49 protein-coding genes, 1 tRNA gene and 1 pseudogene are annotated in these 54,143 nt (G+C 73.7%); 24 read left to right on the top strand and 27 right to left on the bottom strand.

What is annotated here, in order from left to right:
- Positions 1–80 precede the first annotated feature (80 nt).
- Positions 81–872, bottom strand: a complete 792-nt coding sequence (locus tag AB0F62_RS31915) for a ferritin-like domain-containing protein (protein ID WP_361807187.1) — start codon at positions 870–872, stop codon at positions 81–83.
- A gap of 274 nt (positions 873–1,146) precedes the next feature.
- Here AB0F62_RS31915 and AB0F62_RS31910 point away from each other — a divergent pair, with 274 nt between their 5' ends.
- On the top strand, positions 1,147–1,752 hold the full coding sequence (locus tag AB0F62_RS31910) for a hypothetical protein (RefSeq protein WP_361807184.1): 606 nt from the start codon (positions 1,147–1,149) through the stop codon (positions 1,750–1,752).
- A 30-nt stretch (positions 1,753–1,782) separates the two neighbouring features.
- Here the strand turns inward: AB0F62_RS31910 and AB0F62_RS31905 are convergent, their stop codons facing one another.
- A complete protein-coding gene (locus AB0F62_RS31905) occupies positions 1,783–2,835 on the bottom strand; it encodes an LLM class F420-dependent oxidoreductase (RefSeq protein ID WP_361807181.1) in 1,053 nt (350 codons plus the stop codon).
- Positions 2,836–2,961: 126 nt separating this feature from the next.
- On the opposite strand from AB0F62_RS31905, the gene AB0F62_RS31900 reads away from it, so the two are divergent.
- Positions 2,962–3,942 (top strand): aldo/keto reductase, encoded by a 981-nt coding sequence (locus AB0F62_RS31900; protein WP_361807178.1) that lies wholly within the window; start codon positions 2,962–2,964, stop codon positions 3,940–3,942.
- A gap of 40 nt (positions 3,943–3,982) precedes the next feature.
- Entirely contained in the window at positions 3,983–6,019 is a 2,037-nt protein-coding gene (locus AB0F62_RS31895; protein WP_361807175.1) for a helix-hairpin-helix domain-containing protein, read from the top strand.
- A 51-nt stretch (positions 6,020–6,070) separates the two neighbouring features.
- Here AB0F62_RS31895 and AB0F62_RS31890 read toward each other — a convergent pair whose 3' ends face one another.
- Positions 6,071–6,676, bottom strand: coding sequence for a hypothetical protein (locus AB0F62_RS31890; protein ID WP_361807172.1), 606 nt, complete (start codon positions 6,674–6,676; stop codon positions 6,071–6,073).
- Positions 6,677–6,723: 47 nt separating this feature from the next.
- On the opposite strand from AB0F62_RS31890, the gene AB0F62_RS31885 reads away from it, so the two are divergent.
- The gene (locus AB0F62_RS31885) at positions 6,724–6,912 is read left to right on the top strand and encodes a DUF5703 family protein (RefSeq protein ID WP_361807169.1); all 189 of its coding nucleotides are present in this window, start codon (positions 6,724–6,726) and stop codon (positions 6,910–6,912) included.
- Positions 6,913–6,981: 69 nt separating this feature from the next.
- Here the strand turns inward: AB0F62_RS31885 and AB0F62_RS31880 are convergent, their stop codons facing one another.
- The 3 genes from AB0F62_RS31880 to AB0F62_RS31870 all read right to left on the bottom strand — a co-directional run bounded on the left by AB0F62_RS31880 (position 6,982) and on the right by AB0F62_RS31870 (position 9,792).
- Positions 6,982–7,899, bottom strand: a complete 918-nt coding sequence (locus AB0F62_RS31880) for a chaplin (protein WP_361807166.1) — start codon at positions 7,897–7,899, stop codon at positions 6,982–6,984.
- Positions 7,900–8,088: 189 nt separating this feature from the next.
- Positions 8,089–8,322: a chaplin gene (locus AB0F62_RS31875; protein WP_018559022.1), complete on the bottom strand. Its 234-nt coding sequence runs from the start codon at positions 8,320–8,322 to the stop codon at positions 8,089–8,091.
- Positions 8,323–8,463: 141 nt separating this feature from the next.
- Positions 8,464–9,792 (bottom strand): M20/M25/M40 family metallo-hydrolase, encoded by a 1,329-nt coding sequence (locus AB0F62_RS31870; protein ID WP_361807161.1) that lies wholly within the window; start codon positions 9,790–9,792, stop codon positions 8,464–8,466.
- Between the two features lie 172 nt (positions 9,793–9,964).
- Here AB0F62_RS31870 and AB0F62_RS31865 point away from each other — a divergent pair.
- Positions 9,965–10,052 (top strand) — tRNA-Leu (locus tag AB0F62_RS31865).
- 86 nt (positions 10,053–10,138) lie between these two features.
- On the opposite strand, the gene AB0F62_RS31860 is transcribed toward AB0F62_RS31865, so the two are convergent.
- Positions 10,139–10,429, bottom strand: coding sequence for an SHOCT domain-containing protein (locus tag AB0F62_RS31860; protein ID WP_361807158.1), 291 nt, complete (start codon positions 10,427–10,429; stop codon positions 10,139–10,141).
- Between the two features lie 348 nt (positions 10,430–10,777).
- On the opposite strand from AB0F62_RS31860, the gene AB0F62_RS31855 reads away from it, so the two are divergent.
- Together AB0F62_RS31855 and AB0F62_RS31850 are read left to right on the top strand one after the other, a co-directional pair.
- The gene (locus AB0F62_RS31855; protein WP_361807155.1) at positions 10,778–12,199 is read left to right on the top strand and encodes a cytochrome ubiquinol oxidase subunit I; all 1,422 of its coding nucleotides are present in this window, start codon (positions 10,778–10,780) and stop codon (positions 12,197–12,199) included.
- A complete protein-coding gene (locus tag AB0F62_RS31850; protein ID WP_361807152.1) occupies positions 12,196–13,239 on the top strand; it encodes a cytochrome d ubiquinol oxidase subunit II in 1,044 nt (347 codons plus the stop codon). The genes AB0F62_RS31855 and AB0F62_RS31850 overlap by 4 nt, the downstream gene beginning before the upstream one ends.
- Positions 13,240–13,595: 356 nt before the next feature.
- On the opposite strand, the gene AB0F62_RS31845 is transcribed toward AB0F62_RS31850, so the two are convergent.
- Both AB0F62_RS31845 and AB0F62_RS31840 read right to left on the bottom strand, forming a co-directional pair.
- Positions 13,596–13,889 (bottom strand): hypothetical protein, encoded by a 294-nt coding sequence (locus AB0F62_RS31845; protein WP_361807148.1) that lies wholly within the window; start codon positions 13,887–13,889, stop codon positions 13,596–13,598.
- 401 nt (positions 13,890–14,290) lie between these two features.
- Positions 14,291–15,973, bottom strand: a complete 1,683-nt coding sequence (locus AB0F62_RS31840; protein ID WP_361807145.1) for a sodium:proton exchanger — start codon at positions 15,971–15,973, stop codon at positions 14,291–14,293.
- A gap of 167 nt (positions 15,974–16,140) precedes the next feature.
- On the opposite strand from AB0F62_RS31840, the gene AB0F62_RS31835 reads away from it, so the two are divergent.
- Positions 16,141–16,494, top strand: coding sequence for a hypothetical protein (locus tag AB0F62_RS31835; RefSeq protein ID WP_361807142.1), 354 nt, complete (start codon positions 16,141–16,143; stop codon positions 16,492–16,494).
- A 10-nt stretch (positions 16,495–16,504) separates the two neighbouring features.
- On the opposite strand, the gene AB0F62_RS31830 is transcribed toward AB0F62_RS31835, so the two are convergent.
- From AB0F62_RS31830 to AB0F62_RS31820, 3 genes are all read right to left on the bottom strand, one after another.
- Positions 16,505–16,948: a DUF6325 family protein gene (locus AB0F62_RS31830; protein WP_361807139.1), complete on the bottom strand. Its 444-nt coding sequence runs from the start codon at positions 16,946–16,948 to the stop codon at positions 16,505–16,507.
- 57 nt (positions 16,949–17,005) lie between these two features.
- The gene (locus AB0F62_RS31825) at positions 17,006–17,962 is read right to left on the bottom strand and encodes a DUF389 domain-containing protein (protein ID WP_361807136.1); all 957 of its coding nucleotides are present in this window, start codon (positions 17,960–17,962) and stop codon (positions 17,006–17,008) included.
- 322 nt (positions 17,963–18,284) lie between these two features.
- Positions 18,285–18,929 (bottom strand): GAP family protein, encoded by a 645-nt coding sequence (locus AB0F62_RS31820; RefSeq protein WP_361807133.1) that lies wholly within the window; start codon positions 18,927–18,929, stop codon positions 18,285–18,287.
- Positions 18,930–19,130: 201 nt separating this feature from the next.
- Here AB0F62_RS31820 and AB0F62_RS31815 point away from each other — a divergent pair, with 201 nt between their 5' ends.
- Positions 19,131–20,531 (top strand): DUF2252 domain-containing protein, encoded by a 1,401-nt coding sequence (locus AB0F62_RS31815; protein WP_361807130.1) that lies wholly within the window; start codon positions 19,131–19,133, stop codon positions 20,529–20,531.
- A 49-nt stretch (positions 20,532–20,580) separates the two neighbouring features.
- On the opposite strand, the gene AB0F62_RS31810 is transcribed toward AB0F62_RS31815, so the two are convergent.
- The gene (locus AB0F62_RS31810) at positions 20,581–21,915 is read right to left on the bottom strand and encodes a chloride channel protein (RefSeq protein WP_361807127.1); all 1,335 of its coding nucleotides are present in this window, start codon (positions 21,913–21,915) and stop codon (positions 20,581–20,583) included.
- Positions 21,916–22,109: 194 nt separating this feature from the next.
- Here AB0F62_RS31810 and fahA point away from each other — a divergent pair, with 194 nt between their 5' ends.
- The 3 genes from fahA to AB0F62_RS31795 all read left to right on the top strand — a co-directional run bounded on the left by fahA (position 22,110) and on the right by AB0F62_RS31795 (position 26,410).
- The gene (gene fahA, locus AB0F62_RS31805; RefSeq protein WP_361807124.1) at positions 22,110–23,360 is read left to right on the top strand and encodes a fumarylacetoacetase; all 1,251 of its coding nucleotides are present in this window, start codon (positions 22,110–22,112) and stop codon (positions 23,358–23,360) included.
- A gap of 127 nt (positions 23,361–23,487) precedes the next feature.
- Positions 23,488–24,942, top strand: a complete 1,455-nt coding sequence (locus tag AB0F62_RS31800) for an MFS transporter (protein ID WP_361807121.1) — start codon at positions 23,488–23,490, stop codon at positions 24,940–24,942.
- Positions 24,932–26,410 carry an aminotransferase class V-fold PLP-dependent enzyme gene (locus tag AB0F62_RS31795; RefSeq protein WP_361807118.1) on the top strand — a complete coding sequence of 493 codons (1,479 nt, stop codon included), beginning with the start codon at positions 24,932–24,934 and terminating at the stop codon, positions 26,408–26,410. Before AB0F62_RS31800 ends, AB0F62_RS31795 begins: the two co-directional genes overlap by 11 nt.
- 813 nt (positions 26,411–27,223) lie before the next feature.
- Here AB0F62_RS31795 and AB0F62_RS31790 read toward each other — a convergent pair.
- The 3 genes from AB0F62_RS31790 to AB0F62_RS31780 all read right to left on the bottom strand — a co-directional run bounded on the left by AB0F62_RS31790 (position 27,224) and on the right by AB0F62_RS31780 (position 31,383).
- Entirely contained in the window at positions 27,224–28,192 is a 969-nt protein-coding gene (locus AB0F62_RS31790) for a pirin family protein (RefSeq protein WP_361807115.1), read from the bottom strand.
- 7 nt (positions 28,193–28,199) lie between these two features.
- Positions 28,200–29,957 (bottom strand): acyclic terpene utilization AtuA family protein, encoded by a 1,758-nt coding sequence (locus tag AB0F62_RS31785; RefSeq protein ID WP_361807112.1) that lies wholly within the window; start codon positions 29,955–29,957, stop codon positions 28,200–28,202.
- Between the two features lie 64 nt (positions 29,958–30,021).
- Positions 30,022–31,383, bottom strand: coding sequence for an NAD(P)/FAD-dependent oxidoreductase (locus tag AB0F62_RS31780; RefSeq protein WP_361807109.1), 1,362 nt, complete (start codon positions 31,381–31,383; stop codon positions 30,022–30,024).
- Between the two features lie 231 nt (positions 31,384–31,614).
- Here AB0F62_RS31780 and AB0F62_RS31775 point away from each other — a divergent pair, with 231 nt between their 5' ends.
- Positions 31,615–32,151, top strand: a complete 537-nt coding sequence (locus tag AB0F62_RS31775) for an NUDIX domain-containing protein (RefSeq protein ID WP_361807106.1) — start codon at positions 31,615–31,617, stop codon at positions 32,149–32,151.
- On the opposite strand, the pseudogene AB0F62_RS31770 reads toward AB0F62_RS31775, so the two are convergent.
- Both AB0F62_RS31770 and AB0F62_RS31765 read right to left on the bottom strand, forming a co-directional pair.
- Positions 32,126–32,872, bottom strand: a pseudogene (locus tag AB0F62_RS31770) (DUF817 domain-containing protein); the annotation flags it as partial. The gene AB0F62_RS31775 and the pseudogene AB0F62_RS31770 sit on opposite strands and share 26 nt — an antisense overlap.
- A 112-nt stretch (positions 32,873–32,984) precedes the next feature.
- Positions 32,985–33,560 carry a TetR/AcrR family transcriptional regulator gene (locus tag AB0F62_RS31765; protein ID WP_361807103.1) on the bottom strand — a complete coding sequence of 192 codons (576 nt, stop codon included), beginning with the start codon at positions 33,558–33,560 and terminating at the stop codon, positions 32,985–32,987.
- Positions 33,561–33,659: 99 nt separating this feature from the next.
- Here AB0F62_RS31765 and AB0F62_RS31760 point away from each other — a divergent pair, with 99 nt between their 5' ends.
- The 3 genes from AB0F62_RS31760 (at position 33,660) to AB0F62_RS31750 (ending at position 34,961) form a co-directional block, all read left to right on the top strand.
- The gene (locus AB0F62_RS31760; protein ID WP_361807100.1) at positions 33,660–34,064 is read left to right on the top strand and encodes a DUF202 domain-containing protein; all 405 of its coding nucleotides are present in this window, start codon (positions 33,660–33,662) and stop codon (positions 34,062–34,064) included.
- Positions 34,064–34,399 (top strand): DUF202 domain-containing protein, encoded by a 336-nt coding sequence (locus AB0F62_RS31755; protein ID WP_361807097.1) that lies wholly within the window; start codon positions 34,064–34,066, stop codon positions 34,397–34,399. The genes AB0F62_RS31760 and AB0F62_RS31755 overlap by 1 nt, the downstream gene beginning before the upstream one ends.
- 100 nt (positions 34,400–34,499) lie before the next feature.
- Positions 34,500–34,961 (top strand): MarR family transcriptional regulator, encoded by a 462-nt coding sequence (locus AB0F62_RS31750; protein WP_361807094.1) that lies wholly within the window; start codon positions 34,500–34,502, stop codon positions 34,959–34,961.
- Positions 34,962–35,266: 305 nt separating this feature from the next.
- Here the strand turns inward: AB0F62_RS31750 and AB0F62_RS31745 are convergent, their stop codons facing one another.
- Together AB0F62_RS31745 and AB0F62_RS31740 are read right to left on the bottom strand one after the other, a co-directional pair.
- Positions 35,267–35,509 (bottom strand): hypothetical protein, encoded by a 243-nt coding sequence (locus tag AB0F62_RS31745; protein ID WP_361807091.1) that lies wholly within the window; start codon positions 35,507–35,509, stop codon positions 35,267–35,269.
- Positions 35,510–35,684: 175 nt separating this feature from the next.
- A complete protein-coding gene (locus AB0F62_RS31740) occupies positions 35,685–36,659 on the bottom strand; it encodes a hypothetical protein (protein ID WP_361807088.1) in 975 nt (324 codons plus the stop codon).
- A gap of 153 nt (positions 36,660–36,812) precedes the next feature.
- Here AB0F62_RS31740 and AB0F62_RS31735 point away from each other — a divergent pair, with 153 nt between their 5' ends.
- A complete protein-coding gene (locus AB0F62_RS31735) occupies positions 36,813–37,349 on the top strand; it encodes an AAA family ATPase (RefSeq protein ID WP_361807085.1) in 537 nt (178 codons plus the stop codon).
- Between the two features lie 35 nt (positions 37,350–37,384).
- On the opposite strand, the gene AB0F62_RS31730 is transcribed toward AB0F62_RS31735, so the two are convergent.
- Complete coding sequence (locus AB0F62_RS31730; RefSeq protein ID WP_361807082.1) at positions 37,385–38,092, bottom strand: FCD domain-containing protein; 708 nt, start codon at positions 38,090–38,092, stop codon at positions 37,385–37,387.
- Between the two features lie 113 nt (positions 38,093–38,205).
- Between AB0F62_RS31730 and AB0F62_RS31725 the strand changes: the two genes are divergently transcribed.
- The 3 genes from AB0F62_RS31725 to AB0F62_RS31715 all read left to right on the top strand — a co-directional run bounded on the left by AB0F62_RS31725 (position 38,206) and on the right by AB0F62_RS31715 (position 41,203).
- Complete coding sequence (locus AB0F62_RS31725; protein ID WP_361807079.1) at positions 38,206–38,727, top strand: gluconokinase; 522 nt, start codon at positions 38,206–38,208, stop codon at positions 38,725–38,727.
- A 76-nt stretch (positions 38,728–38,803) separates the two neighbouring features.
- Positions 38,804–40,207 carry a gluconate:H+ symporter gene (locus AB0F62_RS31720; protein ID WP_361807076.1) on the top strand — a complete coding sequence of 468 codons (1,404 nt, stop codon included), beginning with the start codon at positions 38,804–38,806 and terminating at the stop codon, positions 40,205–40,207.
- Positions 40,208–40,282: 75 nt separating this feature from the next.
- On the top strand, positions 40,283–41,203 hold the full coding sequence (locus tag AB0F62_RS31715) for an MBL fold metallo-hydrolase (RefSeq protein ID WP_361807073.1): 921 nt from the start codon (positions 40,283–40,285) through the stop codon (positions 41,201–41,203).
- Between the two features lie 43 nt (positions 41,204–41,246).
- On the opposite strand, the gene AB0F62_RS31710 is transcribed toward AB0F62_RS31715, so the two are convergent.
- Entirely contained in the window at positions 41,247–42,545 is a 1,299-nt protein-coding gene (locus AB0F62_RS31710) for a glucarate dehydratase family protein (RefSeq protein WP_361807070.1), read from the bottom strand.
- Positions 42,546–42,625: 80 nt separating this feature from the next.
- On the bottom strand, positions 42,626–43,567 hold the full coding sequence (locus AB0F62_RS31705; RefSeq protein WP_361807067.1) for an ADP-ribosylglycohydrolase family protein: 942 nt from the start codon (positions 43,565–43,567) through the stop codon (positions 42,626–42,628).
- 134 nt (positions 43,568–43,701) lie between these two features.
- Here AB0F62_RS31705 and AB0F62_RS31700 point away from each other — a divergent pair, with 134 nt between their 5' ends.
- Together AB0F62_RS31700 and AB0F62_RS31695 are read left to right on the top strand one after the other, a co-directional pair.
- The gene (locus AB0F62_RS31700) at positions 43,702–44,727 is read left to right on the top strand and encodes a phosphotransferase family protein (protein WP_361807064.1); all 1,026 of its coding nucleotides are present in this window, start codon (positions 43,702–43,704) and stop codon (positions 44,725–44,727) included.
- Positions 44,728–44,730: 3 nt separating this feature from the next.
- Complete coding sequence (locus AB0F62_RS31695) at positions 44,731–45,954, top strand: acyl-CoA dehydrogenase family protein (RefSeq protein ID WP_361807061.1); 1,224 nt, start codon at positions 44,731–44,733, stop codon at positions 45,952–45,954.
- A gap of 273 nt (positions 45,955–46,227) precedes the next feature.
- On the opposite strand, the gene AB0F62_RS31690 is transcribed toward AB0F62_RS31695, so the two are convergent.
- The 3 genes from AB0F62_RS31690 to AB0F62_RS31680 form a co-directional block, all read right to left on the bottom strand.
- A complete protein-coding gene (locus AB0F62_RS31690; RefSeq protein ID WP_361807058.1) occupies positions 46,228–47,214 on the bottom strand; it encodes an NADPH:quinone oxidoreductase family protein in 987 nt (328 codons plus the stop codon).
- 21 nt (positions 47,215–47,235) lie between these two features.
- Positions 47,236–47,844: a TetR/AcrR family transcriptional regulator gene (locus AB0F62_RS31685; protein ID WP_361807055.1), complete on the bottom strand. Its 609-nt coding sequence runs from the start codon at positions 47,842–47,844 to the stop codon at positions 47,236–47,238.
- Between the two features lie 287 nt (positions 47,845–48,131).
- Positions 48,132–48,899: an SDR family oxidoreductase gene (locus AB0F62_RS31680; RefSeq protein WP_361807052.1), complete on the bottom strand. Its 768-nt coding sequence runs from the start codon at positions 48,897–48,899 to the stop codon at positions 48,132–48,134.
- 181 nt (positions 48,900–49,080) lie between these two features.
- Between AB0F62_RS31680 and AB0F62_RS31675 the strand changes: the two genes are divergently transcribed.
- Entirely contained in the window at positions 49,081–50,385 is a 1,305-nt protein-coding gene (locus tag AB0F62_RS31675) for a serine-threonine protein kinase (protein WP_361807049.1), read from the top strand.
- A gap of 44 nt (positions 50,386–50,429) precedes the next feature.
- Here the strand turns inward: AB0F62_RS31675 and AB0F62_RS31670 are convergent, their stop codons facing one another.
- Complete coding sequence (locus AB0F62_RS31670; RefSeq protein WP_361807046.1) at positions 50,430–53,144, bottom strand: penicillin acylase family protein; 2,715 nt, start codon at positions 53,142–53,144, stop codon at positions 50,430–50,432.
- A 221-nt stretch (positions 53,145–53,365) separates the two neighbouring features.
- On the opposite strand from AB0F62_RS31670, the gene AB0F62_RS31665 reads away from it, so the two are divergent.
- A complete protein-coding gene (locus AB0F62_RS31665; RefSeq protein ID WP_361807043.1) occupies positions 53,366–53,965 on the top strand; it encodes a hypothetical protein in 600 nt (199 codons plus the stop codon).
- Positions 53,966–54,143: the final 178 nt, after the last annotated feature.

Raw genomic sequence — 54,143 nt, 5'->3', positions numbered from 1 at the left:
GCACCGCGAGCCTGTGACGGACCCGCCGCCCCGGGACCGCTCACAGCCACCGGTTCGGACCGGCGGCCGGGGCCGCGGGTTCAGACCGCGGGCTCGGCCGCGGGCTCCGGACCGCCGCCGAGGGCGTCGCGCCGCTGGGGCATGGCGAGGCGGACCATGCGCCGCCAGCCGCCCAGCCGCTCGTAGGCGTACGCCGCGTGGATCCCGGCCCGCAGCAGCGCGGCCTTCGCCCTCGACCAGCCGAGGATCCGGCCCATGTGGTCCATGACGGCGAGACTGACGTCGCGGTAGATGCGGATCTCGGCGTGGGCGCATTCGCGCAGGATGCGATGGATGGCGTGGCCGTGGCCGGCGTAGGCGAAGCGCAGCAGTTCCTCGTGGCAGTAGGCGAGGTGGTTGTCCTCGTCGCCCGAGATCATGCGGACGGCCTTGCCGATGTCCGGGTGGTCCGCGAAGTACTTGGTGAGCAGGGCCATCTGCTCGGAGGCGCGCTGTTCGGTGACCCGGCTGTGGGCGAGGTAGGTCACGATGTCCTCGACGGTCAGCGGCTCGTCGCGGCGCAGCTTTTCGTGGGTCAGGCCGATGCCCCCGCGCTCCAGGAGCATCGTGTAGTCGGTCTCGGGGGGCACCGGGACGGGCTCCAGGCCGCGCTTGTGCATCAGCGCGTTGAAGATCCGGCCGTGCTTGTCCTCGTCGGCACCGTGCCGGGCGATCTTGGGGGCCAGCTCGCGCTGGGACCCGGGAACCAGTGCGGCGATCCTGCCGTTCTCCCAGCCGCCCTGCGACTCGCCGCTGGCGGCGATCGAGCAGAACAGCCGGAAGGAGTCGTCGTTGTCGAGGATCTCCTGGAACAGACTCCGGGCGGAGAGCATGACGTACCTCCTGCGCGAATCGGGCATACGCAAAAGACGAGTCAAGTCGCACGCAAAGCGGGAGGCAACAGGCCCGCGCGTCAACTCGGCCGAACGGATGAGGACCGTCCGGCACCCGGCACGTAACCCCTGGCCCTTCCGGGCGTTGTGTTTGGTGACGGCCGTGGCGGGGAAGACCCCCGAGCCCCCACCACGGCCGCGGAAACCGAGGGGCGCCGCCGCCGGCCGAAGTGCCCGTGATTTCATTGCCCCTCGGAGGGGTCACGACCAAGACATGTTCAGCAAGGCGACGCGCAGCCGGACGACGGCACGCCCCGTGGGCCCGGCGGGCTCGGACTGGGCCCCTTACGCGCGCCTGGACGACGCGGCACGCGCGTACTTCCTCCACTCCGACGTGGCCCTCGATGCGATCGCCGGCGTCCTGGGCCGGCGGCGGGTCCGCGGCTTCACCCTGGAGCGCGTCGTCGACCTGACGGAGGCCGGCACCTCGGTGTGGCAGGAGGCCGCGGTCTGCGACGGCCGGCGGCTCATCCTGTGGCACAGCGAGGAAATCGCCGACGAGGAGGCGCCGGGCGGCCGGGTGCTGGACTCCTCCGTGCAGGTGCTGCCCCTGGAGTCGATCGGCCACGTCGGCATGCGCACCCTGGTGGGCCGCGACGAGCAGGGCCGCCGGATCGACCGCGGCGTGTACGTGGTGCTGGCGACCGCGATGCCGCAGGAACTGAGCGCGGTGCGCGATGACTCCGACGGCACGGTCGCCGCGGCCCGCTTCCGGCCCGAGGCCTTCCGCTTCAGCAAGTCCCTCGACGACGGCGGGGCCGGGCAGATAGCGCGGCTGATCGCCTTCGGGCGGCTGATGGGGCGGCTGGTCCCGGGCTGAGCCGGGACCAGGCCGCCCCGGGGCGGTGTCCTACTCGGCGAGGCCGGCGCGCTCCAGCGCCTCGACGCCCGCGCGCAGCGCGGTGATCCGCTCGTCCAGGGTGAAGCCGGCCGGGGCGAGCGTCAGGGTGGTCACACCCGCCGCCGCGTAGGCCCCCATCCGGTCGGCGATCCGCTCCACGGAGCCGAGCAGGGTGGTGGAGTCGATGAGCTCGCGCGGGATCGCGGCGGCCGCGCCGTTCTTGTCGCCGGACAGGTACTTGTCCTGGATCTCGGCGGCCTCCTTCTCGTACCCCATGCGCTGCGCCAGCTGGTTGTAGAAGTTCTGCTTGCGGCTGCCCATCCCGCCGACGTACAGCGCGGTGTAGGGGCGGAAGATGTCGGCCAGCGCGTCCACGTCCTCGCCGACGGCGAGCGGCACGGTCGGGCAGACGTCGAAGCCGTCCATGGTCTTCCCGGCCTTCTCGCGGCCCGCCCTGATGTGGCGGATCGCGGTGTCCTCCAGGTGGGCGGCGGAGGGGAAGATCAGCAGCGCGCCGTCGGCGATCTCGCCGGTCTGCTCCAGGTTCTTCGGGCCGATGGCGGCGATGTACAGCGGGATGTGCTCGCGCACCGGGTGCACGGTCAGCTTCAGCGCCTTGCCGGGGCCGCCGGGCAGCGGCAACGTCCAGTGCTCGCCCTCGTGGCTCAGCCGCTCCCGGGACATCGCCTTGCGGATGATGTCGACGTACTCGCGCGTGCGCGCCAGCGGCTTGTCGAACTTCACGCCGTACCAGCCCTCGGAGACCTGCGGGCCGGAGACGCCCAGGCCCAGCCGGAAACGGCCGCCGGACAGGGAGTCGAGGGTGGCGGCGGTCATCGCCGTCATCGCGGGCGTACGGGCCGGGATCTGGAAGATGGCCGAGCCGACGTCGATGCGCTCGGTCTGCGCGGCGACCCAGGAGAGCACGGTGGGCGCGTCCGAACCGTAGGCCTCGGCCGCCCAGCACACGGAGTAGCCGAGGCGGTCCGCCTCCTGCGCCACGGCGAGGTTGTCGGCGTCCATCCCGGCGCCCCAGTAGCCGAGGTTGATCCCGAGCCGCATGGCGATCCCCTTACCGATGAGTAACGTCTTTGTTCCCCGGACCATATCGCTCCGGGCGCGCGCCGGCGCCTGTCGGGTACATCACTCCTGCCCAAAGCTCCCGGACGACCAGTAATGTCACCCCTCATGGAGCAAAGGCACCTCGGCCGCACTGGACTGCGTGTGTCCCGGCTCGGACTCGGCACGCTGACCTGGGGGCGCGACACCGGCGAACTCGACGCCGCCGACCAGCTCAAGGCCTTCTGGGAGGCCGGGGGCACGCTCGTGGACACCGCCGACGTGTACGGGGACGGCGGCGCCGAGTACCTTCTCGGCCGGCTGGTCGAGGACCTGGTGCCGCGCTCGGACCTGGTGATCGCCACCAAGGCCGGCAGCGTGCCGGACCCCTACCGCCGCTTCGACGCCTCGCGCGGCCACCTGCTGGCCGCCCTGGACGCCTCCCTCCAGCGGCTCGGCACGGACTACGTGGACCTCTGGCAGGTGCACGCGTACGACCCGGCCACCCCGCTGGACGAGACGCTGCAGGCCCTGGACCTCGCGGTCAGCTCCGGCCGCGCCCGCTACGTCGGCGTCTCCAACTTCTGCGGCTGGCAGCTCGCCAAGGCCGCCACCTGGCAGCGGGCCCTGCCGGCACGCACGCCGCTGGCCAGCACGCAGATGGAGTACTCGCTGCTGCAACGCGGCGTCGAACGCGAGGTGCTGCCCGGCGCGCTGGACCTGGGGGTGGGCCTGCTGCCCTCCTCCCCGCTGGGGCGCGGGGTCCTGACGGGCAAGTACCGGCACGGGACCCCGCAGGACTCGCGCGGCGGCTCCGAGGACATGGCGCCCTTCGTCGCCCCCTACCTCGACGAGACGGCCCGGCTCATCGTGGACGCGCTCGCGATAGCGGCCGACGGACTGGCCGCCACCCCGCTGCAGGTGGCGCTGGCCTGGGTGCGGGACCGCCCCGGCGTCGCGGCGCCGATCGTCGGCGCGCGCAACGCCCGGCAGCTCGCGGAGGCATTGTCAGTGGAGACCCTTAGTCTTCCGGATGAGATCTGCCAGGCGCTGGACGACGTCTCTGCGCCGGTGCACCGCTATCCGGACCACGACTGGAGCACGCTGTGATCGGGCCCCGTCCGTAGTCCGCCGTACAACGGAGGCCATCGTGACCGACGACCGGGACGACCGCGAGGAACGCGCCGAGCCGGAGGGCGCGGCCGGCGAGGAGAGCGCGGCTCCCCGACGGCCGCGGCCGTCGACCGAGGGCGTCGGTTCGCAGCTCCCCGCCGAACTCTCCGACCTGGCCGCGGCGGTGCGGGCGATCGAGCGCGGCGAGCGCCCGGCGGCGCCCGCCAGGGCCGCCGCCGGCGAGCCGGTGCGGCCGCCCGCACCGCGCCCCGCCGCGACCTCACCCGCTCCGGCCCCTGCCCCCGCGCCCGCCGCGGTGGCCCGGCCCGCCCTGCCCGCGCAGCTCAGCGGGGACGCGCTCGCGGCCGCGCGGACGGTGCTCGCCGCGGGCGGGGCGCCGGAGAGCCTGGCCGAGGCGGCCGTGGAGGCACTGGGCGAACGGGCCGGGGAGGCGCTCCGCGAGGATCCGTGGCAGATCCTGGCGCTCGGCGGTGTCCGGGTGGACCAGGCCGACGGTTTCGCCAAGGCGCTGCTCGGCGGCGAGGGCGGCCCGGACGACGAGCGGCGGGTGCGGGCGCTGGTCGTCCGGCTGCTGGAGATGGCGGCCGAGCGGGGCCACACCGCGCTGGAGTGGACCGCCCTGGGCGCGGCGCTCGGCCGGAACGGCGTCACCGACGCCGAGGAGGCCCTGAAGTCCGCTGTCGAGGACGGCCTGGTGCTGGTCTTCCACGTCCCCGACGAGAGCGCCGGAGCCCGTCCGGCGGCAGACGAGGAGGACGAGGAGACGCCGGTGCGGCTGCTGCTCGGCCTGGACCGGTACGCGCTCGCCGAGGAGAGCCTGGCGGACGGTCTGAGCAGACTCCTCAACACCTTCGAGGCGGACGAGTCGCAGGACTGGGAGGGCGCGGCCGGCGCGGCCCCGTCCCCGTCCGCCGCGGCGCTGGTCCGGGCGGCCGCCGGGAGCGGGCTCGTCGCCCACACCGGCGCGGAGGCCGCCCGCGCCGAGCCGGCCGCGCTGGTGGCGGCCGCGCGGGCGCTGGGGCTGCGCGCCTGGGCCGTCGCGGCCACCGAGGACGGCAGGCGGCGGCTGGCCGGGGCCGTGGGCGAGGAGGCGACCGCGACGCTCGCCGGGCTCCTCTCGGGCCACGAGGGCCCCGGCCGGGACGAGGACGGGGCGCTGGCGCTGGATCTGCTGGCGGTGGTGGACGCGCCACAGCTGGACGTGGAGACGGCCGCGACCCTGGTCGAGGCCGTCCCGGACGGCGCCCGGCTCGTGCTCTCCGGGGATCCGGCGGTGCTGTGGTCCTCGGGGCCGGGCCGGGTCTTCGCCGACCTGCTGGCGGCGAAGGTGTGCCCGCAGGTCGCCTCCCGCACCCCCGACGCGGGCCCGATCGGCGAGCTGGTCTCCGGTATCGGCTTCGGTGAGCTCGCCGCCGTCGACGCGCCCGGCAAGGAGGTCGTGATCGTCCCGGTGAGGGACGCCGCCGAGGCCGTCCACCGTACGGTCCAGCTGGTCGCGGACTCCGTGCCCCGGGCCATCGGCGTACCCCCGGAGCAGACCCAGGTGATCACCCCGGGCCACGGGGGCGCCGCCGGCACCCGGGCGCTCAACGCCGCGCTCAAGGAGCGCCTCAACCCGGGTCCGGGCCGCTTCGGCGGTTTCGACCCGGGCGACCGGATCGTCCATGTGCCGGCCCCCGGTACCGCCGTTCCGGGCACCGTCGTCTCCGCCGACGCGGAAGGGCTGCGGCTCGACTGCGGGGGCACCGCCGTCGTGGTGGCCCCCGACGCGGTCGCCGCCCAGGTGCGGCACGGCTGGGCGGTCACGGCGCATCAGGCCGCGGGCCGCCGCTGGCCGGCCGCCGTCGTGGTACTGCCGGGCGACGAGGCGCGGGCGCTGACCCGAGCCTGGGTCTACACCGCCTTCAGCCGCGGCGAGCGCCATCTGTCCGTGGTGCACGGCGTCGACGAGGCGCTCCCCCGCGCCGTGGCGGAGATCCCCGCCCGGGAGCGCACCACGCGTCTGCGCGAGATCCTGCGCGAGCAGGCGGCGGCCGCCACAGCGGCGGAGTGATCCGCCGCGCGGGCCCGGGGGCGGTTCCCCGGGCCCGGGCCCTCGCCCGGCTCAGGCGAGCCGGTCGAGTTCGTCCGCGTCGGCCTCGTCGTCGTACACGGCGCTGACGTCGAAGCGGCAGAGCAGCTGCCGCGGGTCGGCCTGGTCGAAGGGCGCGGAGAGCCACTCGCCGGGCTCGGCGGCCCGGGCCGCGGTGACCCAGAGCGTGGAGTCGCCCTCGTCCAGGCCGAACTCCTTGTGGCGCTCGGCGATCTCGTCGGGCTCGTACTCCCCGAAGAGGGCGCCGACCGCCGCGCCGATGTCGGCCCCGGCGGCGTCGGAGACGCGTTCCGCCTGATGGCGCAGCCGCTGCGGGTCGGCGACGGTGTAGTCCCGGCGGATCAGGACGCTGATCGCGCCCGGTTCCCCGGGTCCCGCGTACTCGGGCAGGGTGTCCCCGAGCGGCACCTCGAAGGGGGTGACCTCGTCGTAGGTGTCGTAGAGCAGCTCGTCGTAGGCCTCGGCGGCCGAGGCGAGGCCCTCGAAGGCCTGGTAGACCGCGGGATCGTCGTCCCCGGTGCGGTTCTCGATCGCGGCGAGGTGACGGTCCAGCGCGGCTTTCACCGCCTCGACGGCGGCTCGTACCTCGGCAACGGTGGGCTGCGCGGCATCAGACATGCAGAAGACGCTATCCGTACCGAGGCGTTCCCCGCACAATAGATGCGATGCCCGAATACGAATTCAGAGATGTGTACGTGCCACGGGGAGTCTCCCGCAAGGAGGCTCATCGCATGCTGACCGACCACGCCGAGTACGGTCACTGGGAGCTCGACCGCCTTCGCCTCTACCCGGACGGCAGCCGCAGGGTGCGGCTGCGCCGTCGGATCATCCGGCAGATACGCGCCACCTGGTGAGATCGCCCACATGCGGAACGGGGCCCCGCGCACCGCGGGGCCCCGCTCGACGAGATGTGACCGGAACGATCAGTTCTTGACCGCGCGGGCGCGGCGGAACAGCACCGCGCCGCCCAGCAGGAGACCGGCGCTGGTCAGCAGCCCCGTGGCGACGTCACCGGCACCGGTACGGGCCAGGGACGGACCGCCGTGGCCCATGGACTGCGGCTGGTTGCCACCGCCGCCGCCACCGCCGCCACCGCCGCCACCGCCGCCGCCCTTCTCGTTGTTCTCCTTGCCCGGCTTGTGGCGGTTGCCGTGGTGCTCGGGCTTGTGGTGGTGGCCCTTGCCCTCGTGGCGGTAGCCGTGGCCGCCGTTGTTGACGCAGGCGTTCCCGAGGGCGGCGTTGCCGAGACCGACCAGGTTCAGCGAGTTGCCGCAGGCGTTGACCGGGATGTTGATCGGTGCCTGGACGACGTTGCCGGACAGAACGCCCGGGGAGCCGACCGCGGCCGCGCGCGCCGAGGCGCCGCCGCCGTGACCGTAACCGTGGTCGTCACCGTAGCCGTGGCCCTTGCCGTAGCCCTTGCCCTTGTCGTGGCCGTAGCCCTTGCCACCGCCGTAGCTCTTGCCACCGCCGTGGCCCGAGCCGCCGTCCTTGTCGCGGTAGCCGCCGCTGTCCTTGCCGCGGTAGCCGCCGCTGCTCTTCTTGCCGTAGCCCTTGCCCTTGTCGTGGCCGTAGCCGTGGCCCTTGCCGTGCCCGACGGAGCCGTTGACGCAGGTGTTGCCCGCCGCCGGGTTGAGGATCCCGACGATGTTCACGGTGTTGCCGCAGGCGTTGATCGGAATGTTCACCGGCGCCTGGATGGTGTTGCCGGACAGAACGCCCGGAGAGCCGGCGGCGACCCCGGACGCGTGGGAGTCCGCGTAGGCCATACCGCCGGTGACGGCGAGCACGCCGCCCGTCGCGACTGCCGTGAGCAGCCCCTTTTTCGCGACTGATCGCATTGAATGTCCCTGCCTCTTGCTTTTCCGATACGGAAACCGGCGGACAATCGCCCGCCGGGGGAATGAATGACCCCCCGGGGCCGGAAAACCGGTGTCCCACCCCTAGCCGGTGCGGCGGCCCCGGAACGCGGAGATGGCGCATCCGGGGCCGCCGTGATCAGGCCTGCAGCAGTGCGGCCCGCCGCGACGTCAGTTGTTGAAGCAGGCGTTGCCCAGGGCCGGGTTCAGCAGCCCCACGATGTTGATCGTGTTGCCGCACAGGTTGACCGGGATGTTGACGGGCACCTGGATCACATTGCCGGACAGGACCCCCGGGGAACCGACGGCGGCAGCCTGAGCGCCGGAGTCGGCGACGGCCACGCCGGCACCCGCAGCCACGAGCCCACCGGTGACAGCGGCAGCAGCGACGACCTTCTTGATCATTTTTCCTCCTTGTTGGCAAAACGGCCCCAACCTCGGACCGCACACGAACCAACGACCAGGGAGGAGGCGCGCTACTGCCGCCAGGATTCATTCACTCTTTTCGGCTAAGCGGCAAGAAATGTCGATAATGCGAGCGTCGTTTCAGCAGTTCGCCAGGAAACGGTCGAGAACACGCACGCCGAACTTCAGTCCGTCGACCGGTACCCGCTCGTCCACGCCGTGGAACATTCCGGCGAAATCCAGCTCCGGGGGAAGCCGCAGCGGGGCGAATCCGAAGCAGCGGATTCCCAGGTCGTCGAAGGACTTGGCGTCGGTCCCGCCGGACAGGCAGTACGGCACCGCGCGGGCGATCGGGTCCTCGGCCTTGAGCGCCGCCTGCATGGCGTCGACCAGCGCGCCGTCGAAGCTGGTCTCCAGCGCCTTGTCGGAGTGCACGTCCTCGCGCCTCACCCGGGGCCCGAGGATCCGGTCGACGTCGGCGAGGAACTCCTCCTCGTACCCGGGCAGGAAGCGGCCGTCCACGTGAGCGGTCGCCTGACCGGGGATGACGTTCACCTTGTAGCCGGCGCCCAGCATCGTGGGCGCCGCGGTGTTCCGCAGCGTCGCCCCGATGATCTTGGCGATGCCGCCCAGCTTGGCGAGCGTCGCCTCCATGTCCTCCGGGTCGAGCTCGGTACCGAGGGCGTCGCCCAGCTCGTCCAGGAAACCGCGCACGGACTTGGTCACCCGCACCGGGAACTCGTGCCGGCCGAGCCGGCCGACCGCCTCGCAGAGCTCTGTGATGGCGTTGTCGGTGTTCGTCATGGACCCGTGCCCCGCGGTGCCGTCCACCGTGAGCCGCATCCAGTGCATGCCCTTCTGGGCGGTCTCGATCAGGTACAGGCGCACATCCTCGTTGACGGTGAAGGAGAAGCCGCCGACCTCGCCGATGGCCTCGGTCACACCCTCGAAGAGCCCGGGGTGCCGGTCGACCAGATGCCGCGCCCCGTAGACGCCGCCCGCCTCCTCGTCCGCGAGGAAGGCCAGCACGATGTCGCGGGGCGGCCGGCGGCCGCTGCGCAGCATGTCGCGCACGACCGCCAGGGTCATCGCGTCCATGTCCTTCATGTCGACGGCACCGCGTCCCCACACGCACCCGTCGGCGATCTCGCCGGAGAAGGGGTGGTGCGTCCAGTCGTCGGCGTTCGCGGGCACGACGTCGGTGTGGCCGTGGATCAGCAGCGCGGGACGGGAGGGGTCCTCGCCCGCGATACGGGCGACGGTGGAGGCCCGCCCCTTGTGCGACTCGAAGATCCGCGGCTCCAGGCCGACCTCGGCGAGCTTCTCCGCCACGTACTCGGCCGCGGCCCGCTCACCCGGCCCGGAGTGGTCGCCGTAGTTGCTGGTGTCGATCCGGATCAGGTCCCGGCAGAGGTCGACGACCTCGTCCTCTCCGGTGATCGTACGGGCGGCCGAGCTCGACTCACTCACGCTGTCTCCTTCGTTCGTCGGTCCCGGCCATCCTCCCGCGCCCCCTCCGGGGCCCGCGAGGGCCCCCGCACGCCGTCACGCACCCGTCACGGAAACCGTGTGACCGGGGACCTCCGGATGTTTGCTATTGTTTTCCACGTCGCCGGGACGAGTGCCGGGCGGCCAACACCCTGTCCGGGTGGCGGAATGGCAGACGCGCTAGCTTGAGGTGCTAGTGCCCTTTATCGGGCGTGGGGGTTCAAGTCCCCCCTCGGACACCACGCAGACGCCTGTGGGCGGCACGACCGGGAGACCGGCGGTGCCGCCCACAGGCGTCTGCGGCGTTGTCTCCGGCCGGCCGGGGCCGTCAGCCGCCGAGGATCGCGCGCTTCTGCGTCTGGAACTCCTCCTCGGTGAGGATTCCCTGTTCCTTCAGTTCGCCGAGCTGCTTGAGCTGCTCCAGCTTGCCCGCCATGTCGCCCGCCTGGGCGGGCGGGGGCGGGGCGGGGGCCGCGTATCCGGGCTGCTCGACCGGTGCCTGCCCGTAGTCCTGCTGGGCCCAGCGTCCCTGCTGGCGTCGTGACACCCGGTTGGAGACGGCGGTGGCCGTGCCCGCCACGACGGCGGTGCGCGCGGCTCCGCGCAGGAGACCCACCATGGTTCGCTCCCCTCTCGTCGCCCCTCGCCACCCATTCGACCACCGCGCCGGCCACGCCGCACGCCGTGCCGGGCGGGCCGCCGCGTTGCTCCGTTCGGCCCGGTCCGTCCGCCCCAACGGGCCAACGGCACGCCCGCCGCCGCGCGGGGCGGCCCGCGCGGCGATTTCGTGGTGTCCGCGGACCGCCCGCGGGCAGCCGCGGGCCGTCCGGCTCGCCAGCCGTCCGCGAGACATCGGAGACACCGTGGCAACCAGCGGCAGCAACGGACCGGGGCCCCTCGGGTATCCGGTCCTCGACGACGGCACGAGGTTCCTCCCCGGCTTCGCCACGGGGGGCTGAGCACGTCCATGACCCACGCGACCGGCCTCCTCGCGGACGTCCCGGCCCAGTTGCTGCCGGCCCGTGAGCTGATGGCCTTCACCCTGGGCACCCACATCCTGCTCGTCCCGTTCGGCGTCGCCCTGCCCGGGCTGACGCTGCTGATGCACTACCGCGGGCTGCGCAAGGGCGACGCCGACGCGCTGCGGCTGGCCCGGCGCTGGTCCGCGGTGATGGCCGTGCAGTTCGCGATCGGCATCGTCACCGGCACCGTCCTGTCGTTCGAGTTCGGACTGCTCTGGCCGGGCCTGATGGGCCGCTGGGGCGACGTCTTCGGCCTCGGTTTCGGCATCGAGGCGTGGGCCTTCTTCCTCGAGGCGATCCTCATCGCGATCTACCTGTACGGCTGGCGCCGGCTGAAGCCGTGGACGCACTTCTGGCTGGCGGTCCCGCTGCCCGCGGCCGCGCTGCTGGGGGCCTTCGGCATCCTGGCCGCGAACGCGTGGATGAACACCCCGCGGGGCTTCGCCCTCGACGCGGCCGGCGATCCGGTGGAGATCGACATCCGGCGGGCGATCTTCACGCCGATCTTCGGCCCCGAGTACTGGCACTTCGTGGTGGGCGCCTTCCTCGCCGCGGCGTACGTGGTGGCGGGCGTCTACGCCACGGGCTGGCTGCGCGGCCGCCGCGACCACTACCACCGGCTGGGCTTCGTACTCCCCTTCACCGTCGCGGCGATCCTGACTCCGGTGCAGCTCGTGCTCGGCGACTCCATCGCCCGCGCGGTCTTCCGGGAGCAGCCGGTGAAGTTCGCGGCGACCGAGCTGGTGTGGAAGACCGACACCCATGTGCCGGAGTACATCTTCGGCCGGCTGCACCCCGACGGATCGGTGACCGGCGGCATCAAGATCCCGCAGCTCGACTCCATCCTCGCCGGCTTCAGCCCCGACACCCGGGTGACGGGGCTGTCGGCGGTGCCGGCCGGCGACCGGCCCAACGCGACGCAGGCCACGATCGTCCACTGGGCCTTCGACATCATGGTGATCATCGGGAGCCTGCTGGTCCTGCTCGTGCTCTGGTACGCCTGGTGCTGGTGGCGCCGCCGCGATCTGCCCCGGTCGCCGTGGTTCTTCCGGTGCGCGGCCGTCGCGGGCGCGGCGTGCCTGGTGGCGATGGAGTGCGGCTGGATCACCACGGAGGTGGGCCGCCAGCCCTGGATCGTGTACATGCACATGCGGGTGTCGGAGGCCGTGACGGACACCGGCGCGGGCGCCCTGTGGGCGATGCTGGGCCTGGTCGTCGTGGTGTACGTGCTGGTCATGGCCTCGTTCGTGGTGGTGCTGCTGAAGATGCGGGACCGGTGGCGCGAGGCCGACGAGGGCCCCGAGGAGGACCTGCCGTACGGGCCGCGGTCCGCGGCGGCGGCCGCAGCCGGCGGTGAGCGCCGGTGATCGCGGACCTCATCGCGTGGGTGCTGCTGGCGGCGGTGGCCGCGTACGCCTGCGCGGGCGGCACCGACTACGGTGCCGGTTTCTGGGACCTGTGCGCGGGGGGCGCTACGCGGGGCAGGCGGCCGCGATGGCTGATCGACCACGCGATGGCCCCGGTGTGGGAGACCAACAACGTCTGGCTGGTCTTCGTGCTGGTCGTCATGTGGACGGGCTTCCCGGTGCTCTTCCAGACCGTCTTCTCCGCCATGTGGCTGCCGCTGGCGCTGGCGGCCGTGGGCCTCGTCCTGCGCGGCGCCGGATTCGGGCTGCGCAAGCCCATCCGGCGGCTGGCGGGGCGCCGCGTGTACGGCGCCGCCTTCGCCGTGTCCTCGCTGCTCACCCCCTTCTTCCTGGGCGCCGCGGTGGGCGGGCTGGCCTCCGGCCGGGTCGACCCGGGCATCACCGCCTCCGCCGACGCGTGGGCCAATCCGACCTCGGTGATCGCGGGTCTGCTGACCATCGCCGCGACGGCCTTCCTGGGCGCCGTCTTCCTCGGTGCCGACGCGCACCGCTATGACGCACCCGACCTGGTGGGCTACTTCCGGGTCCGGGCCTGGAGCAGCCTGGCGGCCCTCGCCGTGCTGGCGCTGATCGGCCTCTCCGTGACGCGGCACGACGCCCCGTACGTGTACGCCGGGCTGACCGGCGGAGCGGGGCTGGCCCTCGTCCTGCTCGCGGTGGCGGCCGCGGTGGCCACCGCGTTGCTGCTGTGGCGCCCCGGCGGCGGGTGGGCGCGGTACACGGCGGTGGGCGCGGTGGCGCTGATCGTCTTCGCCTGGGGGCTGGCGCAGCGGCCGTACATGATCCCCACCTCGCTGACCGTGGCGGAGGCCGCGGGCGCCGACACGACGCTGCGCTGGCTGGCGCTGGTGACCCTGGTCGCCGTGGTGCTGGTCGGACCGCCGCTGGTGCTGCTGTACCGGCTGGACACCCGCGGCGCCCTCCAGCCGCTCACGGACGCCGACCTGCGGCAGACGCCGCCCGGCGGGGACGGCGGGTGACATGACCGGGCCCGGGCGCCCGCTCGTGGTCGTCCTCGGCGTCCCGGGCGCGGACAAGACCACCGTCGGACGGCTGCCCGCGCGGGAGCCGTCCGTGCCCTTCGTGGACGGGGCCGACCTCCATCCGGCAGGCGACATCGCCAAGACGGCCGCCGGACACCCGCCGGACGACGCGGACCGCGCGCCCTGGCTGCGACGGCTCGCCACGGGGATCCGGGCCGCCGGGGCCGCGCCGGGAAGGACCCGGTCCTCGCCTGCTCCGCGCTCGAGCGCGGCCGCCGCGACGGGCTGCGGGGGGGTGCCCCTATCTCTTTGGTCAAGCGGTTGGGGTGCCCCCGGTGGAGGCGAAGCGTGCGTCAGCCATCCGCCGCTGTGTCGATGCCTGCGTATTCGTAGATCCAGCCCGCAGAGGTATACGGGGCTCGAACTGCCAGGTAGATGTGTTTGGCGGCGGGGTTCCAGGGTCCTGACGTTCGACCGGGGCGGCCTCGGAAGCCTTCAGGCGGCAGTCCTGCCTGATTGAGCACGACGATTTTGGTCCGCCCGTTGAAAGGGCCGCCGACGATCTCGATGCCGACGGTGTTGTTGACGGTTTCGCCCGCGAGCCAGCGACGGATGAGTGCCAAGTGCTCGGAATTCTCGTCCCCCATGGCCGTAGCTGACCATGGGCTTGGGCGGAGGGCAAGCCGGTCTCAAGCCCCTCATCAGCGGTCCGTCGATGCCTCCGAGCCCGGTGACACCACCCCCGGATCATCAACCGCAACAGGGGGGAAGTCAGGCCGGAGGCCCCATTGCGGAGCCACGAAAACGGTAACGGGGGGCGGACGCCCGGGCCGGTCCGTGTCTCTCGCCCCGGACCGCGAGACCGCGAACCCCGGAGGACGGCGAGCCGGGCATCGGGGCCGACGCGACGGCGGAACCTGCCGCCGGCGCGGCCCGTCGCCTCGACGCGCTCGACGCACGGCGGTGCCGGGCGGGCGCGTCCGCCCGGGGGCACCGCACGGACGCAGGGCCCGTGGGCCCGTCCCGGGCGACCGCGCACCACCGCACGTCAGCGCGTGAGCAGCACCGCCGCGTCGCCGGGGCGGGGGCGGAGGGGGGCGGCGGAGCGGGTGGCGGGGTGGAGGCGGCCGTCGGGGCGGACGAGGAAGAGCAGTTGCCCGGGTTCGGGGAGCGGGCCGTCGACGCCGCGGGTCACGATGCGCTCGCCCCGGTCGTATCGGCGCTGCACCTCGGGGCGGGTCAGCTCGGGTGCGAAGAGCACCTCCCCACCGGTGAACGGGGCGACGACACCGTGGCTGTCGGAGGGCGGGGCGAGGCGGTAGACGGGGCCCTCCAGGCTGCCCTGGAGGTTGGTGGAGGCCAGCGCGTTGAAGTCGTCCTCGCCGGTGAGGAGCAGGATCGCGGTGAGGCCCGCCAGTTCCGCGCCGGCCCCCGTCGCGGCGGCGAACAGCTCGCCGGGGGCGACCTCGAGCCCCGCGGCGCGGATGCGTTCGCGTTCCTCCTCGCTGCCGGCCCACATCACCACCTCCAGGCCCGCGGAGCGCAGGGCCCGTCCGAGGTCGACGACCCAGGGGGCGCCGCCGACGAGCAGGGGCCGGGAACGCGCCGGGGCCAGGGCACCGAGGCGCCGGGCGACGGGGGCGGCCGTCAGCCCGTAGAGCGTGACGGTGGCGACGATCACCAGGAAGGTGACCGGGAGGATCCGGTCGGCGCCCTTCAGGCCGTGGCCCGACAGCTCGGCGGCGAAGGTCGCCGCGGTGGACGCCGCGACGATGCCGCGCGGCGCCATCCATCCGATGAGGCCCCGCTCCCCCGCGGTGAGCCCGGTCCCCCACGACGCCAGTGCCGCGACGAGCGGGCGGACGACGAGGACGAGCACGGCGACCAGGCCGAGCGCGGGCAGGAGCAGGCCCCGCAGGGAGTGCGGGGTGACCCCGGCGGAGATGGAGACGAAGAGCAGGCCGATGACGAGGGCGACCAGGGGCTCGAAGAAGGGCCGCCGCGACGGGGCGGCCGCTCCGGGCGCGTTGGCGACGGCCAGGCCCATCAGGACCGCGGCGATGAGTCCGGCGTCGTCACGGACGATGTCGCAGACCGCCGCGACGCCCACGACCACGGCGAACTGCACCAGGGAGTCCAGCACCTCCCCCGACCGGAGCCGCCGCAGCGCGGGGACGAGGATCGCGGTCCCCGCAGCCGCGCCCGCGACACCGACACCGGTGCTGAGCAGGAACTGGGCGGATTGCGCGGCGAAACCCCGGTGCGCCTGCGTGGAGACGGCGTGGAAGGTGAGCGCCCCGAGGAGGGCGCCGATCGGGTCGATCAGGGTGCCCTCCCACACCAGGATGCGGCGCACCCGCTCCGTGGGCCGTACGAAGGCGAGCAGGGGCGCGACGACGGTCGGCCCGGACACCACGAGGATCGCGCCGAGCAGCACGCCTGTGCGGCGGCCCATGTCCAGCAGCGGTGGCGCCAGGAGGGCGACCGACGCCCAGGTGAGGAGCACGCCGAGCCAGATGAGATGGACGGTGACGCGGCGGGTGTGGGCACGGAAACGCGCGAGGTCCAGGCCGAGGCCCGCGTCGTAGTCGTCGGTGAGCGCGCCGGCGGCGAAACCGGCGGGCAGCAGGACGATGAGGGCCGGGATGCGCAGGCGGCTCGCGAGGACCTGGCACCCGACCGCGATGACGACGATCAGGCCCACGCCGACCAGCACCTGGTCTTCCGTCACGGTGGGCGAGGCTAGCCCCGGACACCGGGAGCCGCCCGGCACCACACCCGGGTGCGCGGGCGGCCGGGCGGGATTTCAGCCGACTGGTCGCACCCGGCATGACAGCGTCGCCGCTTCGCGGCAGCGTTGCCATCGCACCGCTCTCCGCACAGACGAGGACGCTCATCATGGCCGATCTCCGGCGGCACGGCATCCGCGCCGGCGCCCTGCTCCTTCTGCTCGGCGCCGCGGGGTGCTCCGGCCTGACCCCCAAGGCGGTGGGCTCGCTGGTGTACACGACCCCCGACGACACGGTCGTGCAGCTCGACAACCCGTCGGTGGACGGCTGCCACCAACTGGTGCCCTCCGGTGCCAAGTCCATCCTGAACAACACGCTCAACGACGTGATCCTGCACACCGGGCCCGGGTGCAAGAACCTGGAGGGCACCGAGAGCTACTACCTGGCGACGAACACCAGCAATCCGGGCATCCCCGACGCGGAGCCGTGGATGAGTTTCACCGTGGTCGGCGGCAACGCCTGACCGGGGGTCATCAGGGGCCGGACTCGGCCGCGTCCAGGGAGGCGAGCACGGCCTGAACGGGGATGCGGCCGCTGGCCACGAGCCGGCCGCCGCCCCGGCGGATCGCGACCGCGAGGGGCGCGGCCCACACGTTCTCGTACACCAGGACGGCGGCGGAGCTGCCCGGTTCGAGGACGGCGGCGGCGTCCGCGAGATCGTCCTCGCCGAGCAGGCCGGAGGACACGCCCTGGAACACCTCGAGCTCGCCGAGGCCCTCCGCGGTGAGATCGGCGATCTCCATGCCGGCGATGCTCCCGTCCGCGTCCTTGCGGATGAAGGTCAGGTCGAGGATGCGGACGAGCCCGCGCTCGACGAGATCCAGCAGCAGGGGGAATGCCTCCCCGGTCATGCGGTTGCCGGGAAACTCGATCACCACGTAGTCGATGGGGCCCATTTCGTCGATTGCGTCGCTCACGGCACAGCTCCCTTCCCCCCGGGCGATCCCCCGTGCCATTGGACCACCGGCGGGGGGTCAGCGCACCTCGGCCGGGGCCTCGGCCCGGGCGCTGATGCGGCGCCAGATGGCCCGCTGGCACCTGAGGGTGCCGGTGCCGACGAGGACCAGCACGACAACGTTGAGCAGCAGCTGGAACAGGGAGCCCCGGGCCTCGTCCCAGCTGGCGAAGGCGAGCGAGACGCCGAGGTCCGCCCCGGCCGGGATGGTCGTGACGGAGATGAAGACGCCGAGCAGGGCGCTGGTGCGGGCCTCGGTCAGGGAGACGATGCCGACGATCCCGGCGAGCACTGCCACGACCAGGGAGAAGAAGTTGGGGGTGTTGATCAGGTGGGCGACCGGCCGCACTCCCAGCCGGAAGGCCTCCGGCTGCAGGTCGAAGGCGCGTACGAGCAGGGCGAAGAGCAGCGTGACGGCGATTGCCAGGAGGAAGCCCACGAGGAGGGCCCGCAGCCCCTCGCGGATCCTGGCGCGGTCGTGGCGGTCGATGCCGAGGGCGACGCTGGTGATGGCGGCGTACTCGGGTCCGACGACCATGGCCGCCACGATGAGGATCTGCGAGTTGCTGATGATGCCCACCGCGCCGATGACCCCGGCGATGACCAGGAGCAGGTAGAAGCTGGGCGGGTAGCGGCCCTCCGCGCGGATGCGGGCCTCGACCTGGTCCCACACTGGTGTGCGCAGCCGCGCGCCGAGGGACGCGGCTCCGGCCTTCTCGGCGGTCTCGGAGAAGACGACGTCGACCGGGTCGAGGACGATGGATCCGCGGCGGTCGAGCCCGAGCTCGCGCAGTGCGCGCAGGACGGTGTTGGCCGCGCCGGTCAGCACGTCGCACTCGATGGCGTCGCCGTCCGGGTGGCGGGCGCCGCCGGGCAGCAGGACGAGGTTGAGTACGCAGGGGTCGGCGCCGAGGGCGGTCATCGCCCGTTCCGTGAGGTCCGGCGGGCTCACCGCCCGGACATGGATCATGTCCACCCCTGCATTACGCCCGCGGCCGGCGGGGGCGGCAACTCGGCACGGGCGGCCGCGGGGTACGTCGGATTTCAGGCGCGGGCCCGGCCGTGGAACGCGCCGCGGAGCCCGCAGCGCGCCGAGATGCGGCCGGTGGGGGTGTGACCGCGGAGTGACCGGCGGCCGCCGGGGGGTGCGGTGGGCGGGCCGCCGGGTACGGACCCGGCACGGGCACCGGCAGGTGGCGGGGCGACGACGCCCCATCCGGGTACCGGCCGTGCACGCGCTCGCGCCGCACCCGCCGGACCGGCGCCCGATCGCCCCGCCGATGGAGCCGCCCGGTGGCTCAGGCGGTGAGCTGGTAGAGGCTCTTGCCGACCAGCCAGAGCCCGACGAGGAGGCACAGCACGATGATCGCCTGGTCCTGGTGGCCGTCGAGCCAGGTGCGCAGCCCGCGCAGCCGGACCCGGGCCGCGTCCGGCGCGAACACCGTGTAGACCTCCATCGTCAGCAGGCTGGAGCTGGCGATCAGGCAGTACGCCATCAGCGCCAGGTACGCCTCCAGGTGGGAGAGATCGGCCTCGACGACCGTGGCGGCGCCGGCCGCCACCAGCCCCCACGGCTGGAGCAGGACCGCGAGGCCCGCCGCCGACCAGGCAGAGACCTGTTCCAGACGGCTCGTCGTCGCCCGCGGCCGGTGGGGGCGCGCCGCGCGGCGCCGACGGTGCTCGGCGTAGCCGACCAGCCCGACGCCGACGGCGAGTTTGCCGGCGAGCGCGGCCGTCGACGGAGTGGACTTCGGCTCCGGCGGTTTGCCCTGGGTCAGCAGCAGCACCGCCGCGATGACGGCGACCAGGCAGGCCAGCCAGCCCACGATGAAGGCGAGCCCCTTCCACACCCCGCCGCGGGTGCTCAGCACCAGCACGAAGGCCATGAGCGGGAACGGGAACAAGGTGACGGCCAGCCCGATCAGGACGAGGTCAAGGACCATCGCCGCCCCCGCGAGGGGTCGGGGCCCGGAGGGAGCGGCCGGCCGCGTCCATGCGGTCATGGTCACCGGGTCCGCCCGCGGGCACAAATCAGCCGCCCCGGATCCGATTCGCCGGGCCCGTGGGCCGGGCTTACGTTTGAGGTGGCCGGCGCACCCGCTCACTCCCGGCGGGGCCGTGCGGACCGGAGGACGGTGACCGCGATGACCGTGGACGCCCGGTGGAGTTCGCCCGGGGAGCGCGCCGCGCGCGGCAAGGCGGCCCGCAAGAGGGCGCCGCGCTCCGCCCACGCGGAGTACACGCCCGCGGCGGACCGGGCCGACCCGGTGGACATCGTCGAGGAGCAGTCGGCGCGGCGGGTGCCGGAGCTCGTGCCGATCCGCTATGGGCGCATGATCGAGTCGCCGTTCCGCTTCTACCGCGGGGCGGCCGCCGTCATGGCCGCGGACCTGGCGTCCACCCCCCGCTCGGGCCTGCGGGCCCAGCTGTGCGGCGACGCGCACATGCTCAACTTCCGGCTGCTGGCCTCGCCGGAGCGTCGGCTGATGTTCGACATCAACGACTTCGACGAGACCCTGCCGGGTCCCTGGGAGTGGGACGTCAAGCGCCTGGCCGCCAGCCTGGTCATCGCGGGCCGAGCCAACGGCTTCTCGGCCGCGGAGCGCGCGGACGTGGTGCGGGCGGCCGTGGGCACGTACCGCCGGCGGATGCGCGGCTTCGCCGGGATGGGCAACCTGCAGGTCTGGTACACCCGCTTCGAGGCGGACGAGCTGCAGCAGCAGTTCGCCCCGATGATGAGCGGCGAGGACGTCGTGCGCTGGGAGCGGGCCCGCGCCCGGGCCCGTGCGCGCGACACGCTGCAGGTCTTCGACAAGCTCACGCGGGTGATCGGCGGCAGACGCCTGATCGCCCCCGATCCCCCGCTGCTGATGCCGCTGCGCGACCTGCTCGACGGCGACGCACGCACCTCCCTGGAGAGGGAGATCGCCCGGCTGATCGAGCGTTACGGCCACACCCTCCAGCCCGACCGCCGCTTCCTGCTGGAGCAGTACCGGCTCGCCGACTGCGCGCGGAAGGTCGTGGGGGTGGGCAGTGTGGGGACCCGCTGCTGGATCGTCCTGATGCTGGGCAAGGACGACGAGGATCCGCTGTTCCTGCAGGCCAAGGAGGCGGACGAGTCCGTTCTCGCCCCGTACGCGGGAGCCGGCCCGCACCGTACCCAGGGCGAGCGGGTGGTCGCCGGGCAGCGCTTGATGCAGGCGACCAGCGACATCTTCCTCGGCTGGGAACGCCTCCACGGCATCGACGGGCGGCAGCGCGACTTCTACATCCGGCAGTTGCGGGACTGGAAGGGCATCGTGGTGGCCGAGGACCTGCTCCCCAGGACGATGACGCTGTTCGGGGAGGTGTGCGGCGCCACGCTGGCCCGGGCGCACGCACGGTCCGGGGACCGGATCGGCATCGCCGCCTACCTGGGGGGTTCGGACGTCTTCGACCGGGCGGTCGCCCGGTTCGCCGAGGCGTACGCGGACCAGAACGAGCGGGATCACCGGGCGCTCGTGGACGCCGTCCGCGCCGGCCGCGTCATGGCGGAGGCCGCCTGACCCCCGCAACGGGGCGTCGCGCCCCGGGCGTTCCCGCTCCCCGCGCCGGTCAGGGCCGCGACGACGCCGGACGTGACGCCCGTCCGGGCGCCGGAGGCCGTCCGCCGCCGAGCGGCGGGAGAGGCGGGATGTCCGGGCCCTGGGGCAGGAGTTCGACGACCACGAAGGCGACGACCACCGCGAGCACCACGACCGGCACCGATTCGACGTTGCCGAGCATCAGGACGACGAGCACCACGCTGCTGACCGGCAGCCGCATGGCCGCGGCGCACGCCGCCGCCATGCCCGCGGCCATGGCCGGTACGACCCCGAAGCCCGGGAGCGGGGCGGCCAGCGCCCCGGCGGCCCCGCCGAGGAAGAGCGACGGGAAGATCGGGCCGCCGCGGAGGCTGCCCAGGCACAGCGCGTAGCCGGCGCCCTTGAACACCAGCACCGCGATCAGGGCGCCGACCGGCCAGGAGTGCGGGTCGGGGGCCAGCTGCGCCAGGGTCGTCTGCCCGGAGGACGCGACATCCTCGGGGGTGCGGCCCGTGGCGAGCGTGTACAGGGCGGCGCATGCTCCGGCGGCGAGCGCGCACACCACGGTGTGGAGCAGCGGCCGGCGGGAGACGAACACGGCCGTGGCCTTGCCGCCGGTGACGATGGCGTGCACGGCCAGCCCGACCGCCACCGCGAGCAGGACGCCCCACACCACGTCGCCCGCGTCGAGCGCGGGCGGCCGGGGCAGACCGATGTCGAGGTGCGTGGTCTTCAGTCCGGTCCAGCGGCCGAAGCCGGTGAACACGATGTCCCCGACCCCGCTGGCGAGCAGGGCGGGCAGCATGACGGCGAACAGCTGGGGACCGCCGACCCCGGCGACCTCCATGAGCAGCACCGCGGCCACCACCGGATTGCCGAAGATCGTGGCGATCGCCGCGGCGGAACCGGCGGCGCCCACCAGGGCGTTGCTCTGCGGGGTCGCGGCCGAGCGGGACAGGTCGCGGAAGAGCAGCGCCAGGCCGGCGCCGAAGGCGATGAGCGGCGCCTCGGGGCCGAGTACGGCGCCGAGGGGCAGGCCGGCCAGCGCTGCGGCGACCACCCCGCGCAGGGCCGCGGAGGTGGCCCCTCCGGTGTGCAGTCCCGCGGCCGGGATGTGACCGCCGTGGCCCGGCATCCGGGTGACGACCAGTCCGACGATCACGCCGGCGAGGGTCAGCAGCGGCAGCGGCCACCACCAGGGCGGGACGGGCCATCCGAGGTGGTCCGGAAGGACCTCCCAGAGCAGCCGCTCCAGTTCGTGGAGCGCGACGAGGAACCAGAACGCCACGAAGGACACCGGAACGCCGATCACCGCACTGAACACGAGCGTCCTGCGGTACGCCGGCCGCCGCAGCAGGTCCCGCAACTCGTCGGCTTCTCGGGGCTGGTTCCCGGGGTGGCTGATCGCTGCTCTCCTCGGCCGTCGTACGGAAAAGGGGCGGAACGGGTGATGTCCGGCGAGACTACCGACGCGGGACCGCACGGCGGCGCAGGCCACGCTGGACGTTAGGGTGAGCCGACCGCGCGAGGAGGCGCGGCCCCGACGTATCTGGAGGTGCCATGGCCGCCCCCACCTGGGTCGCCGTGCCGGACGACTCCCCCTTCGGCGTCCACAATCTGCCGTACGGGGTGTTCACCACCGCCGACCGCCCGCGGGAACGCCGGATCGGCGTCGCGATCGGCGACCACGTGCTCGACGCCGGCGCCGCCGCGCGCGCCGCGGGGGCGGGCCCGGAAGCCGGGCTGCTCACCGCGCCGACACTCAACCCCCTGCTGGCGGCGGGGCGTTCCGCATGGACCGCGGTACGGTCGCTGCTCACCGCGTGGCTGACCGATCAGGCCCACCGGCCGGCGGTCGAGCCGCATCTGCTGCCGCGCGACTCCGTCACGCCGCATCTCGCGTTCGACGTCGCGGACTACGTCGACTTCTACGCCTCGGAGCACCACGCCACCAACGTCGGCCGGATCTTCCGTCCCGACGTGGAACCGCTGCCGGCCAACTGGAAGCACCTCCCGATCGGTTACCACGGCCGCAGCGGCACGATCGTCGTATCGGGGACTCCGGTGGTGCGTCCCAACGGGCAGCGCAGGGGCGCGGGCCTGTCCGCCCCGTCCTTCGGGCCGTGCGAACGGCTGGACTTCGAGGCCGAGCTCGGCTTCGTCGTCGGCGGCCCGACGGCGCAGGGCGAGCCGGTGGCCCTGGCGGAGGCCGAGGAGCACGTCTTCGGGGTCTGTCTGCTCAACGACTGGTCCGCGCGGGACATCCAGGCCTGGGAGACCGTGCCGCTCGGCCCGTTCCTGGGGAAGTCCTTCGCCACGTCGGTCTCCCCGTGGATCGTCCCCCTCGACGCGCTGGCGGCGGCGCGCGTCGACCCGCCGCCGCACGACGTGGGGATCCTGCCCTACCTGGACGACCGGGGAGCGGGGACGCCGCCGCGCGGCCTGGACATCGCCGTGGAGGTCCGGCTGCGGGGCGAGGTCGTCTCCCGGCCGCCGTTCTCCACCATGTACTGGACGTACGCCCAGATGCTCGCCCACATGACCGTGAACGGCGCCTCGCTGCGGGCCGGCGACCTCTTCGGCTCCGGCACCATCAGCGGCCCGCTGCGTGAACAGCGCGGCGCGCTGATCGAGTTGACCTGGAACGGCGAGGAACCGCTGGTGCTGGCGGACGGTACGAAGCGGACGTTCCTGGAGGACGGCGACGAGCTCGTCATCTCGGCGACCGCCCCGGGGCCCGGCGGCACCCGCATCGGCTTCGGCGAGGTCGCGGGCCGGGTGGTGGCGGGGCCGGAGCCTTCCGTGAATTGACCTGCTCAGGGGTCTGTCCGAGGCCCGGGCCGGCGTGATCTCCTACGCCTGTCGGTGCGGCGCCCGTCACAGGGCGCCGCACCGCCGCGTACGACCGCCCCGAACGATCCGGCCCCGCAGGGAACCCATGTCCGAGACGCTGCCCTCCGCACCTCTCCAGGACGCCGGCCGCGCGTCCGCCCCGCCGCTGCCCCGGCGGGTGCGGATCGGCTACGGCCTGGGATCGCTGGGCACCGGCACCTTCGGCACGGTGCCGGGCCTGATCCTGCTCTACTACCTCACCAATGTGCTGGCCGTCCCGGCGGCCGTGGCGGGCGCGGCGGTCTTCCTGCCCAAGGCCTGGGACGTGCTGGTCAACCCGCTGGTGGGCGCGGCCGCCGACCGCAGCCGGCTGCAGGGGGGATCGCGGCGGCCCTTCCTGCTGGCCGGGGCGCTCACCCTGCCCCCGCTGTTCGCCCTGGTCTTCGCGGCGCCCCCGGTGCGGGGGGCCGCCGCCGCGGTCTATGTGGCCGTGTTCTTCCTGCTGGCGGCCACCGCCTACGCCGTCTTCCAGGTCCCGTACGTGACGATGCCGGCCGAGATGACCGAGGACCCCGGCGAGCGCGCCCGAGTACTGGGCTGGCGCGTGGGGTTCCTCGGTGTGGCGATCCTGCTGTCGGGGGCGCTGGCCCCGGCCGTCGCCCACGAGAACGGCGACACCCCGGCGAGCTACCGGCTGATGGGCGTGCTCGTGGCGGTGCTGCTGCTGACCGGGATGCTCGGGGCGTGGCACTTCACCCGGCGGGCTCCATCGGTCGCCCGCAGCGAGTCGGAGCCTTCACTGCGGGCCCAGTTGGCGGCGGCCCGGGACAACCGGCCGTTCCTCTTCCTGGTGGGGATGTGGACGCTGCAGGCCCTCGCCGTCGGGATCATGCTGGCCGGGGTGCAGTACTTCGCCACGTACACCCTCGGCGCGGCGGAGGCGGTGACCCCGCTGTTCGTCTGCATGATCGGACCGCTGGTCCTGGTGATGCCGCTGTGGAACCGGCTGGCCCGGACGCGCGGCGTGAAGTACGCGCAGTGGTGCGCCTCGCTGCTCTTCGTCGCCGGTGCCGCCCTGCTGGCGCTCACCCCGTACGCCGGAGCGGGGCTCGGCTATCCGGCGGTCGCGGCCGTCGGGATCGCCTACGCGGGGCTGCAGTTGCTGCCGCTGACGATGCTCGCCGACACCCTGGCCGCGGACGCGGTCCGCACGGGGCGGCGCAGGGCGGCCACCTTCACGGGCCTGTGGACGGCCGCCGAGACGTTGGCGTTCGCGCTGGGCGCCGGGGCCTTCGCGCTGGTGCTGGCGGTGAGCGGGTTCCGCTCCTCGGACGCCTCCCACCACGTCGGCCAGCCGGAGTCGGCTCTGACCGGCATCACCGTGGGCATGAGCGTACTGCCCGCGGTGCTCGCCGCCGCGAGCCTGTGGCTGCTCCACCGCTACCGCGAGGATCCCCCGGACGCCGCCCCGGCCCCGCAGACCCCGGCCCCGCAGGACGCCGCCCCGCAGGACCCCGCCCGTTCCGACCCGCCCGAGGACACCGACGACCATGCCCACTGAGCCCGTTCCCTCCCCCGCCCTCCCCCAGGGCCGCCCGGCCGACAAGGTGCTGGAGCACCTGCGGGCGCTGCGCTCGCAGGACGCCCCCACCCGCGGCGGCCGCACCTTCGCCTACGTGTACGACTCGGGTCTGTCCGGCGTGGACGAACTGGCCGCCGCCGCGTACGCGGAGTTCGCCACCGTCAACGGGCTGGACATGACGGTCTTCCCCAGCGTCGCCCGGCTGGAGAACGACCTGGTCGCCGCCGCCGTGGCGCTGCTGGGCGCGCCCGGCGCGCAGGGCACCTTCACCAGCGGCGGCACCGAGTCGATCCTGCTCGCCGTGAAGACCGCCCGCGACCACGCCCGGGCGGTACGCGGGGTGACCGAGCCGCAGCTGCTGCTGCCCTCGACGGCGCACGCCGCCTTCCACAAGGCGGCCGCCTACCTGGGCCTGGAGACCGTGGTGGTCCCGGTGGACCGGGAGACGCTGCGGGCCGACGCGGCGGCGATGGCGGCCGCGATCACCGACCGGACGGCGCTGGTCGTGGCCTCCGCGCCCTCGTACGCCCACGGAGTGGTCGACCCGGTGGCGGAGATCGCCGCCGCGGCGGCCGCGCGCGGCGTGCTGTGCCACGTCGACGCCTGCATCGGCGGCTGGCTCCTGCCCTACCTGCGGCGCACCGGCCGGGAGGTGCCGGCCTTCGACCTGTCGGTGCCCGGGGTGACCTCGCTCTCGATGGACCTGCACAAGTACGGGTACGCCGACAAGGGCGCCTCCGTGGTGCTGTACCGGGACGCCGCGCTGCGCCGCCACCAGTACTTCGCGCACGCGGGCTGGCCGGGCTACCCCGTGGTGAACCCCACCGTGCAGGGCACCAAGTCGGCCGGACTGCTCGCCCAGGCGTGGGCGGTGCAGCGGCACATCGGGGAGGACGGCTACCGGGCGCTCGCCGAGCGCACCGCCGCGGCCGCCGACCGGCTGCTGCCCGGGCTGCGTGCCGTCGAGGGGATACGGGTGCTGGGCGAGCCGCAGGCCGGGCTCGTCGCGTTCACGCTGCTCGGGGCGGACGGCGCGCCGGACCTGAGCCTGCTGCTGCACCTGGCCGACGAGATGCGCGAACGCGGCTGGTATCTGCAGCCGCAGCTGTCCTTCGACGGGCTGCCGCCCAATCTGCACCTGACGCTGACCCCGGCGGCGGCCGGGCTGGTGGACGCGCTCCTCACCGATCTGGACGCGGCGCTGAAGGCGGCGCGCGCCCTGGAGCCGGTGAGCGTGGACCCGGCGATCGCGGAGTTCGCCTCGGAACTCGACCCGAACACCCTGGGGCCGGAGGAGGTCGAGGCGGTACTGGCCTTCGCCGGTCTGGGCGGGGGCACGGGGCTGCCCCGTCGGATGGCCCCGGTCCTGGCGCTGCTGGACGCGCTGCCCGTGCCGCTCAAGGAGCGGCTGCTGACGGAGTTCGTCGGCGCGGTCTTCCACATCTGACGACGCGCGGCGTTCCCAGGTGACCGGGCCGGTCCGGGCCGGGCCGGTCCGGGCCGCCGGGCGGCGCGGTGGGCGAGTTCGCGCGACCCGCACGCCTCGGCGCGGCCCGCGGAACCGGTCGGCCCGGCGGCGCGACGGGCGCCGACCGGCAGGCCGACGCGGCCGATGTGGTGCTGACGCGTTCGCCGGGCGCCCCAGGGCGGTCCAGGTGGCCACCGCCGTGCCGTCCGCAGGGTCGGCACCGTCCCTTGCCGGCCGCGCGACGTCACCGCGAACCGGGCGCGCCCAGGAGGCCCGCCCGTTGGACGAGTTCACGTACGGCGCGCGCCTCGGCGAGCCCCTGGAACCGCCCAGGACCCCAGGAAACCGACAGGGCGGGCGAGTTCGCGAAACGCACACGCGACGGCGGCCGTGCGCCGCCGCGCCCGGTGGGCACCCGGCACGCGGACCTCGGGAAACCGAACGCCGACCGGGAGACCCGCCCGTTGGACGAGTTCACGCACGGCGCACGCCTCGGCGAGCCCCTGGAACCGCCCAGGACCCCAGGAAACCGACAGGGCGGGCGAGTTCGCGAAACGCACACGCGTCGGCAGCCATGCGCCGTCGCGCCCGGTGGGCGAGTTCACGCGGCCCGCGGAACCGGCCAGGGCGACGCCAAGGCCGCGGGCCACGCGGCCCGCGGCATGAAGCACAGAGACCACGCGCCGCCGGGCCCGCACGCTCGCGCGGGCCCCTTGCCGCCGCGCGACGCCGCCACGAACAGGACGCCGCCCCGGAGACCGGCGCCGGAACCCGCTGTCGCCTCGCGGCGCGTCAGCGTTCGCGGCCGCGGGGCTTGAGGGGGGTCGCGGGCAGCTCCGGGGCCAGGAGGCGGTCGCCGTGGTAGCTGTGGACGGTGCCGAAGGCGCTGCCCGTGTTCCACTCCTCCCGGGCCCGGGCGATCTCGTCGCCGGTGCGCCCCACGAAGTTCCACCACATGACGAGCTTCTCCTCGAACGGCTCGCCGCCCAGCAGCATCAGACCCGCGTCCCCGTCGGCGCGCAGCGGCAGTTCGGTACGTCCGCAGCCGAGGTAGAGCATCGATCCGGCCTCGACGGGGACGCCGTCCACCTCGGCCCGGCCGGACATCGAGAGCACCGCGTACTCGAAGTCCCGCTCCAGCGGCAGCGTCACGTCGGTGCCCTCGGCGAGCGCCAGGTCGGCGCCCACGATGGGGGTGTACGCCGTGCCGGGCGAGGCCGCGCCGTCCACCTCGCCGAGGATCACGGTGGCGGTGAGCCCCGGGCCGCCGTTCAGCACGGGCAGGTCGGCGTGGTGCTCGAACGCGGGCTCGCGGTGTCGGGCCGTATCCGGGAGGGCGACCCACAGCTGGGCGCCGTGCAGGAGGCGGGCGTGCTCGCGCGGGGACTCCTCCGAGTGGGCGATGCCCCGGCCCGAGGTCATCAGGCCCAGTTCCCTCGGCCGCACGGTCTGCAGGCTGCCGAGGGTGTCGCGGTGCAGCACCTCGCCCTCGTGCAGCCAGCTGACCGTCTGCAGCCCGATGTGCGGGTGCGGCGGCACCTGCATGCCGGGCTGGTCGGCGATGTCGTCGGGGCCGTAGTGATCGACGAAGCACCAGGCGCCGACCATGCGGCGGCCGAGGTTGGGGAGCAGACGCCGGACGGCGGTGCTCTCGCCGAGCGGCACGAGGCGTCCGGTGAGCAGGTCGTGGACGGGTTTCGCGGACACGTCCTCACGCCCGCCGCAGGTCGCGGGCACGGGGTGGACATCGAGGTTGCTCATGGGGCGATCATGCCCGGCCGCGTGGTCCGGGGACGAGCACCGCCGGGATGTCGGCCTCCAGTCCGCGCAGATACTCGCCGAGCCCCTTGGCCTGCGGGTCGGGTCGGGTGGACGCGGCGACCCCGTCGCCGAGCAGGCCGTGCACGACGAAATTCAGGGCGCGCAGATTGGGCAGCTCGTGGCGGCTGACGGCGAGTTTGGCGGCCTCCGGAAGCAGGGCGCGCAGCCGCTCGACGTCCAGCCAGGCGCGCAGCCAGGCGTACCCGGCGTCGTCGCGGGCCCACAGGCCGACGTTGGCGTCGCCGCCCTTGTCGCCGGAGCGGGCGCCGACCACCAGGCCGAGCGGGACGCGCACGGTGGGGCCGTGAGCCACGGGCGCGGACGGGGCCGGGGGCTGCGCGGGGACGCGTACCGACGTGGCCGGCGGGCGGGGGACGGGCACGCGGGTGCCGTCCTGGAGCACGACCTCGGGGTGGACGAGGGCGGCGGGGACCAGCGCGGGCCAGTGGACCCCGTACTCGGTGGGCCGGGGCGAGAAGTGCTCCATGTGCAGCCCGGGCGCGGTGGACAGGCCCGTCCCGACGACGGCGCCGAAGAGGGAGCGGCCCACCTTGTCCTTGTCGGCGTCCTTCACGGTGAGGGTCAGACGGGCGCCGGACGCGGTGGGCTCGGTGCGCACGTCGTAGGTGTCGAAGCCGGACGGGCCGCCGGTCGCGTCGAGCAGGGACGCCTCGGCGAAGCGGGCCTTGGCCTCGATGTCGGGGCCGGTGAGCACGAAGGTGGCCGAGTTGCGGTAGCCCCCGTGGTGGTTGAGGCACACCTTGAGTGTGTCGGGGGCCGGCTCGCCGCGGGCGCCGGTGACCAGGACGCGGTCGGGCCCCTCCTGCGCCAGGGTCACGGTGTCGAAGCGCGTGACGACGTCGGGGTTGAGGTAGGCGGGCCGGTCGATCTCGTACAGCAGCTGGGCGGTGACGGTCTCGACGGTGACCGCTCCCCCGGTGCCCTCGTGCTTGGTGATGACGCTGGAGCCGTCGGGCCGCAGCTCGGCGATGGGGAAGCCGGGGCGCACGGGCCGTTCGATCTCCGTGAAGAAGGAGTAGTTGCCGCCGGTGGCCTGGGCACCGCACTCGATGATGTGCCCGGCGGTGACCGCGCCGGCGAGCCGGTCCCAGTCGTCGGTGGCCCAGTCGAAGGCCCAGGCGGCGGGGCCGACCACGAGGGAGGCGTCCGTGACGCGGCCGCAGACGACGACGTCGGCTCCTGCGCGCAGGGCCTCGGTGATGCCCCAGGCGCCGAGGTAGGCGTTGGCGGTGAGCGGGCGCACGCCCGCTTCGGCGAGCGGGAGACCGGTGGCCAGGTGCGCGAACGGATGGCCCTCGTGCTGGAGTTCGGGCAGCCGGCCGAGGAGGTCGTCGCCCTCGAGGTGGGCGACGGAGGGGTTGAGCCCCGCGAGGGCGGCCAGCTCGCGCAGCTTGGCGGCCAGTCCCGCGGGGTTGAGCCCGCCCGCGTTGACGACGACCTTGATGCCGCGGTCCAGGCAGGTGGCGAGGACGTCTCCCATCTGCGCGAGGAAGGACATCGCGTAGCCGGCCTCGGGATCGCGCTGCCGGGCCTTCCAGAGCAGCAGCATCGTCAGCTCGGCGAGGTAGTCGCCGGTCAGTACGTCGATCGGGCCGCCCTCGACCATCTCGCGGGCGGCCGACAGGCGGTCGCCGTAGAAGCCGGAGCAGTTGGCGATGCGCAGGGTCTCACGTCGCTGGGTCATGTCCCTCGCCGTCAGCGTGTCGGTGTTCAGATGTGGGATGGGGCGGTGCGGCTGGTGCGGGAGCTCACGCGGCCGTCGCGCGCAGCGACTCGACGTGGCGGCGGATCTCCTCGGGCGTGAGGTAGATGTCGGTGACCTCGAAGTCCTTCAGGGCGGCCGGCCTGCGGGCCTGGAACCCGGTGCGGACGAAGTCGTCCCCGGCGACGGCGTTGAGGAACCAGCCGGCGGCGGCCCGGAAGCGCGCGGGGAAGGTGCGCAGCGCGCCCAGGTGGTAGCCGCGGGCGACGACCTGGGCGGGGAGGCCGCTGAGCGGGATGCCGAGCGGCTTGGAGACCGCCTCGACCCCGCCGAGGTCGACGACGAGCCCGAGGTCCTTGTGCCGGTACGGCTGGAGGGGGCGGCCGCGCAGCGCCGCGACGACGTTCTCGGCGACGGCCTTGCCCTGCCGCATGGCGTGCTGGGCGGTGGGCGGGCAGACCGCGCCGCCGCCCACGTCCAGGTCGGGGACGGCGGCCGAGTCGCCGAGGGCGAAGACCCCGTCGGCGCCGGGGATGCACATCTCGGGGTCGGTGACGAGCCGGCCCTTGACGGTCTCGGTGCCCAGCGTGGCCACCAGGGGACTGGAGACGACGCCGGCGGTCCAGATGAGGGTGCGGCAGGGCAGCTTGCGCCCGTCGGTGAAGGTCACGGTGTCGGGGGTGACCTCCGCGACGGACACGCCGAGCGAGACCTCGACCCCGCGCTCGCTGACGATCTGCAGCGCCTTCAGGCCGAGTTTCTCGCCGAGTTCGGGCATCAGGCGGGGCGCGATGTCGATCAGGTGCCACTTGATGAGGGCCGGATCGAGGCGCGGGTAGCGCTTGGCCGCCGCCGTCGTCAGCCGCTGCAGGACGGCGGCCGTCTCGGTGCCCGCGTAGCCGCCGCCGACGACGACGAACTGAAGCCGCGACTCCCGCTCGGCCTGGTCCGTGGTGGCGGACGCCAGGTCCAGCTGGGCGATGACGTGGTCGCGGATGTACGCCGCCTCGGCCAGTGTCTTCATGCCGCGGCCGTACTCGGTGAGGCCGGGGATGTCGAAGGTGCGGGTCACGCTTCCGGGGGCCAGCACGAGGTAGTCGTACTCCGTGACGAGCTCCTCGTCGGTGATCTTCTTGATGACGACGGCCTTGGCGGCCGGGTCGACGCCGATCGCCCGCCCGGGTATGACCTCGCTGCGGTGCACCATGCGGCGCAGCGGGACGGCGACCGCCTGGGGGGTGAGCACACCGGCGGCGACATGCGGGAGCAGGGGCAGGTAGAGCTGGTGGCTCCAGGGCGTGACCAGGGTGATCTCGGCCTCGTCCGGGGTCAGCCGCCGCTCCAGCCTGTGCACGCACTCCATGCCCGCGAAGCCGCCGCCGACGACCAGGATCCTGGGTCGCTTCATCACTCGCCTCCCATAGGACCGTTCGGGGCCCGTTTCCCTACCCGCGGCGTGTGCGAATACGCCTCCGGCCACGCTCGCACACGCCTCGTCGCGGCGCGAACGGAGCGGCGGCGGCCCGTGCGGCACGCTACCCGCCCCGGCACGCGGAGAAGAAGGGTTCCGGAGGGCCCGCCCCGGGCCCGATCATGGATCCGTACGGGCCGACGGGCACCGGGACGGACGGGAGGCACCGTGGAGGACGCGCCGCGCTCGGCGGACGAGCTGCTGGACATCGTGGACGAACAGGACCGGGTGGTCGGGCGGATGGCGCGCGGCGAGGCGACCGCGCGCGGACTGCGGCACCGCTGTGTCTTCATCCTGGCCAGGGACGCCGAGGGACGGGTGTTCGTGCATCGCCGGACGGCGCAGAAGCTGGTCTTCCCCTCCCTCTACGACATGTTCGTCGGCGGTGTGGTGGGCGCGGGCGAGGAGTACGACGACGCCGCGCTGCGCGAGGCGGAGGAGGAGCTGGGGGTGTCGGGCCTGCCGCGTCCCACACCGCTGTTCAGCTTCCTGTACGAGGGGACGGGGGCGGCCGCCGGTCACACCTGGTGGTCCCGGGTGTACGAGGTGCGCTGCGATCTTCCGGTGGAGCCCCAGGTCGAAGAGGTCGCCTGGCACGACTTCCTGACCGAGGAGGAGCTGGCGCGGCTCCTGCCGGAACGGGAGTGGGTGCCGGACGGCCTGGAGGCCTGGCACCGGCTGCGCGACTGGCGACGACGAAGGTGACGCTGATCAGCAGCGCCCAGGCGCCGAACTTGGCGAGGGAGACCGGCACCCAGCCGTCCGCCTGGTCGGGGTAGCGCCAGGCGCCCACGTAGGTGGCGGCGTTCTCCGCCACCCAGAGGAAGAAGCCGATCAGGACGAAGGAGAGCGCCAGCGGCATGCGGTGGCGCACGCCGTCCACCGTGAAGTGCACCCAGGTGCCGGCCGTGGCCCACAGCAGCAGCACGGCCAGCACCCAGCGTGCGTCGGGGAGCCAGTGGTGGGTGAAGAAGTTGAGGTACACCGCCGCGGCGAGGATCGTCATGGCCCGGCGGCGGTAGCCGGTCAGGCCCAGCTCGAAGAGCCGCCACGCGGCGCACACATAGCTGCCGACGGCGGCGTAGAGGAAGCCCCCGTACAGCGGGACGCCGCCGAACTTGGTGAGCCCCGGCTCGGGGTAGCTCCAGGAGCCCAGGCGCACCTTCACGAGTTCGAAGAGCAACCCGACCGCGTGGCAGACCGCGATCACCGCGACGTCGCGGCCGCGTTCCCAGCCGCAGGCCCAGAACAGCGCGCTCAGCGCGATCCCGTAGCAGAGCAGCAGGTCGTAGCGGGCGACGGGCAGGGGCGGCAGCAGCCGCGAGCCGGCCACGCCCGCCATGAGCGCGACGGCGAAGGCGCAGCAGCGCGCCTCCGTCCAGCCGAAGAGGACGAGTCTGCGGATCCCGGTGGTGATCGCTCCCATGACCAGGGGGACACCATGCGGCACCGCCCCGGTTCCGGGTGGGACTGGGCGGGGCCAAGCGGGGCGGGGCGGGGCGGGGGCGGAACCGGACGGTGTGAAGCGGGGCGGGCGATCAGTCCAGGGAGCGCAGGGCGGTCTCGACGGCGTCCTCGACGAAGGACCGGCCGACGCGGGCCTGGCCCACGACGCGCAGCCCCTGGACGAAGGTGGTGAAGAAGCGGGCCAGTTCCACCGGGTTCTTCTCGGCGGACAGCTCGCCCCGGGCCCTCGCCTTCTCCAGGGCCGCCGCGAGGGTCGACTCCAGCAGGCGCAGGGTGACCGCGACGCGGTCCACGGTCTCGGGGTCCCCGCCGCGCTCGGTGGCGGCGTTGACCAGCAGGCAGCCCCGCTCGGGGTCCTCCAGGTCGGCCTCGACCATCTGCATCAGCGCGGTGCGGACGGCGGGGCGGATCTCGTCGGCGTTCTCCAGCAGTGCAACGAGCCCGCCGGCGTGGCGATCGCAGTAGCGCTCCAGGGCGCGGGCGTAGAGCTTGTCCTTGGAGCCGAAGGCCGCGTAGAGGCTGCCGCTGCCGATGGAGAGCTCGGCCAGCAGGTCCTGGAGCGACGTCGCCGCGTAGCCGCGGCGCCAGAACAGGTCCATCGCACGCTCGAGGGCCTTGTCGGTGTCGAACTCCCTGGTACGCGCCATGGGGGGAGGATACCATTTCTGGATCGATTGCTAAAATATCGCGCCCGGAGGCGCTCCCCAGCGCGCGCTCGCGCGGAGCCCGCTCGGTACTGTGGGGCCGTGATCAAGCACGTGCGGGCCGCGATCGGGTCCGTGGGCCTGTGGTTCGCCCCGGCGCGGGTGCGGACGGAGGGGACGACGCCCGACTACCGCTTCTCGCTCGCCAACGAGCGGACCTTCCTGGCGTGGCTGCGCACGGCGCTGGCGCTGGTGGGCGGCGGCTTCGCGGTCGACCAGTTCCTGCGGGACCTGCGCCGACCGGTCCGGGTGACGCTGGCGGTGGTCCTGGTGGTCGGAGGGGCGATGTGCGCCATCCGCGCGGTGAACCACTGGGTGCGCTGCGAGCGGGCGATGCGGCGCGGGGAGGACCTGCCGGAGTCGCGGTTCCCCGCCGTGCTGGCGGTGCTGGTGGCCTTGATGGCGGTGGCGATGCTGCTCACGGTGACGCTGGGGTGGGCGGGCTGATGGCCGCCCCGGCCGGCGATCCGCCGCGGGACCCGGGGCTTCAGCCGGAGCGGACCCGGCTGGCCTGGCGGCGCACCACGCTCGCCTTCGCCGTGGCGGCGCTGCTGGCCGGGCGCGAGGCGGCGCTGCACGGGGTGTCGCCGGCCTGGCTGCTGGGACTGGCGCTGTGCGCGGCGGCGTGGCTGGCGTTCACGGCGGCCGCCCAGCGCAGGATCGGCGCCCTGGACGCCGGGCGGCCCGCCCCTCTGTCGCCCCGGGCGGCGGCCTGGGCCGTGGCCTGCGTCCTGGCGCTCGCCGCCGCCGGATCCCTCCTGGTCCTCCTGGGCCCCCGCTGAGACCGGCCGGAGCCGACGCCGCGGTTTCTTGGCGGCGGAAATGATTGATGACATCAAGTTAATGATTCACAATCTCAAGCATTTGAGTACACTCGCCTGCATGAGCGCCCCGACCGCCGCAACGCACGTGCAGCCCACCAAGATCCAGCTGCTGGAGCTGCTCGCCGCCATCGGCACCGCCCAGTGGCAGGACTTCGCCGCCGCTGCGGCCCGGCACGGGCTGACCTCCATGCAGGCCAAGGTGCTCGCCCAGCTGGGCGGCCCGGTGCCCATGCGCGGCCTGGCCGAGCGGCTGGTGTGCGACGCGTCGAACGTCACCGGCATCGTGGACCGGCTGGAGGCCCACGGCTTCGTCCGCCGCGAGGTGAGCGCCACCGACCGCCGGGTCAAGAACGTCGTGGCCACCGATCTCGGGCGCGAGACGATCCACCGCGTGCGGGAGGAGATGCAGGCCACGCACGGAGCGCTGGACACCCTGGACGAGACGGATCAGGCGGCCCTCTACGCCCTGTTGGAGCGGTTGCGCCCGGTCATGGAGGCACGCGGCAAGGACCGCCCGTAGCCTGCCCGCCCGCCCCCGGATCCGGGGCAGCGGAACGGGGCCGGGCCTCCGCGGTGACGGTTCGGCCCGGCCTGCAGGTGGACGAGGATCTGCCGTACGGGATGCCCCAGCGCATCGGCGACGGAGGCCGGTTCCTCCTCGCTCAGCCAGGCCCGGTTCGGGTACAGGACCTCGGGGCGGAACCGCGCGAACCCCATCGGCCGGTCGTACACCAGCTCGTTTAGCGACGTCTCGGCGCCGCAGCACGGAATCGTGACCGTGAACGTCGGGACGCCCTCGCCGTGGCGCTCGGAAACGGCTTCCCCTCACCACCACCGGCCGTGCCCGCGCTCCACCCCGCAGTGCGGGCAGGAGATGCGCGCCAGGTTGGCGCCGCGGAAGACCACCTCGACGCCGCCGCGCCACATGGCCTCCGGGCCGCGGCGGGCGTCGTCGTCGTCGTCGGGAAGCATCCCGGACAAGACGGCCCGGGCACCGTCCGCCGCGTCCCGGCTGCCGGGGCGCCGGTGCGGATCGGACACAATCACCGTCAGGTGGTTGTCGCTCATCGCCCGCCCTCCCCGCCGGGCAGCGGCCGCCCCTTGTCCGCCGCCCCGGCGAACGTGGAGGCTGCGCGGAGAGGTGGGGTGAAGCGGGGAACGGGTCGAGGGCCGAGCCTGGCGAGGCGGGGAACGGAGACGCGCCGCAGGTGCGGGGGCCGACGACAACGCCGGCAGGCGAGAGTCACCGGCACGCGACGCCGCCCGGCCTGTCAACGCGGCCTCTGACCCGGCCGGCGGACCGCCGGGAACCCGACCGCGGACGCGACGGCGGCCGGCGGCGCAGCGCCGTGATCAGGGCGCGGACCTCTCGGTCCGCGAAGCCGGGCTCCCGCCCGATCACCCGGACCAGGGCCTCGCGTACCCGCCGTCCGCGGCCGGCCTCGACCAGTGCCAGCGACTCGGCCAGGGCCGCCGCGAGGTCCGGGCCGTGCCAGGGTTCGGCGGCGTGCGCGTCGAACCAGCGCCGGGGCGGGAAGGAGGGCTGGAGCTTGGCCTGGTGGTTCCCGAAGTGGGACCACACCCACGGGTGCAGGGACACGCCGACGACGTGACCGGCGGGCAGGGCCCGCGCCCAGCCGTCCTCCGTGTGCTGCTGCCAGCGCCAGGTGTGGGGGCTCGTCCGCTCCCGCGCCGTCACCCCCACGAAGATCAGTTTGCGGCGGATCGCCGACCACGGCTCGCGACTCTCCCGCACCCACTCCGCGAGCGCGCCGTACAGCGTGTCGTACGTGCCGCCCCCGGCGACCAGGTCGACCAGGGCCACGGGGTGGGTGCGGCGCGCCAGGTCGCACGGCGCGAGTCCGGCCGCCGCGAGGTGCCCGCGCAGCCGGGCGGTGCGGGCGGGGATCTCGCCCCGGTCCGGGCGCAGGGACAACGGCAGGCGCAGCAGCCCGCCCTCGCGGGGCGAGCCCTCGAAAGCCCCGGTCAGCAGGTCGTACATGCTGTCGAGAGAGCGCCCGACGAAGCACAGGTCGGCCCCGCGCGAGCGGGCGAGCACCTTTCCCGTGCAGTCGAGCAGTTCCGGCAGGTACCACAGGCGGGGGCGCTCGGCGCCCTCCGTGAGGCTTCCCAGCCGGTCCGGGGGCGGGCCGCCCGGGGCGTGCGTCAGCGCCCAGCGGTAGGGCTGGGGCGGCGGTTCGGGCGGCACGGTGGACACGCCCCCAGCCCATCACGCCAACTCGACCGCGGTCACCGGGTTTTCGGCGAGCGGAGACGTTCCGCTTGACGTGTCTCGAACATAGAGTCGCTCTGGGTGCCGCGCGGTGCCCGGCGCGGTGGCGGAAGGGCCCAGGGCGATGAGGTGCGAGCGATGTTCCTGATCACCGGGATCCCCGCGTCGGGGAAGTCGACCGTGGCGCAGGCACTGGCCGAGCGGCTGCCCCGCTCGGCGCACGTGCGGGGCGACGCGTTCCGGCGGATGATCGTCGGCGGACGGGCCGAGGCCCTGCCCGGTGACGGGTCCGGGGACGTGGCGGGCCTGACCGAGGAGGCCCTGCGGCAACTGCGGCTGCGGCACACCCTGGCCGCCGCGAGCGCGGACGCGTACGCCGCGGCGGGATTCACCCCCGTCCTGCAGGACGTCATCCTCGGCGACGAACTGCCGCGCACGATCGCCCTGTTGCGCACCCGGCCGCTGCACGTGGTGGTGCTCGTCCCCTCCCCGGAGGCGATCGCCGCCCGCGAGGCGGGCCGGGCCAAGCGGGCGTACGGGGCATGGACGCCCTCGGACCTCGACCGAGCCCTGCGCGCGGGCACGCCGCGGATCGGCCTCTGGCTGGACACCTCCCGCCAGACCCCCCAGGAGACCGTCGACGCGATCCTCCGCCATGCGGGCCCCACGGGCTGACCCGCACGCACCCCGAACATCGGCTACGGCAACGGCTACGGCGCGAGGACGTCCAGTTCGCGCAGCGCGCCGACGCAGATCTCGCGCATCAGGCGCTCCGCCGACTCCGCGTCGCGGGCACGGACGGCCTCGGCGACGCGGACGTGGAGGGTGACCGCCTCGGGATCGGGGGCGCTGAACATGACGTGGTGCTCGGTCCGGCCCGTGAGCACCTCGGCGACGACGTCCCCGAGGCGGGCGAACATCTCGTTGCCGGAGGCCGACAGCATCACGCGGTGGAAGGCGATGTCGTGCACCAGGTACTCGCCGAGGTCGGCGGCTCGCCCGGCCGCCGCCATCTCGGCGGCGAGGACGGTCAGTTCGCGGCACTGCACCGGACTCGCGGCCACCGCCGCCAGTCCGGCGGCGACGGGCTCGACGGCCGTGCGGAGCATGGTGAGCGAGCGCAACTGGCGGGCCCGGTCGGCGCCGGCGAGGCGCCAGCGGATCACGGCGGGGTCGAAGACGTTCCACTCCTCGGTGCGCCGCACCGTGACACCGACCCGGCGGCGCGACTCGACGAGGTGCATGGCCTCGAGGACGCGTACGGCCTCGCGGACGACGGTACGGGAGACGCCGTACTCCCGCTCCAGCTCGTCGATGCGCAGAACGGTGCCGGGCGGGTACGCGCCCGAGGCGATCGCGGGGCCGAGTTCCGCCAGTACACGGGCGTGCAGGCCGCCGTGTTCTCCCTGCCGATCCATGGGCGACAGCCTATGCGGGAAGCGCTTCGTATGACGATTTGATTTCGACCTCTTGAATAAGTAGTACCTATGGCGTTTCCTGGGGCCGTCACGCGGACGAGGAGGTACCTGTGATGACCGAGGCAGGCCCGGAAGGCCCGCACCTTCCCCTGGTGGTGGTGATGGGGGTGTCCGGTTCCGGCAAGTCCACCGTCGGGGGACTGCTCGCCGAGCGGCTGGGCGTCCCGTACGCCGAGGCGGACGACTTCCACCCGCCCGCCAACATCGCCAAGATGTCGGCCGGGCATCCGCTCGACGACGAGGACCGGGCGCCCTGGCTGGACGCCATCGCCGCGTGGATCGTCGAGCGCGGCGACCGCGGCGGCGTGGTCAGCTGCTCGGCGCTGCGGCGCCGCTACCGCGACCGCCTGCGCAAGGACGCCCCCGGGCTGTTCTTCCTGCACCTGGACGGCTCCCAGGAGCTGATCGCCACGCGCCTGGCCGCACGGATGCAGCACTTCATGCCCGCGGGCCTGCTGCGCTCCCAGTTCGAGGCGCTCGAGCCCCTGGAACCGGACGAGTCCGGTGCCGTCGTCCCGATCGACGGCGGCCCCGGCCAGATCACCGAGCGCGCCCTGGCCGTACTCCCCCGCTGAGCCCCCACCGAGGCCCCCGGCGGGCACTCGGCTCAGCCCCCTCCCCCCACCCCCTCTCCCCCCACGGAGGACACACGTGTCCGCACTCAGCGCCGAGTTGCTGGCCGCGACCCCGGCGGCGACGGACCCGATCACCAGCGCGGGCCACACGCAGCTCGCCTTCGCCGCGCTCGCCGGCATCGCGGTGATCGTCCTGCTCATCACCCGCTGGAAGATGCACGCCTTCCTCGCCCTCACCATCGGCACCGGAGTCCTCGGTGCCGTCGCGGGCGCCCCCCTCGCCAAGACCATCGCCAGCTTCACGGCCGGCCTGGGCACGACCGTCGCGGGCGTGGGCGTCCTCATCGCGCTCGGGGCGATCCTCGGCAAACTGCTCGCCGACTCCGGCGGCGCCGACCAGATCGTCGACACGATCCTCGCCAGGACGAGCGAGCGGCGCCTGCCGTGGGCGATGGCGCTCATCGCCGGCCTGATCGGGCTGCCGCTCTTCTTCGAGGTCGGCATCGTGCTGCTGATCCCGGTCGTACTGCTGGTGGCCCGGCGCGGCAACCACTCCCTGATCCGGATCGGCGTCCCGGCACTGGCCGGCCTGTCGGTGATGCACGGCCTGGTGCCGCCGCACCCCGGGCCGCTCGCCGCGATCGACTCCATCCACGCGGATCTGGGCACCACCCTGGCGCTCGGCGTGCTCGTCGCGCTGCCCACCGTCGCGATCGCCGGCCCGCTCTTCGGGCGGTTCGCCGACCGCTGGGTGAAGGTCACCCCGCCCGAGCACCTCACGCCCGCCCGGGCCTCGGACGACCTGGAGAAGCGTCCGGGCTTCGCCGCCACGGTGGCCACCATGCTGCTTCCGGTGGTACTGATGCTCGGCAAGGCGCTGGTGGACGTCCTCGTCGACGACCAGGGCAGCCTGGTCTTCCGGATCTTCGACGTCATCGGCTCGCCGCTGATCGCCCTGCTGTCCGCCGTGGTCCTGGGCATGTTCACGCTGGGCCGGGCGGCGGGCTTCACCAAGGAACGCATCTCCACGACCGTCGAGAAGTCGCTCGGCCCGATCGCCGGCATCCTGCTGATCGTCGGAGCGGGCGGCGGCTTCAAGCAGACCCTGATCGACGCCGGCATCGGCACCATGATCCTCGACTGGTCGGACGGCTGGCACATCTCGCCACTGCTGCTGGCCTGGCTGATCGCCGTCCTGATCCGGGTCGCCACCGGCTCCGCCACCGTGGCGACGATCTCCGCCGCCGGCCTGGTCGCGCCGCTGGCCGAGGGCATGACCTCGACGCACGCCGCTCTGCTGGTGCTCGCGGTCGGCGCCGGGTCGCTGTTCTTCTCGCATGTCAACGACGCGGGCTTCTGGCTGGTCAAGGAGTACTTCGGGATGAACGTCCCGCAGACCCTCAAGTCCTGGTCCGCCATGGAGACCGTGATCTCCGTCGTCGGGATCGTCTTCGTCCTGCTGCTCTCGCTCGTCTTGTAGGCGACGCCCCCGCGTCGCCGCCCGGACGCCCTTCCCTGGTACGTTCCATGCGTCTGACCAGGGAAGGGCGTCAAAATGTCACAGCTGCACACCGAGCACCCGTTCACCCGGGAAGTCGCACCCGGGGTCCACGCCTACATCCAGCCGGACGGCGGCTGGTGTCTCAACAACGCGGGCTGGGTGACCGACGGGGACACGACGCTGCTGATCGACACCGCCGCCACCGAGCGCCGGGCCCTGATGCTGCGCGAGGCCCTCACCGCCTCCGGCGCGCCGATGCCCGCGCACGTGGTCAACACCCACCATCACGGCGACCACACCTACGGCAACAGCGTCTTCGCCGAGGGGGCCCGGATCGTCGGGCACTTCGCCTGCGTCACCGAGCAGATCGCGGCCGGCCACCAGCTGCACGCGATCTGGCCGGACGTGGAGTACGGCGAGGTGCCGGTGATCCCGGCGACGGTCACCTACGAGGACCGGCTGACCCTGCACGTCGGCGAGGAGGAGGTGCAGCTCCTGCACCCCGGGGTGGCCCACACCCTCGGCGACACGATCGTCTGGATCCCGGGGCGCAAGGTCGTCTTCACCGGCGACCTGGTCTTCAACGGCGGCGCGCCGTTCGTCCCCATGGGCTCGCTCGAGGGCTCGCTGCGCGCCCTGGAGGTGCTGCGCTCGCTCGACGCCGAGGTCGTCGTGCCGGGGCACGGCGGCATCTGCGACCCCTCGGTCTACGACACCGTCGAGGGCTACCTGCGGTTCGTGACCGAGCTGGCGGCTGCGGGCCACAAGGCGGGCCGGACGCCGATGGAGGTCGCGCGGGCGGCCGACCTCGGGGAGTTCGCCGCGCTGCGCGAGCCGGAGCGGCTGGTCGCCAATCTGCACCGCGGCTACGCGGAGCTGGACGGCCTGCCGCTCGGCTCGCCGCTGAACCTGATGCCCGTGATCACCGACATGGCCGTGCTGAACGGCGGCCGGATCCCGGAGTGCCTGGCCTGAGGCCCGCGCGCCCGGGTGGCCCGGGTGGTGGGACCCGAGCGTCTCACCACCTGGGCACGGAGGGGGCGGTCCAGCCGGGTTCGGCCTTGCGCATGGCGGCCGCGTCGTCGCGCTCGCGGAAGGTGCCGTCGTCCTCCAGCCAGCGGCGGTGCAGCGCGTCCAGGGCCGTCCGGTCCAGTTCGACCCCGAGGCCGGGGGCGTCGGAGACGAGCAGCCGGCCGCCCCGGAACTCATGGCGGCGGGTGATGACGTCCTCGGTCTGCCAGGGGTAGTGCGAGTCGCAGGCGTACCTCAGGTCGGGCACGGTCGCGGCGACGTGGGTCATGGCGGCCAGGCTGATGCCGAGGTGGGTGTTGGAGTGCATCGACAGGCCGACCCCGAAGGCGCGGCAGATCGCGGCGAGTTCACGGGTGTTGCGCAGCCCGCCCCAGTAGTGGTGGTCGGAGAGCACGATCTGGACCGCGTCCTTGGTGAAGGCCTCCGCGATCTCGGGGAAGGTCGTCACGCACATGTTGGTGGCGAGCGGCAGGTCCGTGCCGGCGGCCACCTCGGCCATCCGGGCGGTGCCGGAGGCGGGGTCCTCAAGGTACTCCAGGACGTCGCCCAGCTCCCGCGCCACGTGGAGCGAGGTCTCCACCGACCAGGCGCCGTTGGGGTCCAGCCGCAGCGGCTGCCCGGGGAACGCCGCGGCCAGGGCGCGTACGGCGGCGATCTCCTCCTCCGGCGGGAAGACGCCGCCCTTCAGCTTGAACGAGGTGAAGCCGTACTGGCGGGCGAACCTGCGGGCCTGCGCGACCACCCCGGCGGGGTCGAGCGCGGCGCCCCAGTCGTCCTTCGGGTCCTGGCCGCCGGGGTGTTCGGCCCAGCGGTAGAAGAGGTAGGCGCTGTAGTCGACGGTGTCGCGGACCTTCCCGCCGAGCAGGGCGTGCACCGGCAGCCCGAGCACCTTGCCGAGGGCGTCGAGACAGGCCACCTCGAAGGCCGAGACGACCGAGAGCAGCAGCTTGTCAGCGGTCTGCACACCGCGCAGGCCACCCGCGTCCACCGCGTCCGAGGTCTCCTCGGGCGTGGCGCACACCAGGGCCGCGAGCACCGGAAGGTTGTTCAGATCGTCGACCCGGCAGCCCGGGAGGGCGTCCGCCAGCGGCCCCGCGAGGTCCAGGTAGCGGGTGTCGCCGTAGGTCTCCCCGACGCCGGTCACCCCGCTCGCCGTGGTCACCTCGACGATCAGGCGCGGGGTGTGGGGCTGGTGCACGCCCTGGGTGTTGAGCAGCGGCGGGTCGGAGATGAGGACGGGGGTGAGGCGCACCCCGGTGATTGTCAGGTCCCTGTGCTGTCCCACTGCCCGCCACCCCTTGCGTTCACATATGTGAATATCGTACGTTCACCAGAACGCGACACTAGGTGGCGTCCGGATACCCGTCAAGAATGTGCAGGTCGGCGCCGCTCCGCCGGGTCGCCGGGCAGCACGGGGACCCAGTCCGGCAGCGGCTCCAACGCGGCATGCCAGAAAGCCGGTAGAGCCGCCACGCCGGTGCGGGCGGCGATGACGCCACCGGCGATGGCACAGGTGGTGTCCATGTCACCGCGGCCCGCGACGGTGTTCCACAGGCCGCCCTCGAGGTCGTCGAGGTGGCGCGCGGCACACCACAGCGAGAAGGGGACGGTGTCCTGCGCGGAGACCCCGTAGCCGGAGCCCAGGACCTCGGCGGCGTGCCGCACGGACGTGCCCTCGGGAAGACGGCTCGCGATGCGCAGACCGGAGCGCACCTCGCTGTCGGGCAACCGGGCGGCCACCCGCGCCGGCAGGTCCTCCGGCGCCGGGCCGCCGCGGCTGCGGGCCGCGAACGCGGCGGCGAGCGCCACGGCGATGGCACCGGCGACGGCCTCGGGATGGCGGTGGGAGACGGCGGCCTGCTCGGCGGCGGCAGCGGCTGCGGCGTCGAGGTCGGCGGCGAGCCAGGCGCCCAGCGGCGCGACGCGCATGGCGGCGCCGTTGCCGTACGAGCCCTGCCCGCCGAACTGCCCGCCCACGACGTGCGCCCAGGGCTCCCCGGCGCCGATCCGGCGCAGGACGTCGTGCATGGAGGGGCCGTACTTGCGGTAGGGGTCGGCGGTGTAGGTCTCGGCGAAGTCCGCCGCCAGGGCGTCCTGCCCGACGGAGCCGCCGGTGGCCGCGAGGTGCCGGCAGAGGGTCAGGGCCTGGGCGGTGTCGTCGGTCCAGTACCAGGGAAGATCGGCGGGGGTGGTCCGGCGCGCGATCGCGCCGTCCCGCTCCTCGTGCGGCGTGAAGAACCAGCGGTCTCCGAAGGCGTCACCGTGGGCCAGGCCGTACAGGGAGTCGAGGGCGGCGATCGGGATCATGGACGCCAGTCTCGCAGCGCCGGAAAAGCCGGTCACCTGCTTTTCCCGGCGGGCGGCCCGGGTGGCGGACTGGACTACATACCGACTGGTCGGCATGATAGCCGGGACGGCTTTGACAGTGGCGAGGAGCGAGGATGAGCGGGACGGAGAACCCACCGGGACTCGACCTGGAGCGGCTGCGGCGGCATCTCGACGCCGAGCGGCCCGGGTTGGTGGCGGGCACGCTCGACGGCGGGCTCATCGAGGGCGGCCGGTCGAACCTGACCTACACCGTGACGGACGGCGTCTCGCGCTGGGTCGTCCGGCGGCCCCCGCTCGGCCACGTCCTTGCGACGGCGCACGACATGACCCGCGAGCACCGGGTGATCAGCGCCCTGCGCGACACCCCCGTGCCCGTGCCCGGAGCGGTGCTGCTCTGCGAGGACCCCGAGGTCATCGGCGCGCCCTTCTACGTCATGGACTTCGTCGACGGCACGCCGTACCGCACCGAGGGGCAGCTCAGGGCGCTCGGCCCCGAGCGCACCCGGGAGATCGTGCTGCGCCTGGTGGACACCCTGGTGGCGCTGCACGCCGTGGACCCGGGGGCCGCCGGCCTCGGCGACTTCGGCCGCCCGGAAGGCTTCCTGGAGCGGCAGCTGCGCCGCTGGGGCAAGCAGCTCGACGCCTCGCGCAGCCGCGAGCTGCCCGGCATCGACGAACTCGCCGCGCTGCTGGGCAGCCGGCTGCCCGCCTCCGGACCGGCGGCGGTCGTCCACGGCGACTACCGGCTCGACAACGTCCTGGTCGGGGCGGACGACACCGTCCGGGCCATCCTCGACTGGGAGATGTCCACCCTGGGCGACCCGCTCACCGACCTCGGCCTGCTGCTCATGTACGGCGAGCTGCGCCCCACCCCGGGCACCCCCGTCTCCGTCACCGGCGGCGCGCCCGGCCACCCCTCCCCCGACGAGCTGATCGAGCGCTACGCCGCCGGCTCCGGTCGCGACGTGTCCTCGGTCGCCTGGTACACCGCCTTCGCCTACTTCAAGCTCGCGGTGATCCTCGAGGGCATCCACTACCGCTACACCCTCGGCCAGACCCTCGGCGCCGGCTTCGACCGGATCGGCGCCCTGGTCCCGGCCTTCATCGACAACGGCCTGCGGACGCTTCAGGAAGGCTGAGCCATGGATTTCGGGTACGACGCGAGGACCGGGGAACTGCGCGAGCGGCTGCTCGCCTTCATGGACGAGCAGGTCTACCCCGCCGAGCCGGTCTTCCACCGGCAGCGCGAGGAGGCCGAGGGCGAGGCGGTCTGGTCCGCGCCGCCGGTCGTGGAGGAGCTGAAGGCGAAGGCCCGCGAGCGCGGGCTGTGGAACCTCTTCCTCCCCGGTGAGCGCGGAGCGGGGCTCACCAACCTGCAGTACGCGCCGCTGGCCGAGATCACCGGCCGCAGCCCGCACCTGGCCCCGCCGGCCCTCAACTGCGCGGCGCCGGACACCGGGAACATGGAGGTGCTGAACGAGTTCGGCACCGAGGAGCAGCGCAAGAGCTGGCTGGAGCCGCTGCTCGCGGGCGAGATCCGCTCCGCCTTCGCGATGACCGAGCCCGACGTCGCCTCCTCCGACGCGACGAACATCGAGACGCGGATCGAGCGGGTCGGCGACGAGTACGTCATCAACGGCCGCAAGTGGTACATCTCCGGCGCGATGAATCCGAAGTGCCGGATCTTCATCGTCATGGGCAAGACCGACCCCTCCGCGGAGCGGCACCGCCAGCAGAGCATGGTCCTCGTGCCCCGCGACACCCCCGGCCTCGAAGTGCGCCGCGGCATGCGGGTCTTCGGCTACGACGACGGGGACCACGGCGGTCACGCCGAGGTCGTCTTCCACGACGTGCGGGTACCCGCGGAGAACCTGATCGGCGAGGAGGGCGGCGGCTTCGCCATCGCCCAGGCGCGGCTCGGGCCGGGGCGCATCCACCACTGCATGCGGCTGATCGGCATGGCCGAACGCGCCGTGGAGCTGATGTGCCGGCGCGCCACCGAACGCGTCGCCTTCGGCAAGCCGCTCGCGGCGCAGGGCGTCGTCCAGCAGTGGATCGCGGAGGCGCGGGTGGAGATCGAGCAGTTGCGGCTGCTGGTGCTCAAGACCGCCTGGCTGATGGACACCGTCGGCAACCGGGGCGCCCACACCGAGATCCAGGCCATCAAGATCGCCACGCCGGAGAAGGTCGGGCTCATCCTCGACCGCGCGATCCAGCTGCACGGCGCGGGCGGGGTCAGCCAGGACTTCCCGCTGGCCGAGCTGTACGCGGCCGCGCGCACGCTGCGGCTGGCCGACGGACCCGACGAGGTCCACAAGCGCTCCCTGGCGCGGCGCGAACTGAAGCGGTACGCCGAGCGGGCGTGACGAACTGGCGTGACGAACTGGCGTCACGAGTGGGCGCCACGAGCGGGCGTCACGAGCGGGCGTCACGAACGGCGGATGACGGCGGCTCCCCGGGCCCTGGCCCGGGGAGCCGCACACGCGGGCGGCCGGTACGCGGCGGGCCCGCCATCGGCGCGCCCGGTCGGCGTACGGCCCGGCCGGTGTGCCCCGCGACGGTGTTCCCGTCGCCGGGAGGCGCCACCGGGACCGCCGCAGCCGGGAGTTCCCCGGCTCGCCCCTCCGCGCGGCCCGCGATCAGCCGGCCACGACCACCACGCGGCCGGTCGTCGTGCCGTCGGCGACCCGCTGGACCGCGTCCGCGGCGCCGTCCAGCGGGACCCGCTCGCTGACCAGGGGCCTGATCGCGCCTTCCGCGGCGAGACGGGTGAGCTCCTCGTGGCAGCCGCGCACGGCGGCCGGGTCCTGGGTGTTGTACAGCCCCCAGTGCAGGCCGACGATGGAGTAGTTCTTGACCAGGGCGTGGTTGAGCCCGGGGCTGGGGATCCTGCCGCTGGTGAAGCCCACGACGAGGATCCGGCCCTCGAAGGCGACGCACTTGGTGGACCGCGTGTAGGCGTCACCGCCCACCGGGTCGTACACGACGTCGGCGCCGCGCCCGCCGGTGGCCTCCTTGACGACGGCCACGAAGTCCTCGCGGGTGCGGTCGACGACGATGTCGGCGCCCAGTTCGCGGGCGGCCTTGGCCTTCTCGGGGCCGCCGACGACACCGATCACCGTGGCGCCCGCCGCCTTGCCGAGCTGGACGGCGGCGCTGCCGACTCCGCCGGCCGCCGCGTGCACGAGCAGGGTCTCGCCCGCCCGCAGCCCCGCCCGCCGGTGCAGCCCGAACCAGCCGGTCTGGTAGCCGATGTGGAGGGCGGCGGCCTCGGCGTCGTCCAGCGCGGGGGGCGCGGGCAGCACGCCCGCGGCGGGGACGACCGCGAGTTCGGCGAAGGCGCCGCCGGGCAGCGCGGCCGGGGTGATGACACGGTCGCCGGCCCGGTGCCCGGTGACCCCCTCGCCGACCGCGGCCACCTCGCCGCACAATTCGACGCCCGGGGTGAAGGGCAGCGGCGGGCGCACCTGGTAGTGCCCGCGGCACAGCAGCGCGTCGGGGAAGTTGACGTTGGCCGCGCGGACCTTCAGGAGCAGTTCACCGGGGCCCGGCTGCGGGTCGGGGACGTCCTCCAGGCGCATCGCCGCGCGCGGCTCCCCGTTCTCGTGCACTCGCCATGCCTTCATGCGGTCTGCTCCCGGTTCGGTTCAGGGCTGCCGCACGGAGTGCAGCAGCATGTCTGCGAAATCGGCGGCGACCTGGCCGGCGGACAGCGGCCCGTCCTCCCGGTACCAGGTGCCGAGGTGGTGCACGGCGCCGAAGAAGAAGTCGACGACGAGATCCGGCCGGACCTCGCGCCGGAACACGCCCTCGCGCTGCCCCTCCTCGACCAGTGCGCGGAACTTCTCGTGGTAGCGGCGGCGGTCGGCCCGCACCGCCTTCTGCTTCTCCGGGCTGAGCTGGTGCATCGACCGGAAGAAGATCTTGGTGTCGTCGAGGTTGTCGATGCTGGTGACGACGACGTCGGCGGCGGCCTCGACCAGGCGGTCCGCGACCGGCTCCGACTCCTTGTCGGCGATCGCCTCCAGGCGCTGCATCTGCAGCCGCAGCACGCGCCCGTAGATCTCGTGCAGGAGGTCGTCCTTGCTGCCGAAGTAGTGGTAGAGCGCGCCCTTGGTGACGCCCGCGGCCTCGACGATCTCCTGCACGGACGTCCGGTCGTATCCGCGCTCGGCGAAGAGCCTGGTGGCCTCGGCCAGCAGCCGCTGGGGTACCGCGGTCGCCGTCGCCTTGGGTGGGGTGCTGCTCCGTGCCATGGCCTGCCCTCTCTCCGTACCGGTGCGCCCCGACAGCATACCGAGCGGTATGTGGCTCGATCCCGTCGTGAGCGCGGCTCCCTGCGGAGGATCCTGCCGCTCGACCTCGTGGGCGGCTCGGGCGGGACCCTCGATCTCGCGCGGGTACGCCTATGCCGCGGGGCGCTCTTCGCGGTGCGCGATCGGCTCGGAAGGGTCCACCGGGGCCCGCGGGCCGGCCGCCGGATCGGGGAGGGTGTGGAGCACCTCGCCGAAGTGCCGCGGCCGGGGCCGGCTCCCGGACGGGCTCACGCGCCGCGCCCCTCCTCCAGCTTGCGCTGCACCCGGTTCATGCCGTCGATCCAGCGGTCGGTGTCCCCGGCGCGCGCGGTGTAGTAGGCACCGGCCTCGGGGTGCGGCAGGATCAGGAAGCGCTCGTCGGCGATGCCGCGGAACACGGCCTCCACGACGTCCTCGGGCTCGATGGCGGTGGGGGCGAGCACGAGGTCGCCCGCGTGCCCCGCCGCGCGCAGCATGTCGGTCCGCACTCCCTGCGGGCAGACCGCGTGGACCCGCACGCCCCGGTGGCGGTAGGTGACGGCGAGCCATTCGGCGAAGGCGAGGGCGCCGTGCTTGGTGACCGAGTACGGGGCGTCGCCGACCATGGTGAGCAGTCCGGCGGCGGAGACGGTGGCGATGAAGCGGCCCTCGCCGCGCTCCAGCCATTCGGGGAGCAGCGCGCGGACGGCGCGGACGTGCGCCATGACGTTGACGTCCCAGACACGTTCCCAGACCGCGTCCTCCGCCTCGGCCCCGGCCATGCTGCCGATGCCGGCGTTGGCGCAGAACACGTCGATGCCCCCGCCCAGCGCCGCACGGGCCGGCTCCACGACCGCCGAGGCGTCGCCGGGTACGCAGATGCCGCCGATTTCGTCCGCGACGGCCTTGGCGGCGCCCTCGTCGAGGTCGTTGACGACGACGCGTGCGCCCTCGCCCGCGAATCTCCGCGCCAGCGCCGCCCCGATCCCGCCTCCGGCACCGGTGACGACCACCCGGGCATCGCGCAGCGCTTCCATCGCGTCTCCTTCGACTCGGAACGGCTCCGCCCGGCATACTAAGCGGTCGGTCACACCTTGTGAAGGGCACACCCGGGAGGTGCGGGAATTGCCCTTGCGCGGTGTATGGCCCGACCCGCTCCGGATTGGGATGATGCGACCGCATCGTGCCGGGCGAACCAGGGGGACGGTCATGCCGGGAATGAGTGTCGAACCGTACTGGGAGATGACCTTCGACGCGGACGGCGACCCCGACCGGGCGCAGCGGGACCGCCTCACGGCGGGCGTCGGCACGGAGGGCGTCACCGACCTGCTGGTCTTCTCGCACGGCTGGAACAGCGACCGCTCGGGCGCGACCCGTCTGTACGACCGCTTCCTCGCCCCCGTCCCCGGCCTGCTCGCGGACCGCGCGCGGCCCGGCACGGTCATGGGCTACGTGGGCGTGCTGTGGCCGTCGATGCGTTTCTCGGACGAGCCGATCCCCGATTTCGAGGGCCTCCTGCCCGGCCCGGAACCGCGGCGGCCCGAGCCGGCGCTCGACGCGGCCACGCGCGACGCTCTCGTGGCGGTCTTCCCCGGACGCGCGGAGGAGATCCGCCGGATCGCCGAACTGCTGGAGGAACGCCCGGACGGCGAGGAGCCGTTCGCGGAGTTCGCCGCCCTGGTGCGGCGGCTGACCGGGGTGCCGCCGGAGGCCGTGGCGGGGCTGTGCGCCGACGACACCTCGGACGCGGCGCCGGCCGCGGAACCGGCCGTCCTGTGCGGCGACCCGGTGGCCGCCTGCGAGGAGTACGCCGCGGCGCTGGAGGGCGGCGCCGGGCTTCCCCTGGCGGGCGGCGGCTGGACGCGGCTGTGGAACGGTGGCAAGGAGATGCTGCGCCAGGCCACGTACTACGCGATGAAGCGGCGGGCCGGGACGGTGGGCGAGCGGGGCCTCGGCCCCCTCCTGGGCCGGCTGGCCCGCACCCACCCCTCGCTCTCCGTCCACCTGGTCGGACACAGCTTCGGCGGCCGGCTGGTCTCCTACGCACTGCGCGGGCTGCCCGACGGCGTACGCGCCGTGAAGTCGGTGACCCTGCTCCAAGGCGCCTTCTCGCACTACGCCTTCGCGTCCCGGCTGCCCCACGACGGCGCGCACGGCGGCGCGCTGAGCAGCGCCCGGCTCAAGGTGGCGGGCCCGGTGGTGTCCTGCTACTCACGCCACGACATGGCGCTCGGCACGATGTACCCGATCGCCTCCCGGCTGGCGGGCGACGACCGCGGGTTCGGGCCGGACCCGGGCGGCCGCTGGGGCGCGACGGGCCACGACGGCATCAAGGCGGTCGCCGACACCATGGACATGCCGCTGGCCGAGGCGCTGCGTGGCGTCTTCCCGCAGGCCGGCTGCGTGAGCGTGGACGCCTCGGCCGTGGTGTGCCGCGGCGGTGCGCCCTCCGGGGCGCACAGCGACATCTGCCACCCCGAACTGGCGCGGATCGTGTTGCGCGCGGGCCGGCTCCTGGCCTGAGGCCGTGGGCCGGTCGCCGGCCCGCGCGGGCCGTGCACGGCGGGTCAGCGGTGGGCGGGGAACTCCACGACCTGCTGGTAGGTCGGGCGGTTCTGCCAGCTGATCTTGCCGTGCTTGATGCCGCCGAGGGTGCGGTGGATGATCGTGTCCGCGCACCACTGGTCGCCGGCGGAGCAGTTCTCGTCACCCGGGTACACCTGCGCGGAGGTCCGGGCGGCGGCCTGCTTGAGGGTGCCGGTCAGCACGTCCCGGCAGGCCGCGAGATCGCCGCCGCCGCAGTACGTGCGGGCCAGTCCGCCCTGCACGGGCTCGCCGAGCACCGCCCGTATGTCCTTGTCGACATAGGACCACCAGCCGTACTGGAAGGAGCTGCCGGCGTGCGAGCCGGTCGGGCCGTGCCCGGCCGAAGGCGCCTCGTCGACGGTGAGGTTGGCGGTCAGCGCCGCGTACAGCTCGCTCCCCAGGCCCGGTTCGAACTCGGCCCGGACGAGCAGCGGCCACCACGCGTCCATGATCCGCACGGCGTCGGCGTTGGCGTAGGCGTGCGAACCCGGCGAGGTCTCCTTGCGCTTGGCGCCGGCGGCCACCCAGTCCGAGAGCTTGGTGACGGCCGCGGACACCGCGGGGTCGGAGATCGTGCCGCTGCGGAGCACCTTGAGCAGGTCGGGCAGCACGTCCTCGCCGCGCAGGTCGGTCAGGGCCGCGTCGGCCATCGCCTTGGTGAGCTGGGCCCGGGTGACCCCGCCCGCGGCGACCAGCTTCTTCACCCGGTCGTCCAGCAGGTTGCCGCGGTGTACGGAGCCGTTGCCGAAGCCGGCCGCGTCGTAGTCCTTCGCCTGCCGGTTGTTCCAGGAGACGTAGTAGTCCTGGCCGACGGACTGTGGGTGCTCCGAGGCGGGCGTGTAGTCGGCGGTGTTGTGGGCGGGGTCGAAACCGCGCCACTCGTAGGCGGGTTCGGCCCGCACCGGGAAGGTCGGGTCGACGTCGGCGGCCCGCACGGGGTTGGTGCCGCTGTTGAAGTAGGCGGCCTGCCGGGAGTCGGCGTAGAACCAGTTGAACGTGTAGTTAATGTGCTGGACGGCCTGCTGGAAGGACGCCGCGTCGGTGACGGCGGCCGGGTCGTTGAGCATCTGGAAGCCGATGACCGAGTCGGCCTCGTGCATGTAGGAGCTGCGCAGCGACACATAGGCGACCTTCTTGCCGCCGACCGTCGCCCGGTGCGTCACGGGGCCGTACTTGGTGCGGTGGATCTGCATCCGGTAGGAGCCGGCCGCGGTGCCGTCGGCGGTCGTCGGCTTCCAGGAGTTGGTGCGCTCCAGCTTCTCCATGGCCGTGCAGGTGCCGCGGTAGAGGTAGTGGACGTCGTCCTGGCACAGCTCGACGGTATAGGTGTCGGTGATGTCCTGGGCCGAGGTGGTCGCGCTCCACGCGTAGTCCTGGCCGCGGCCGAGCTCCACGTACATGCTCAGCCCCGCGAAGGAGGCGCCGCGGGCGCTGATCCCGGGGCCCTGGATCTCCTGGAGCATCAGCAGCTGTGGCGCGAAATAGCCGGTCTGCGGGCCGAAGACGGCGATCGGGTGGCCGCTCGCGGTGTGCGCGCCGCTGACCAGCAGCGCGTTGGACATGCCCCGGGTGTTCGCGGACAGCGCGGCGGTGGTGGCGCTCTTCGAGGCGGCCGACGCCTTGGCGCCGGCGGCACTGCCGGTGCGGTCGTGGACCAGCGGCTCCGTCGTCACGCTCCCGGCGTCGGGCAGCGCCCTGCCCTGGGGGTTCTCCGGCCGGACGGCGTACGGGAAGCTCTCGCCCTCGTGGACGGTGAGGACGGCCTCGGGGTCGTTGCGCTCGCGGAAGGACTCCCACACCCGGGTGCCCTCGGCGACGCCGTACTTCTGCTGGGCGGCCAGCAGCGACAGGGCGTTGGACACCTCGCCGCCGCCTCCGGTGCCGAACAGCGCGCCGATCACGGAGGCCAGGGCGATCAGGTCGGTGGGCTTGAACCGCTCGATGGTGCCGGCGTTGGTGATGGCGTCCTTGTGACCGGTCAGCACGTACTCACCGGGGAAGTAGCGGCCGCTGTCGGACGCGGCGATGTAGGCGTTGATCCCGTCGACATAGGCGTTGACGTCGTCCAGCGCCTGCCGGCCGCGGTCCCCGTGCTGCGTCGCGATCCAGTCGATCTGGGCCTGCAGATCCGCCTCCGTGTACGGCGCGGCACGCCAGAACTCCTGCTCCAGGCCCTGGTTGGCCGGGGCGCCGCCCGCGAAGGGGGTCAGCTGGCCGCGCCCCACGTGCCGGAACAGGTCCATCAGCCACAGGCGGTCCTGCGCCGCGGCGTAGCCGGCGCCGAACTCGGTCCCGTACCGGGTCGTGCCGGAGATGTGCGGCACCCCGGTCTTCTTGTCGCGGGTGATCGTCACGTCACCGCGGGGGGAGATCGTCGAGGCGACCTGCCCGGACGGGACGCCGAAGGAGGCGTCGTTGAAGAAGGTGCCGATCGTGGCGTCGGTGAGGTTCTGGTAGCCGCCGGCCAGGTTCGCGTACGGGCCGAGCTGGTCCTCGGCGTGCTCGGGCTGGGTGCCGAAGATCTGGTTCAGCAGGATCTGGGCGAGCGTGGCGTTGCCGTTCTGACCCGGCGGCAGGATGTCCGAGCACCGCCCCTGGCAGTAGTCGGTGACGGGGGCGGCGTGCGCCGCCATGGGCAACGGCCCGACGAGGCTCGCGCCCAGGGCCAGGACCGCCGCAGCGGCGGTCGTTCTCATTTTTGTTCTGAACCTGCCAAACCTGGATGGCATGACCACTCCTCCCGAAGCGCGGTGTGACGCAGGTTACTTCCAAAGCTGACCCGCCAGTAAGGTGAACATGCGTCACGTTTCAGCTACGCCATCCCGGCTGGAACTCGCCGCCCCGGGGATGGATCCGGAACGCCGTCCGTTACGTCCATTCGACAGCGATGCGATTCCGATGACGGAGGTGGCACACCATGGCCGGATTCCGAAGTCTCGCGAGACAGGTGCGCGATCCCCGGCGCTCCCCCACCCAGCGCCGCACCTACCTGCGCAGGTGCCTCGAGCGCTTCGCGCCGTACGGGCACCGTGCGACCTGGGACCATCTGTGCGCCGGCGCGGGGATCGCGCCCGGCGACCGCGAGCCGGACCCGGTCCGGCTCGTCGCGGCCCTCACCGAGCTGGAGGAGGCGCGGGCCGTCTGGCTCACCTACGAACGGGAGTTCGCGGCCCGCCGCAAGGAGGAGAAGTACTACGGCATCCGGCAGCCCGGCGCGCTCGACGACTGGCACCGGCGCACCTGGGGCGGCAACGGCGTCGCCTGGTGCGACGACCCCCGCGTCCACCCGGACGACCGCCTGGCCGACGTCCTGCGGCGCATCATCGCCGCGATCGACGCGGGGCCGGGGACGGGGTGCCCGGTCTGCGGCGAGGAGCATCTGCGGTGGCGCAGCGGGCTCAACCACTACCCCGGGGCGGGGCCGGTGTGCGGGCGGTGCGGCATCGTGGTGCCGGTTCCCGTGCTGACGGGGGCGGCGCTCGCGGTGGCTCGCGGGGGGCTTGTGACGACGGGGTGAGCCTGCGGCGCGGCTCGGGGTGCGGTTTGCTGGTGCCCGGTTGTCGTGTGCGGGTGCGTCTTGGTGGATGTGGGGGGTTTCTCCCCCGCCCGCCCTCCCGATTGCCCGGCGCGGTCAGGTGCCGCCTCGCGCGTGTGTGGGTGGGCCGGGTGCGGGGCCTCCGGGGCTGGGCATTCTG

Source organism: Streptomyces sp. NPDC026673 (assembly GCF_040638135.1).
Taxonomy (GTDB): Bacteria; Actinomycetota; Actinomycetes; order Streptomycetales; family Streptomycetaceae; genus Actinacidiphila.
Note: the sequence above shows the minus strand (reverse complement) of the source record. Positions and strands in the feature narration are given on the sequence as shown.

What these genes read in the sequence shown, in the direction of transcription:
- AB0F62_RS31915 (WP_361807187.1), bottom strand. Translation starts at nt 872, where the DNA reads ATGCTCTCCGCCCGGAGTCTGTTCCAGGAGATCCTCGACAACGACGAC.
- AB0F62_RS31910 (WP_361807184.1), top strand. Translation starts at nt 1,147, where the DNA reads ATGTTCAGCAAGGCGACGCGCAGCCGGACGACGGCACGCCCCGTGGGC.
- AB0F62_RS31905 (WP_361807181.1), bottom strand. Translation starts at nt 2,835, where the DNA reads ATGCGGCTCGGGATCAACCTCGGCTACTGGGGCGCCGGGATGGACGCC.
- AB0F62_RS31900 (WP_361807178.1), top strand. Translation starts at nt 2,962, where the DNA reads ATGGAGCAAAGGCACCTCGGCCGCACTGGACTGCGTGTGTCCCGGCTC.
- AB0F62_RS31890 (WP_361807172.1), bottom strand. Translation starts at nt 6,676, where the DNA reads ATGTCTGATGCCGCGCAGCCCACCGTTGCCGAGGTACGAGCCGCCGTC.
- AB0F62_RS31885 (WP_361807169.1), top strand. Translation starts at nt 6,724, where the DNA reads ATGCCCGAATACGAATTCAGAGATGTGTACGTGCCACGGGGAGTCTCC.
- AB0F62_RS31880 (WP_361807166.1), bottom strand. Translation starts at nt 7,899, where the DNA reads ATGCGATCAGTCGCGAAAAAGGGGCTGCTCACGGCAGTCGCGACGGGC.
- AB0F62_RS31875 (WP_018559022.1), bottom strand. Translation starts at nt 8,322, where the DNA reads ATGATCAAGAAGGTCGTCGCTGCTGCCGCTGTCACCGGTGGGCTCGTG.
- AB0F62_RS31860 (WP_361807158.1), bottom strand. Translation starts at nt 10,429, where the DNA reads ATGGTGGGTCTCCTGCGCGGAGCCGCGCGCACCGCCGTCGTGGCGGGC.
- AB0F62_RS31855 (WP_361807155.1), top strand. Translation starts at nt 10,778, where the DNA reads ATGACCCACGCGACCGGCCTCCTCGCGGACGTCCCGGCCCAGTTGCTG.
- AB0F62_RS31845 (WP_361807148.1), bottom strand. Translation starts at nt 13,889, where the DNA reads ATGGGGGACGAGAATTCCGAGCACTTGGCACTCATCCGTCGCTGGCTC.
- AB0F62_RS31835 (WP_361807142.1), top strand. Translation starts at nt 16,141, where the DNA reads ATGGCCGATCTCCGGCGGCACGGCATCCGCGCCGGCGCCCTGCTCCTT.
- AB0F62_RS31820 (WP_361807133.1), bottom strand. Translation starts at nt 18,929, where the DNA reads ATGGTCCTTGACCTCGTCCTGATCGGGCTGGCCGTCACCTTGTTCCCG.
- AB0F62_RS31815 (WP_361807130.1), top strand. Translation starts at nt 19,131, where the DNA reads ATGACCGTGGACGCCCGGTGGAGTTCGCCCGGGGAGCGCGCCGCGCGC.
- fahA (WP_361807124.1), top strand. Translation starts at nt 22,110, where the DNA reads ATGGCCGCCCCCACCTGGGTCGCCGTGCCGGACGACTCCCCCTTCGGC.
- AB0F62_RS31800 (WP_361807121.1), top strand. Translation starts at nt 23,488, where the DNA reads ATGTCCGAGACGCTGCCCTCCGCACCTCTCCAGGACGCCGGCCGCGCG.
- AB0F62_RS31795 (WP_361807118.1), top strand. Translation starts at nt 24,932, where the DNA reads ATGCCCACTGAGCCCGTTCCCTCCCCCGCCCTCCCCCAGGGCCGCCCG.
- AB0F62_RS31790 (WP_361807115.1), bottom strand. Translation starts at nt 28,192, where the DNA reads ATGAGCAACCTCGATGTCCACCCCGTGCCCGCGACCTGCGGCGGGCGT.
- AB0F62_RS31785 (WP_361807112.1), bottom strand. Translation starts at nt 29,957, where the DNA reads ATGACCCAGCGACGTGAGACCCTGCGCATCGCCAACTGCTCCGGCTTC.
- AB0F62_RS31780 (WP_361807109.1), bottom strand. Translation starts at nt 31,383, where the DNA reads ATGAAGCGACCCAGGATCCTGGTCGTCGGCGGCGGCTTCGCGGGCATG.
- AB0F62_RS31765 (WP_361807103.1), bottom strand. Translation starts at nt 33,560, where the DNA reads ATGGCGCGTACCAGGGAGTTCGACACCGACAAGGCCCTCGAGCGTGCG.
- AB0F62_RS31755 (WP_361807097.1), top strand. Translation starts at nt 34,064, where the DNA reads ATGGCCGCCCCGGCCGGCGATCCGCCGCGGGACCCGGGGCTTCAGCCG.
- AB0F62_RS31750 (WP_361807094.1), top strand. Translation starts at nt 34,500, where the DNA reads ATGAGCGCCCCGACCGCCGCAACGCACGTGCAGCCCACCAAGATCCAG.
- AB0F62_RS31745 (WP_361807091.1), bottom strand. Translation starts at nt 35,509, where the DNA reads ATGAGCGACAACCACCTGACGGTGATTGTGTCCGATCCGCACCGGCGC.
- AB0F62_RS31735 (WP_361807085.1), top strand. Translation starts at nt 36,813, where the DNA reads ATGTTCCTGATCACCGGGATCCCCGCGTCGGGGAAGTCGACCGTGGCG.
- AB0F62_RS31730 (WP_361807082.1), bottom strand. Translation starts at nt 38,092, where the DNA reads ATGGATCGGCAGGGAGAACACGGCGGCCTGCACGCCCGTGTACTGGCG.
- AB0F62_RS31725 (WP_361807079.1), top strand. Translation starts at nt 38,206, where the DNA reads ATGACCGAGGCAGGCCCGGAAGGCCCGCACCTTCCCCTGGTGGTGGTG.
- AB0F62_RS31715 (WP_361807073.1), top strand. Translation starts at nt 40,283, where the DNA reads ATGTCACAGCTGCACACCGAGCACCCGTTCACCCGGGAAGTCGCACCC.
- AB0F62_RS31705 (WP_361807067.1), bottom strand. Translation starts at nt 43,567, where the DNA reads ATGATCCCGATCGCCGCCCTCGACTCCCTGTACGGCCTGGCCCACGGT.
- AB0F62_RS31700 (WP_361807064.1), top strand. Translation starts at nt 43,702, where the DNA reads ATGAGCGGGACGGAGAACCCACCGGGACTCGACCTGGAGCGGCTGCGG.
- AB0F62_RS31695 (WP_361807061.1), top strand. Translation starts at nt 44,731, where the DNA reads ATGGATTTCGGGTACGACGCGAGGACCGGGGAACTGCGCGAGCGGCTG.
- AB0F62_RS31690 (WP_361807058.1), bottom strand. Translation starts at nt 47,214, where the DNA reads ATGAAGGCATGGCGAGTGCACGAGAACGGGGAGCCGCGCGCGGCGATG.
- AB0F62_RS31685 (WP_361807055.1), bottom strand. Translation starts at nt 47,844, where the DNA reads ATGGCACGGAGCAGCACCCCACCCAAGGCGACGGCGACCGCGGTACCC.
- AB0F62_RS31680 (WP_361807052.1), bottom strand. Translation starts at nt 48,899, where the DNA reads ATGGAAGCGCTGCGCGATGCCCGGGTGGTCGTCACCGGTGCCGGAGGC.
- AB0F62_RS31675 (WP_361807049.1), top strand. Translation starts at nt 49,081, where the DNA reads ATGAGTGTCGAACCGTACTGGGAGATGACCTTCGACGCGGACGGCGAC.
- AB0F62_RS31670 (WP_361807046.1), bottom strand. Translation starts at nt 53,144, where the DNA reads ATGAGAACGACCGCCGCTGCGGCGGTCCTGGCCCTGGGCGCGAGCCTC.
- AB0F62_RS31665 (WP_361807043.1), top strand. Translation starts at nt 53,366, where the DNA reads ATGGCCGGATTCCGAAGTCTCGCGAGACAGGTGCGCGATCCCCGGCGC.